Genomic DNA, 52,868 nt, shown 5'->3' on the forward strand with positions numbered 1-52,868 from the left:
CCACCTCACAGAGGCGGGCAAAACACAGGCCTTAGGCTTCACCGTCAGCGGCGACATATTCGGCGAAATAGACGACGTGAGCCAGATACGCGTCATAAAAATATTCCCCGACGGGACGGGCAGACCCTTCCGCGTCGTCACGAAGGCGGAGGATACAGAGGACAAGACGGTGGCGCTCTACGACGCCGACGATAACATCGTGACGGGTGCGATAGAGCCGGAGACGATGTACACCCTGGCCGTATTCATAAAAGACGGCGGCGAATACGACCTTGACGGCGAAGAGGATGGCACCGTGATAGACCCGATAGCGATAATCCGTCAGGCCAAGCCCCCCGTGCCCAAGCCGGCCCCGCACGGCGGCGGCAGCGGAGGCTGTACGGCGGGAGCGGGCACACTTGCGCTGCTGACGCTGATACCGCTCTGGATGAGAAGAGGGAAAAGGTAATACGGAAATAAAAGACAGGATAACGTAAGAAAAAGGACGGATAAAAGCCAAAGAAAGGGCGCGGGCGAAAGGCTCGCGCCCTTTCTTTGGCACGTCCTACGCGCCACAATATACGCTGTTCATCTGCGGTTGACTTTTCTGAACTATCGCCTATAATATATAGGTTACGCGGCATGAGGCCGCGTAACGGCATGAATTCTTTACACCGCGTACGATGTAACTTGGGAGTATTTCTTCTTACCGCCTGGCCGGATTGCGCGTCACAAGAATTTTGTGCATTGATGCAACGGGGCAGATACCGATATTGATTCGGTCTATTGTTTAAACTGCGTAAAGATATTTACCTAACAGACGTATGCCTTTTGGAGAAACCGACTGTATCATCTATACAGCCGAGCGTTTCCATGACGGCGGACGCCGATATAGCTGAACGCGATTTTCAACGCCCCCAATATATTTAGGAGGTAGTCTATAATGACACAGGAAATTCAGGAAAGATTTTCAGATTTTAATTTAAACCCCGCATTGCTCAAAGCGATAGAGCGCAAGGGTTTTGAGCATCCGATGCCCGTCCAGACGGCGGTGCTTGAGGATGAAAGCGTAATGGACAATGACGTCATCGTCCAGGCAAAGACCGGCTCGGGCAAAACGCTCGCCTTTGCGCTGCCGCTTCTGAACCAGATCGACGCGAGAGAGAAGATGCCGCAGATAATCGTCCTCTCACCGACGCGCGAGCTGGCCCAGCAGACGGCCCGCGAATTCGCCTGGCTCGGCGCCGACCTCGGCGTGCGCGTGGCGACGCTCGTCGGCGGCCTTGACATGGAGCGCCAGATACGCGCGCTGCGCGACGGCGCCTCCGTGGTAGTGGGCACGCCGGGACGTATTCTCGACCACCTGCGCCGCGGCACCCTCAAGACTGAGGATATCAAGAGCGTCGTCCTCGATGAGGGCGACCACATGCTTGACATGGGATTCCACGACGAGATGGAGGCTATTCTCGAGGCGATGGTCCATGTGGAGCGCACCTGGCTCTTCTCCGCCACGATGCCGCCCGAGGTGCTCTCGCTCACTAAGCAGTATCTTAACGCGCCGAAGAAGATCTCGCTCGTATCAGACATCACCTCGCACAGCGAGATCACGCAGAAGGCCTATATAATCCCCTCGCGCAGACGCTTTGAGGGGCTCACGAACGTGCTTATCTGGGAGAACCCCAGCAAGTCGCTGATCTTCTGCGGCACCCGCGCGGAGACGCAGGACATCGCGGACAAGCTCTGCGATATCGGCTTCCGCGCCACCGCGATACACGGAGACATGAGCCAGCGCGAGCGCAACAACGCCCTTTCGGCGCTGCGCGGCGGATGCGTATCGATACTCGTAGCGACAGACGTCGCGGCTCGCGGTCTCGATATCGACGCGGTCAGCCATGTTTTCCAGTACGGACTGCCGCAGAATCTCGAAGCCTTCGTGCACCGCAGCGGCCGTACGGGGCGCGCGGGTCACGAGGGCAGCAACCTCATCCTCCTCACGGCGCGCGAGGCGCGTCAGTTCAAGGGGATGATAATGCACTCGGGATCGAAGCTCAAACTTGAATGGATCCCCGCTCCCGACGCCTCGGAGATCGAAGGGCAGGCGCGTATCCGTTTTGAGAACAATATCCTTGAGCACGCCCTCGAATCGAATGAATTCGAGTCATGGGCGATGGAGCTGCTGAAGCGCGAAGAGGCCCCCACGCTCGTCTCGGGACTGCTCGCGAAGGCCTACGGCGACCAGCCCTCCGGCTATTCGATACGCGACGACGTCCAGTTTGAGATGGATCGCGAGAAGGGCCGCCGGGACTCCGGCGCGCCGCGCGGTGAAAAAGCTCCCGGACGCAAGGAGCGTTTCCAGCGCCCGGATATGACGGGTGGCGTCGCCGTACAGTTCGCCCAGGGACGCGACGACGGCTGGGAGGTTGGACCGCTACTTGGCGCGCTCTGCCGCAACATCGGCATCGGCCGCGAGGATGTGGGAAACATCAAGCTTCGTGATACAAGCGCAACGGTAGAACTGTCGCCGCGCGGCGCGGCGCTGCTTGACGCGCGCAAAGAGCGCCTTGAAAAGGACGGACTGACCGTCAGCTCCGTTAAGCCCTCGACCGGCGGAGAGCGCCGCGGTTCCTACCGTTCCGACTCCAAGCCGCCCCGCCGCGACGGCGGTTTCCGCAGGGACCGTGAGAGGGACGGCGACCGCGCCGGAAGAAGACGCTTCTCCAAATAGAACCGGCGGCATAGCAGCCAGCCGTACTTCAAGATACTTTGAACGCCCCGCGCCCCGCCCTTTTTGGCGAGGCGCTTTTTGTCTTACTTCTTTCTAAGCTCGTCAAGCCTCATCTGCTCATCACCCCATCGGTAGAGCTCTTTGAGCGTGGGAAACAGGGAACGCCCGCGCGGCGTCAGCGAATATTCCACCCGCGGCGGCACCGTTTCATACTGCCGCCGTTCGACAATGCCGTGCTCTTCAAGCTCGTGCAGCGACTTCGTCAGCATCATATTTGTAATACCGCGCACGCTCCGCTTGAGCTCATTATAGCGCGTCGCCTCGCGCGGGAATAGATGCCAGAGGATCGGCAGCTTCCATTTCTGCCCGATTATCCCCAGCGCGTATGTTACGGGACAAGTCAAGGTATATACGCCGTCGTCCGCCAGCTCCGAACGGCGGCAAAAAAATTCTTTTTCATCCATTGCCAGCGCCTCATTTCAATAGTATCTAATTTATACTCACACAGAAAAAACTGCATACTTGAAGATTTCTTTCCAACTGTTATCATCATACTACAAAATCTGATTTATGAGGTGATGCGAAAATGGATTTCATAAAGCTGGCAAAAGAGCGTTATTCCGTGAGGAAATTCGCCGCGAAAAAGGTGGAAGAGGAAAAGGTCGCGCAGATACTGGAGGCGGGCCGCTGCGCCCCTACGGCGGTAAATTACCAGCCACAGAGGATACTGGTCATTGAGAACAGCGACAGCCTCGCCAAACTTAGGGACTGCACCCCCTATCATTTCAACGCGCCGCTCGCGCTGCTCGTCTGCTATGACAAGACGGCGAGCTGGAAACGGTCCTACGACGGCCGCGACATGGGCGTGGTCGACGCCTCGATCGTCGCCGCGCAGATGATGCTGGAGGCGGCGGCGCTCGGCCTCGGCACGACCTGGGTCGGACATTTCGACCCGGCCGCGGTGAGAACGGCCTTTGCGCTGCCGGAATATATCGAGCCGGTGGCGCTCCTGCCGACCGGCTATCCGCATGAGAGCGCGAAGCCGAGCCATCTGCACGAAGACCGCCTCAGCCTTGACAATACAGTCTTTTACAACACCTTCGAGGGTATCGCCCCAGGTGCGAAGGGCACGGGCGCGCACGACTAGCACGTGAGAGGCGGTATGATATGAAGATATATATTCTGGACGGCGGCCCCCGTAAAGACTGCAACACCGCCGCGATGTGCGAAAGCTTCGCCAGGGGGGCGGCCGAAGCGGGAGCGGAGAGCGAGAGGGTCCGCCTCTTCGATTACAGTTACACCGGCTGCCGCAGCTGCTTCGCCTGCAAGGCGAGGGGCGGCCCCTCCTACGGGCGCTGCGGATGGCGCGACGGGATTTATGAACTGCTCGACTCCGTGGCGCACGCCGACGGGGTGGTATTCGCCTCGCCCGTCTACTTCGGCACGATAACGCCGCAGCTGCACGCCTTCATCGAGAGGCTGTTTTTCCCCTTCGTCGTCTACGACAAAAAATACAGCGTCATCGCGCCCAAGAGGCCGGAGACTGCCGTCATCTACACAATGAACGTCAAGGAGCCGGTGATGACAAAGGAGTATATCGGAGAGGCGAAGGGCGGGCCGCTGGATTTTTTTGAACGCTATGTGACAAGGGTTTATAAGAGGCCGGAACGTCTCTGCGCCTTCAACACCTACCAGTTCACAGACTACGGCAAGTTTGTCGCGGACGGCTGGGACGAACGGGAAAAGGCGGAGTGGCGGGAGCGCGAGCTGCCGCGCGAACTGCGGAAGGCCTTCGAGGCGGGGAAACGCATGGCGGAAAAGATAAAAAAAGGATAACGAACAAAGCCGCCGGCTTTCGCCGGCGGCCTGCTGCCATCAATTATATTATCTATCCCTCAATGGCGATGAGGTTGTTTTTAGCGGGAAGTTTGTTTTGTTCTTCCTTCGGAAGCGTGACGGTCAGGATACCGTCGGTGAATTTCGCCTTGATATCCTCCTGCTTCACCTCTTCGCCGACAAAAAACGTCCGCGAACAGCTGCCGGAGAAACATTCCCTTCTGATGAACTTGCCGTCCTCGGGTTTTTCTTCCCTCTCATAGCTGCGGTCGGCGCTGATCGTCAGATAGCCGCCGTTGAGCTCGGCCTTGATATCTTCCTTCCTGAACCCCGGCAGATCGATGTCGAGGATATAGCTGCCGTCCTTCTCTTTCACGTCGGTCTTCATGAGGTTTTTCTCACGTCTGCCGTATATTCCGCCGCCCAGGGCCGGCATCTGCATCCTGCCCACGAAGGGGAAGTCGTCCATCAGCTCGTCAAATAGATTTTCTCCGAAAAGTTTTGGCATTATCATTGTGCATTCCTCCTTAAATTATTACTTAATGCGATACCCCGGCGGAGATTCCGCCGCTTCGAAGAGCATCCGCTGTTCTTCTTTTCAAAAAGAATTATAACATCTTTGTTAGCAGAGTCAATAGGTGAGTGCTAATTTTTGACTAAATTTGATATTAACTATTATTAGTGATAATATTCTGAGATAATAAGGTTAGGTTACTACTGTCAACATTATCTTATAGAACATATTTTAATTATATTATATACTATTTATATATTATATTTTTATACTTCCACTATTTGGCAAATTGTAATTTTTTAATATTTGGAAGGGTTTGAAAACATTTACATCTCAGCAAAATGCACAAATAAAATGACTCCCGTATTTCCAAAAGGCATCGGCGGCGCGCCAGCAAAAATGTATAATTAAGCGGAAGGTAAAAAGGAGAGATGTTTTTGGATTCTTTTTTTGACCGGGTCTATAGGCTGGTAAAAAAGATACCTCGCGGCAAGGTCGCCTCTTACGGACAGATCGCCTGGATGCTCGACAGCCCGCGCGCCGCGCGGCAGGTCGGCTGGGCGATGCGCCGCTCTCCGAAGGGGCTGCCGTGGCAGCGCGTAGTCAGGGCGGATGGTTCCATCGCCGGCGGTGTGGACGGCGCCGCCTGCCGCGCGCTGCTTGAGGCGGAGGGCGTAGTATTCCTCCCCGACGGACGCGTCGATATGCGCGCCTGCTGCTGGAACGGCAAAGGCCGGTCAACCGAGCTCTGATCCAGAGGGGCGTTTTTCTATCTGCCGTATATGCCGTATATAATGATGCCCTCGTCCTTGCCTTTATCCGAGATGTACATATAATAAGTAAGTAAGTTTGCGCTTGATTCTCTCAAGGCCGAACCATTTGCGCTGTGAATACCGCACATTTACAGCCGCTGGAACGGGTATAAATATCAAACGACGGAGTGTGCGCCATGTCCCAATATTTGAAGAAAAATTTCATGTTTGACACGGAGAATCTTCCGAAATGGACTTCGTGGCTGCTTATAGGAATACTGATCGCCTATTATGTAATAACCCTGGTCAATACGAACCGGATCGTCGAGCAGGTGGAGATGATCGGCAACCATCCCTACCCTATCGCTATCGAGGTCGGCAAGGTCAACGCCGGACTGTCGCTGCTGCGCACTTTGCCCGAGCGTCTCTTTTATACTCGCACGCCTGGCGTGATCGAGGCCATACGGGGGCATTACCGCGACATTGACGCGTCGTTTATCAAAAGTTTCGATTTTATGGCCTCGCGCTATCTGACCGCCCCCGGCGAAGTGCTGCGCATGAAGCGGATATATCTCGAACTGCGGGACGACCAGAAGCGGCTGCTCGCCCTCTGCGGAGATCCCGCATTCACCTCAGAACAGGCAAGGGCTTTTTACGCCGAAAATATCGTGCCCAAAGTTGATGAGATGAGCCGCATAACCGGCGACATGAGCGCCAACTCAATGAGAAAATTCCATCTTTTCCACCGGCTCTCTCTCGACATCCGCCGCAATACGATAATACTTTCAACGATCCTCACGCTCGCCGTTTTCATCTCGCTCTTTATATACCGGCAACTTTTGGAGGCCAAGAGAAGGCAGGAGCGCGAAATGCGGGACGCGCTGAAGGAGGCGCTGCGCTCCGCGCAGAACGCTAACGCCGCCAAGTCACAGTTTCTCTTCAACATATCGCACGATATTCGCACACCGATGAACGCAATCATCGGAATGACCGCCATCGCAACCACACATATAGACGAGCCGGCCAAGGTGATGAACTGCCTCGGGAAGATAACCGCCTCATCTAAACATCTGCTGAGTCTGATCAATGATGTGCTTGATATGAGCAAGATCGAAAACGGAAAGATGGGCCTGAATGAAGACGAGTTCGTGCTGCCTGAGCTGATTCACGGCTTCATCACGATCGCCCAGCCGCAGGCAAAGAGCAAACGGCTGGAATTCGATGTCAGCGTCGCCGGCATTGAGCATGAGCGCGTCATCAGCGACAGCCTGCGAATCAACCAGATATTGCTGAATATCATCGGGAACGCCGTCAAGTTCACGCCCGAGGGCGGCACGGTGAGGCTGGATATCCGTGAACTGCCGCCGCGTTATAAGGGTTACGGGATATATCAATTCACCATCAGCGATACTGGGATCGGCATCCCCAGGGATTTTATCGGAAAGATTTTCGACCCCTTTGAGAGGGCTAAAACTTCCACCAACAGCAGGATAGAGGGCACCGGCCTGGGCATGGCTATCACAAAGAATATCGTCGAAATGATGGGCGGACAGATCGCCGTGGCCAGCGAGCCGGGGAAGGGGACGGTTTTCACCGTGACGCTGCCGCTGAAGCTGCCAGAAAGGGATGCCGAGCTTCTGGACCTCAGCCTCTTACATGAACTGCGCTCCCTCGTGGTGGACGACGACGGCGACGTCTGCGAGAATACGGCGAAGATGCTCGAAGAGATCGGGATGAAAAGCGAATGGGTACTGACAGGCGCGGAGGCCGTCAGCAGGGTCGCAGAGGCTCACAATAAAGCGCAGGACTACCATTCCGTGATCATCGACTGGAAGATGCCGGAGATGGACGGCCTTGAGACAACACGCAGCATCAGAAGCATCGTCGGGGAGGATATCCCTATAATTATCCTCACGGCATACGACTGGACCGACATCGAAGAAGAGGCTCGGAGAGCCGGTGTCAACGCCTTTCTTGCCAAGCCTATCTTCAAGTCCCGTCTCTACCATATCATGCACGGCCTGATACTCGGCGCGCATGAAACGGCGGAGACGGCACCGGAGACAGGTGACGCACTTCTTGATGGACGCGTGCTTATGGTCGAAGACAACGAGCTGAATATGGAGATTGCCGTAGAGTTCCTACAGAATCTCGGAGTCACGGTGGATAAGGCCGTGGACGGATGCGAGGCCGTCAGTATGGTAAAAAACACGCCAAAGGGTTATTACAAGCTTATATTTATGGACATCCAGATGCCACGGATGGACGGCAATGAGGCAGCTGCCGAGATACGCCGCTTTGAGAAAGCGGAGGGGCGTCCGCGCACACCGATAACCGCCATGTCCGCAAACGCCTTCGCGGAAGATATGAATAAGGCCTACGCCTCCGGTATGGACGGATACCTTACTAAACCGATCAACATTGACGATATCCGCAAGATGCTGAAAAAATATTATGTCCGTCCGGTAAAGATATTCAGCATCTTGACAGAAGATACGGATGCCAACTGAGGCAGCGGAGTTTTTATGAAAAGACACGACAGGATTTATTGCTCCATAGATTTGGATGCCATCGCGGAAAATTTGAAGAATATCGGCGGCAATCTCACGGAGGGCGTAAAGATGATCGCCATCGTGAAGGCCGACGCCTACGGGCACGGGGCCGTGCCGATATCACAGGCCATCGAGCGTGAGAGCCGCCTCTGGGGATTCGCCGTCTCCACCACAGAGGAGGCGGTGGAGCTGCGGGAGGGCGGGATAACGAAACCGGTGCTGATACTGGGGTATACTTTTCCCGAAGACTACGAAACGCTGGTGGAGAGGGATATCCGTCCTACGGTGTTCGGCCTCGCGGCGGCGCGGGAGCTGTCGCGCACGGCGGCGAGGGCGGGGCGTATCCTGCCGGCGCATCTGGCGGTCGACACGGGAATGTCGCGGATCGGCCTCCGCGGGCCGCACGAAAGCCTTGCGGAGATCATCGCGATCAGCGAGCTGCCAAACCTGCGGCTTGAGGGTATCTTCACGCACTTCGCGCGCGCCGACGAAAGCGAGCCCTCTTTCACCGCCCGCCAGCTGGATATTTTTCATACTTTCCTGCGCCTCGTGGACGGCGCGGGCATCAAGATACCGATGCGCCACTGCAACAACAGCGCCGGGTCGCTGTGGCACCGCGACGGCGATATGGAGGCCGTGCGGCCGGGCATCGCCCTTTACGGCGTCTATCCCTCGGATGAAACGCTGAATACCGGCGTGCGGCTGAGACCGGCGATGGAGATAAAGAGCCACATCTCCCACGTAAAGGATGTGGAGGCTGGAGTGCCGGTGAGTTACGGCGGGACCTACGTCACCACGCGGGACAACACTCGCATCGCGACGATACCGGTCGGTTACGCCGACGGCTACCCGCGCAGCCTCTCAAACAGGGGCAGCGTGCTGATAGGCGGACGGCGGGCCAGGATCATCGGACGCATCTGCATGGACCAGTTCATGGCCGACGTCACGGATATCCCCGGCGTCTGCCAGGGAGACGAGGTGACGCTGCTGGGAAGGGACGGCGGCGAATGTATCCCCGTCGAGGAGCTCTCGGAGCTTTCGGGGCGCTTCCCCTATGAATTTTTATGCTGCGTCGGCAAACGCGTCCCCCGGGTCTACCGGCGTTCAAGCCAAGAAGAGGAGCGCTAGCTGCCCGCGCGCACTATATATATCTGACAGGCGCCATGTCGCGGACGCCTGTCATTTTTATGGCCGCGGCGGTTTTTATCCTGTAGTAATTTTGCCGCATAAATCAGTGTTTTATTACGCTCAAGTTCGTTTAGGCTTAATTATCAAAGCATAAAAGAGATTTATCTTTTTAATAATGTCTATATATCTTGTATTCAGCCTCATAAGTTATTTATTTTAAAGGTTTGACATAAAGATAAATGAGTGTTATCATTCCCGCATTCTGTAAGAAGGAGGAAACGTTATGTTAAGAAGTACAGGCACTCAGAACATAATAATTATAATTATTAACGCGGCTCCTCCTCGCAGGATCGGCGTCTAGCGCCGTTTGTCAAGCGAGTAAAGGGGCCCTTTCGACTTAGAAAGGGCCCCTTTTTTATATCAAAAATTAAAAACAAAGGGTTTACATATCAAGGAGGAAAACAAAATGCAGAAGACAGTAGAGGTAAGATGGCACGGACGCGGCGGACAGGGAGCGAAGAGCGCTTCGGCGATACTCGCGGAGGTACTTTTTGAAGAGGGCAAGCACGTTCAGGCCTTCCCGGAATACGGCGCAGAGCGTCAGGGCGCGCCGATCCGCGCCTATAACAGAGTTTCCGATTCTCCGATACGCCGCCGCTGCGGCGTGCAGAATCCTAATATAGTGGTCGTCGTCGATCCGACGATGGTCGAGAGCGCCAATCCCACCGAGGGCTCGACAGAGGACGCCGTTTACCTCGTGAACAGCGCCGAGGACGCGAAGGTCCTCCGCGGTCGTCTCGGCGTGACCTCCAAGGCCCGCGTGCTCGTCATCGACGCGACGAAGATCACTCTTGAGGAGCTCGGACAGAACCGTCCCAACGCGCCGCTGCTCGGCGCTCTCTCGCACGTCTTTACCGACGTCCCAGTGGAGTCTTTCGTAAATCATTTCACCAGTAAGATGACGAAGCTGCCGAAGCCGGTGCTCGAGGCCAACCGCCGCGCGATACTCCGCGGCCGCACGGAGGCGGTGTTCGCATGAGCAAGCCGCAATGCTGGCAGGAGGTCCCGCTTGGCACGGTAGCCTTCGGAGCCTCCGCCCTCAAGGTGCAGACAGGGCTTTGGCGTTCCATGCGCCCCATCATCGACGCCGGTAAGTGCGTATCCTGCCTCAAATGCTGGATACAGTGCCCGGACGATTCGGTGGAGCTTAACGCCGACAACCGCGTCTGCGGGATAAATTTATTCTTCTGCAAGGGCTGCGGCCTCTGCGAGAAGCTCTGCCCCACCAAGGCGATCACGATGCGTTCCGAGGCCTCGTTTGCCGGAGAGGCGGCCCCGTCGGGAGAGAACCCGGGAGAGGTAGGCGCCCATGTCAAGTAAGATGAAGGTCATGACCTCGGGCAACCTCGCCTTTGCGGAGGCGATGCGCCAGATAAATCCCGACGTGGTCGCCGCCTATCCGATAACGCCCTCCACAGAGATCCCGATGCGCTTCGCCGATTTTGTCGCCAACGGCAAGGTCGATTCGGAGTATGTCGCCGTCGAGAGCGAACATTCCGCCATCTCGGCCTGCGTCGGCGCCTCGATCTCCGGCGGGCGCGTGATGACCGCCTCTTCGGCGAACGGCGTAGCGCTGATGCACGAGATATTCCCCATCGCCGCCGCCTTCCGCGCGCCAATCGTCTTCGGCCTCGTGAACCGCTCGCTCGGCGCCCCCGTCAACATTCACTGCGACCATTCGGACAGCATGCCTGAGCGCGACTCCGGCTGGATACAGATATACTGCGAGGACGCGCAGGAGGTGTACGACAGCGTACTGCTCGCGACGCGCCTCGCGGAGGACCCACGCGTGCTGACCCCCGTATTCGTCTGCCAGGACGGCTTTATCACCAGCCACTGCTATGAACCGGTGGAACTGCTGGCGGACGAGACTGTGAAGAATTTTGTTGGTGAAAGAACGGCGGCCTATCCGCTGCTCGATACCGATAATCCCGTTTCGTACGGCTCTTTCACCATGTCGGAATATTATTTTGAGATAAAGCGCAATCAGATGGAGGGGATGAACAACGTCCTCCCCGTCTACCGCGAACTCGCCGCGGAGCTGGAAAAGGAGACCAGACGCAATTACGCGCCGCTCGAAAGCTACCGCGCGGAGGACGCCGATTATCTGATCGTCATCATGTCCTCGGCGGCGGGCGTCGTCAAGGACGTCGTAGACGAACTGCGCGAGGAGGGCGTTAAGGCCGGCGCGCTGCGCGTGCGCTTTTTCCGCCCCTTCCCGGCGGAGGAGCTTACCGCGCTCGCGCGCGGCAAAAAGGGGATCGCGGTACTCGACCGCAGCGCGAGCATCGGCGGCACCGCCCCGCTCGCAGCGGAGGTAAAGTCCGTGCTCTATAACCTCGAAGAGCGCGTGCCGGCGCAGGAGTATATCTTCGGCCTCGGCGGGCGCGACTTCTACGCGCAGGACGCGCGGGCGGTCTTTGAGAGGATGGCGGCGGGAGATTACAGCGCGCGGGCGCGCTTTATCGGGCTTCTTGAGCGAGGTGACGAAGATGTGCGCGCTTAATATAAAGGAACTTACTAAAAAGGCCAGTCCGCTGACCCAGGGACACCGCATGTGCCCCGGCTGCGGCGCGCCCACGGCGATACGTCAGGCGCTGATGGGCGTCGACGACCCGGTGGTCGTGGTCAGCGCGACGGGCTGCATGGAGGTCTCGACGACCGTATATCCCTACAGCTCCTGGCGCATGCCCTTCATGCACATCGCCTTTGAGAACGCCGGGGCGGGCATTTCCGGCATCGAGGCGGCCTATAAGGTGCTCCGCAAGAGGGGCAGGATCGACAAAAACATCAAGTTCGTCGCCTTCGGCGGCGACGGCGGCACCTATGATATTGGCCTCCAGTCTCTCTCAGGGGCGCTCGAACGCGGCCATGACTTCACATATATCTGCTATAACAACCAGGGTTATATGAACACTGGCGCGCAGCGCTCGAGCGCGACGCCGCAGAGCGCGAACGCGACCACTTCGTCCGCCGGCAGCGCCGTTCCCGGCAAGCTGCAGCGCGCGAAGGATCTCACGGAGATCGTCGCGGCCCATGACATCCCCTATGTCGCGCAGACCTCGCTGCACAACCCCTTCGATCTCATAGCGAAGGTAAAGCGCGCCGTCGAAACGCCGGGCCCCGCCTTCGTCAATGTGCTGGTGCCCTGTCCGCTCTTCTGGAAGATAGACCCCGCCAACCAGATGGAGATATGCCAGCTGGCGGTGGACAGCAAATTCTGGCCCGTCTACGAGGTTGTGAAGGGAGAGTATTCTCTCTCCTACGAGCCAAAGAACCCGCGCCGGCTTGAGGATTTCCTCCGCGCGCAGGGACGTTACGCTCACCTCTTCAAGAAAGGGGCCGAGCGGCTCGACCTTGTCGAGGCGGCTCAGCGCGACGCCGACGGGAGCTGGGCGAAGCTGCTGAAAAAGTGCGGCAGATAAAAATTTAATGATAACGTCAGGGCCGGAGGCGGGCAGTTACCCTCCGGCCCTTTTCTTTTGTAAAAATCATTTCGCCGCCGTTGACGCGTAATTTTCTCCGAAGTATATTACCTCTTGAGCGCCAGCGGGGCGGCGGCAGATTCCCCCGCTGAAAGAGCGTGAAATTTTAGCACTAAATTCGGAGGCGCGGCGTCATGAACAACATTGAACGAAGAGACAGGGAACTGCCTTATATCGCGGACCGCGAGGTCCTTAAAGAATATCGGGCCTGCCGGAGGCTCTTACATAGGCTGAATCACACGGACCTGGCGGACTTCGCCGAGCTCAAAGCGATAGTGAAAGAGCTGCTCGGGAAATCGGAAAACGCCGTCATCAATCCGCCCTTTTTCTGCGATTACGGCTTTCATATAGAGGTGGGGAAGAATTTTTACGCCAACTACAACTGCACGATAATCGACGTGGCGAAGGTGGTTATCGGCGATAACTGCCTGATGGGGCCCAATGCCGCGATCTATACGGCGGGGCATCCTCTGCATCCCGCGGTGAGAAATTCCCTCTATGAATATGGGATCGGCGTCACAATCGGCGACAATGTGTGGATCGGCGGCGGCGCGATCATCCTCCCGGGCGTGCATATCGGCAGCGGCTCGGTGATCGGGGCCGGCAGCGTCGTGACAAAGGATGTCCCCGCCATGTCGCTGGCCGTAGGCAACCCCTGCAGAGTCATAAGGGAGATAACCGCGGAGGATATGAAGTACTATTTCCGGGACCGCGAATTCGACGAAGAATCGGCGGCGGAGATAAAAAGGTTTATGGAAAAATAGGGCGCGGCGATACCGCCGGTATGCGTACCATAGAAAAAATTTTACATTTCTCCATTTTTTCTATCCACAGGACTCTATTTTTGTTGTATATTAATTGTGGATGATAACAACACAAAATAAGGGGGGCTCTTCATGCAGGAAAAAATATGGGTCGTTGTTCAGCAGGACTGCAACGGTATCGCCTCAGTTCTCGCCTTCGACTACGAGGCCGACGCGCAGAACTTCGCGCAGGAAATGACGGCGATGGGCAAAGGAACCAACACCGTGACCGAGACGACGATAAACAGGCGTCACGAGGCGGAAGAGGCCATCGCGCGCGTCGATCTGCCGGAGTTCAACACGGAATGTATCGAATGTATCATCGACATGTCCGGCGTTCCCGAAGATAAGCAGGACGCCGCGGCGAGATATCTTGAGGAACACCGCTGCGATCTGCAGAAGGACGCCCAGAAGATGGTCGATAAATATATCAAGAAGGCGATCACCGATTTCTTCGCCGACGAGCGCATAATCCTCGGATAGACCGAATAGGGAATTGCCTAAAGGGTTCCGCGCCTGCGAAAGGGCGCCGGGCCCTTTTTTGATATACTTTTAGGAGATGATTTCACTGCCAAGCGGAGGGATGTTCATGTCACTGTCTGAGAGGTTAGAAAAAGAGCTTATCGAATTTGCGCGTCAGCTTGTCCGTCTGCAGAGCTATTCCGACCATGAGGGCGCGGTCGCGGAGGCGGTCGTCGCCAAGATGCGGGAGCTGGGCTACGACGAGGCCTTCATTGATTCGACCGGTAATGCCGTCGGCTTCATCGGCGGCGGAAAGAGGCTGATACATTTCGACTCCCACATGGACACCGTCGAGGTCAACGACGCGGAGGCGTGGCTGCTCCCGCCCTTCGCCGCGGAGATAAAGGACGGGCGGCTCTACGGGCGCGGATCGGTGGACATGAAGTCCGCCCTCGCCGCCTCGGTATACGGCGCGGCCCTCGCGCGCGAACTGGGCCATACCAAAGATAAAAGAATATGTGTGAGCGGCTCCGTCTGCGAAGAATACTGCGACGGCGAGAACATCAAAATGATGTACAGGGAGCTTTCGCTGCGCCCCGACTTCGTCGTGATCTGCGAACCCTCCGACAACGTGATAACGCTCGGCCACAAGGGCAAGGCGCAGATGCGCATAAAGACCCACGGGCTCTCCGCGCACGGCTCGGCGCCGGAAAAGGGCATAAACGCCGTCTACGAGATGGCGGAAATCATCGGGCGCGTAGAGGCCCTCAATAAAAAACTCACGGATGAGGGCAGTCCCCACGGCACGATCGTACTCTCCGACATCAGCTGCGTCACCGCCTCGCTGAACGCGGTGCCCAGCGAAGCGGAGATATACCTCGACCGCCGCCTCGTGCTAGGTGAAACGGAGGAGAAGGTGCGCGCGGAGATGGAGGAGCTCATCCGCGGCAAGCGCGCCTCCTGGGAAACAGGCACGCTGCGCCGCACCAGCTGGAAGGGCGCGCCGCTGGTCTATGAACCTCTGCACATGGCCTGGAAGCTGGACGAAGAGTCGCCGCTCTTTTTCGCGGCAAACGCGGCCTATGCGGAGACCTTTGGCAAAGCCCCCGAGAGATACGACTTCTGGGACTTCGGCACCAACGCCGTCACCCCCGTGAGCATGGGGATCGCCACGATCGGCTTCGGCCCCGGCGAATACAAGCTGGCCCACATGCGCGACGAAAACTGCGAAGTGCAAAAGATAACGGATGCCGCGAAATTTTACGCGGCGCTGATCGGCAGACTTTAAGGAGAAATAGCTTGACTGCGGATAGGGCCGAAAACCGCGGCGCGGAGGAGATAATCTGCCACTGTTTTTCGTTTACAAGAGGCGATATCGAGAACGACTATATAAAAAACGGCCGCTCGACGATCATGGAAAAGATCACGGCGGAGCTTGAACGGGGCGGCTGCCGCTGCCACGAGAAAAATCCCCGCGGAACCTGATGTCTCGGCGACGTCCGCCGGGTCGTGGACAGTATCGCCGTACAAAGATAAAAGATAGAGACCAGTCCGCGTGACGCTATGGGCGTTTCGCGGACGGTCTTTTATTTACCCTGCGGGAAAAGCTTCTGCAGCTCTTCCATAACACATTCCACAAGCCTGCCCACGGAGAGGTCCGGCACGCCCGCGATGATGTTGTTGCAGCAGTTGACGGGAACGAGTATTCGCTTCGCGCCGCTGCGCGCGACGGCGGCCGCCATCACCGGCATGATCTCGCCGAGCAGCGAGTCCGCGATCACGATCGCGACGGGGCCGATAATGACGTCCGCGTCGCGGCAGCAGACGACAACGGAATTTTCCCCCGTCGCGGCCCGGTTCGCCCCCGCCTTGAGCATCGCCGCCGCCGCGATGCTGTTGGTACCCACCGCCGTCACCGAGGCCTCCGGCATCTTCGTCCTCACCGACTGCACGATCTGCCGCCCGATGCCGCCGCCCTGTCCGTCTATCACAAGTATGTTCATAGCTCGTCTACCTCTCAGCTCTATATTTTCTGAGATAAGTATACAGCATAGGGAATTGCCGATTGACCGTTTCCAATAAAAAGGACCCCGGGTGTGCCGGCCGGGGCCCTCAGGCGGAAAGAAACGCTTGTCCTCTAAGGACAGAGGCTGTTAGAACTCGTAGGTCGCGGAGAGGATGAATCTGCGCTCCGGGTTGATGTAGCCGTTATTGTTAAGATAGAACTCTTTGTCAAAGAGGTTGACGCAGGCGAGCTTAATGGTAGTGCGGTCCACCTTCCATGACACCGCGGCGTTAACGATGAAGATGTCTTCGTCGTCGTAGGCGGCAGAGCCCGAGCTTGTAAGCTGGCGGTCTCCGTAGTAATGAGCGGACAGCTCGGCGTTCCACGGGTCTTTCTTGAAATTCAGGATTCCGGAAATATCCCAGCGCGGCATATTCGAACGCGTCCAGTCAGAACTGCCCGTCTTTTCTTCCGCGTGCAGATACGATAGTCCCTGCGTGTATGACCAGTTCTCATGGAAATTCCACTTGTACTGACCCTCAAAGCCCCAGGCGCGGTATTCGTCGACGTTGATGTACTGTGTATAGCTGTCGTTCATATTGATTTTATCTTCCATATCCATATAGAACACATTGAAGCTCCATGGGTTCTTTGCCGCATCATCCTTGACGCCGATATCGTATGTCCAGCCCTTCTCAGGTTTTAGATTGGGGTTCGGCAGCCAAAAACCGAACGCGTCCGAGTAGAACATCTGATAGAAACTCGGCATTGAAAAATAACGACCGACGGTGGCATAGTATAGAAGCCCGTTCTTATTCGCCCAGTTCAGCGAAAAACGCGGCAGGAACTCATGCGCGTCCTCTCCGTTATCCAGATCCCAATACTCATAACGTAACCCTATGTCGAAAGCGGCGGAGCCGATGGGTATGGATGTCTCTATGTAGGGAGCATACTCATTTCTTGTGTTGTCATACGGCTGATTATTTCCCCAGGGATTATCATGGTTGAAATATTCAGCTTTCTCCCTTCTGAAATCCATGCCGAAGACAAAGGGAAGATTTCCGATCTCCTGTTTCCTGTTATATGTGGCACCAAAGGTATTGCCGTCATAATTCGTCTCGCCGGAGGTGTCATAAATGGTCCTCTCGTTTTTGTGATAATATAGGCGTCCCATATTCACACCGTCGGCGTAGTTCAGCGTAAATCTCTGATATTTGTTATCCTGCCTATTTTCAGAGGTTCCGCCGCCGTAAAGGGTATCCGTGTAATTCCAGGAAGATTTGAAATCCCCTACTTCGCCGAGGAAGGACCATGCCCCCTTCGTAAAGCCAAAGTAATAATCATTTCCACGGTAATCAAGCGCGTTATCATAAAGTCCGCTGGCAGGGTCGGCGAGCCTGATCCTCGTCTCCCCCTCCTGCGTCCTCGTGTAGCCTGTGCTCACTCTCAGGTCATTACTGAGCACCACCGTTCCACGCACATTTCCGCGGAACCATTCTTTATTGCCTCCCTCTAAAGTTATACTGCCGCTTGATTTATCAGAGGGTTTGCGCGTTATGATATTGATGACGCCGCCGGCCGCGTTGGAGCCATAGATCGCAGAACCTGCGCCTTTCACGACCTCTATCCTTTCAACATCGGTGAGCGCTATGCTGCGTAAGTCAAACGGAGAACCAAGATCGGCGCCTACGCCGTAATCAGCACCCATATATGGAATGCCGTCAACCAACAACAGGACCTCCGAATTCAATCCTCTCACCGTTATTCCCTTTGACTGCGCCATCGAAGCGCTGTTCAAAAGCCCGTTGACGCCCGGCACCTTCGACAGCACATCCTGGACGTCGCGCGCGGCGCTGTTGTCGATATCCTCGCGCGTGATTACATAGGTCTGCGCCGGTACGTCCGCCGTCGACTCCGCGAGGTGCGAACCGGTGACCTCCACCGCGGCGACCTCAGCCACGTCGGCGCTGACTGCCTTCTCCGCCGCGAACGCCGGCAGGGCAAGCAATGACGAAAACAAGAAAACAACCGCTGTTTTCCTCCACAGATGATACATAAAAACACTCCCTCTGTTAAATTTTTACAAACAAAAACAAAAAGGCAGAGGCCCCAAAGACGGAGCCTCTGCCATATACGCCAAGCAAACGCTGCTACTCGCCCTCGCAAGCTGCAACTCATACGGATACAACAGATATTCTGACTCCTGATCATCCTACCGGCGCGCCTTCCCGCCTTCGGCAGTGGCACGGTGCGCTTTCGTCCCAGTTACAGCAACGGGGTTGTTCCGGATTCTCACCGGATTCCCTGACTGCATTCCGTTACAATATTTTTTTATTCTGTTATTTTACACTATAGCCGGTTGTTTTGTCAACTATATATCCATATCCTGCGGATTATTTCACTACTTTTGCGGCGACGGGTGCTTACGACTCCATACCCCTGTCATGGTACAATGATAATGTATAAAAACTCACCCGCGGGAGTCCCCGCGGAGAGAAGGCGGTGGCCAATGTTTGAAAAAATCCCCTCTGATGAAGAGATGAGCGCCCTCGTCGGCGAAGGGCTCTTCGCGGTATGGAAAGGGCTCCGTTCCATGATAGAGGCCAGTTACGACATGACCGGGAGCTGGAACGGCGGCGGCCGGCTGTGGTTCTATGAATATAAATACCGCCGCGGAGGAAAGACCCTCTGCTCGCTATACGCGAAAGAAAAGGCCATCGGCTTCATGGTGATATTCGGCCGGACGGAGAGAGCGAAGTTCGAGTCTGAGAGGGAGACTTTCTCCCAAAAGACGCGGGAGATATATGACGGCGCTAAAACCTATCACGACGGGAAATGGATGATGTTTGAACCGGCGGATGAGTCCCTTTTTCCCGATCTCATCAGGCTGCTGCGAATCAAAAGAAGACCCAACCGGCCGGACAAACAGGAGCCGTAAAAACAATGAAAAGCAATCTAAGAAAAATTCCCGGCATCGGGGAGAATATGGAGCGTCATCTTATGAACATCGGCATCAGCTCTATCGAAGAGCTGATAGGCAAGGAGCCGGAGGCGCTCTTTGAGCGGGACTGCCTCTTTAAGGGCTTCCGCGACGATTCCTGCGTACTCTATGTCTTCCGGCTCGCCGTCTATTATGCCGAGAACAAAGAGCGCGATCCGGAAAAGCTAAAATGGTGGTACTGGAAAGATAAGGAATATCATCCGCGGGGCACTAAGCTTTCGTAGTTCATGTTTGCGCCGTACGCCGCGGTTCTCGTCTAAAATGAGCGGGACGACAAAGTTACCGGCGCCCGCACACGCAGTCGCCGGTAACTTTATTATTTAAACTGTTTGCTTACCGAATCTTTTCGCGTTAAATTCATCCCTGACCTTGGCCATCTTCGCGGGATCGCTTATCAGGTCATAGGCCGTCAGCGCCAGCACCTTCGCCGCGTTGGCCAGCGCGTCGTGCGCCGCCTGCGACTTGCCGGCATCTAGGTAGTCCTGCGAATGGGCGGGAGTCCCCTCCGGGACAAAAGCTGATCTTATACACGAACCGGGTATTTCATACATAACGTTTCCAAAGTCAGTGGAGCCCGTCTTCTCTCTCGGCGGCCTTATCGTAGGCATACCAACGGCCACTGCGTTCTCCATGATCAGATCGTTCAGCGATAGCAACGGTATCTTCGCTTTGAAAAATGTCCCCTCGCGAATCTCATAGCTGACATCCGCCATCAGGGCCGCGCCTTTGAAGATATTTTTCAGCCGCTCCGCCATCGACATGACATACTCCGTATCGTATGAGCGAATGCCGAACTCACCCTCCGCCTCCGCGGGGACCACGTTGCTCGGACCGCCAGCGGAAACTATTGTATAGTGCATGCGCGCCTCGTCGCGAACGTGTTCCCGCATAAACTCCACTCCGCTGCAGGCCAGCAGCAGCGCGTCCAGCGCGCTGCGCCCCATCTCGGGATTCATCGCCGCGTGAGCCGATTTACCGTGGAACGTTACTTCGTACGACTGCATGGCCATCGATTTGACATCCACAGTCGAGGTCGGGGAGGCGTGCGTCATCAGCGCGACATCTATATCACGGAACGCTCCCTTTTCAAGCATAAGGATTTTTCCTCCTATGGTCTCCTCTGCCGGCGTCCCGTATACGACCAGCTTATAAGGACAGCCGTCAAACACCGCTTTAAGAGCCGCTGCCGCCGCCACAATAGCCGGACCCTGAATATGGTGGCCGCAGCCGTGTCCGAGCCCCTCTATAGCGTCGTACTCGCACAGCAGGCCTATTGACGGACCGCCCGCGCCACATTCGTAGACGGCGCGAAAAGCAGTATCAAGCCCATAAATCCCTTTTTCAACCGCAAAACCGGCACTCTCCAAATATGAGGTCAGCAGCCCGCACGCATGATATTCCGCAAGCCCCGTCTCGGGATTGTCGAAGATATCGTCCGACATAGCGCAGGCCGCGCCGGCCAGAGAGTCCACCATTAACGACAGCTTTTTTTTCATTTCACAGCCGACATTAGAACGGTCCATAATTCATCATCCCCGCAATCACTATAAATACCGCGCCGGTAAGTTCCCACATAAGAATAAGCGGTCCGGCGAACTTTATCCACTGCGGATAGGTGATTTTCGCAAGCCCCAGGAAAGAGTTCATGTTCGAGGAGGTAGGATTTATCCCATTGGATATCCCATCCCCAAGCTGGAAGGCGAGCACCGTAACCTGCCGCGAGATTCCCATTACATCGGCCAGCGGAATGAAGAGCGGCATCGTGGCGGCCGCCTGTCCGCTGCCGGAGGGGATAAAGAAGTTCAGGATAATATGCACCACGAACATTCCCAGCGCGGTAAGGCTTGACGGGAGCGCCTGCAGCACAAGTGAAAGGCTGTGGACGATCGTATCGAGGATCATTCCATGCTGCATGACGACAAGTATCCCGCGCGCAAAGCCTATCACGAGGGCGCCGAAGGCGAGAGTTTTAGCACCGACAAGAAACTCCGAAGCGATCTTGTTCGGGGACAAACCGCCGAGCAGTCCGCCGATAATGCCTATCGCCATAAATATCGGCTGCATTTCCATAATGCCCCACTCGTACCTGAATACCCCGTAAAGTATATATCCAAGACCGGCGACAAAGGTAAGAAGCACAAGGATATGTCTTGTGCCGCCCTCCGTGCCCAGCGCCTCGGAGTTGGCTATCGATATGGCTTTTTCCTCTTTCTCAAGGTCCGCGACGATGCTTTTTGACGGGTCCGCCTTTACCCGTTTCGCATAGCGCATCAGGTATATGCTGCCGATAACAAGGAACGTCAGATGAAGCACGATCCGCAGGCCGATGCCGGAATAGAGCGGGAGTTCCGCTATCTCCTGGGCGACGCCGACATTGAAGGGATTCATCGTACCGGCGCTGAAGCCGGCAAGGGCCCCCATGGTGACCATCGCGGTTCCAACCGCCGCATCAAAGCCCGATTTCCGCGCCAGCATTATTCCGATCGGAACAAAGGCTAGCACCTCATTCGACATTCCCATAAGCGCTCCGCCGAGAGAGAAGGTGAAGAGAAATACCGGGATGATAAACTCTTCTTTGCCGGCAAAGGTGCGGCTCAGTTTATTGACTAAAATGTTTATCGTCCCAGTGCAGTTGATTATCTGAAATACACCGCCGATTATAAAGAGGAAAAAAACCAGCGTCGCGGTCGATTTCAACCCCTCCGGAACGGCGCTGAATACTCCCATTATCCCCGTGGGATTCTGCTCTACATAGTGAAAGGATGAAGGGTCTACTACCGTGATTCCCAAGGAATTTTTGATTCTGGCATATTCTCCGGCAGGAATCAGGTATGTCATTATCGCCGCAATTATTATCATGGAAAAGATAATGACATAGGTATGAGGTATCTTTATCTCCTCAAGGTTGAATCTTTTTTTGCCCACACTCATTACAAAAATCACTCCCTAAAATATTTTTTTCGACTTTAGGACATCTCGGAGGGGTTAAAAAACTTAAATAGATGAAACCGAATCGCGGTGTCCGCTTGTACACGATAAAACTATAAAAATTTACTTATATTACGTCAAGTTTAATAAATTTATGATAATATTAAATAAAATTTAACATAAGATTTTTCGGAGGCTTTCAGCATGAACGTTCGGGAAGAGGAATATTTACTGGCCATCGCGCGTTACGGCAATATCAGAACCGCCTCGGAGGAATTGAACATCTCTCCTCCCGCGCTGAGCATATTCCTCAGCAATCTTGAAAAACGTGCGGGAACAGCCCTCTTTCACAGAGTGGGAAAACAGTTTGTCCCCACCGCCGCGGGAGAGCTCTATATCTCCTACGCCCGCCTGATAACCGGATATAAACAGGAACTGGACGCCAAGATCAGCGACTTGAGAAACGACGTAACCGGTAAGGTATATTTTGGCCTGCACCCAAGAAGGACTACCTACATAGTTCCCATGGCTTTGAAGGCTATTTCGGATCGCTACCCAAACGTCGATGTAAAAATTCTGGAGAGTACCAGTAAGGACCTCTTCGAGAGGCTCATAAGCGGCGAGCTGGATTTCATAATAATTAACAGAACGGTGAAGAACGGCGCGCTTGAGTATCAGGAATTATATAATGACCGGCTGGTTGGAGTGCTCTCTCCGACACACCCACTTGCTTCATCCGGAGTGCGCATCGAGGGGGAGACCTTGGAGTGGCTTGATCTGAAACTGTTTGATGGGGAGCGGTTCATCCTCCAGCACCCGACCCAAAGTTCAAGGATGTACACCGACATGGCGCTGGAATATTCCGGAGCGCACCCGGGAAAAACTCTGGTAATCGAAAACCTGGAAACGGCGTCGCAGATGGCCGCCGAATCTCTCGGCATCGCCTTCAATATCCTCAGTTATACAAAGAATTTCGCCTATACAAAACCCGTGCGTTATTATCTTGTGGGGGATATGAAATTTTACATCACATACTATATCGTGAAAAGAAGAGACCGCTACCTGCCAAAGTACGCAAACTTTCTCATAGAAGCCCTCAGAATGGCCGTCCTGGATAATTAATCAGAAGAGCCGCACTCAACGTTACGCGCGTCAGACTTATCTCCGCCGCTCAAGCTTGTTCACACGAGCCGCGTATGTCAGTATTCCACGTGCGCCGCGTACGGGAGCAGCTCCTTCGCGCCTATTTTGAACGGAGCGGCTTCTCCCATCAGGATGACCTGACACTCGGGCATGTAGTCCGAAAGTATCTGACGGCAGTTGCCGCAGGGTGGGATTATCTCTTCACCGCGTTCGCCGCGCACCGCGACGATCGTCTCAAACAGGCGTTCACCAGCGGTTATCGCCGTGCCGATAGCCACCTGTTCCGCGCAGGCGCCGTGCAGAGAATAAACGTTGACGCCGGCATATATCTTACCATTATGGCAGCGTACCGCCGCACCGATGGTATGGCGGTATCCGCCGCGGTCATAGTTTGCCGTTATCGCCTCGCGCGCCATTTTCAGGAGCTCAATATCCGCCTCGTTAAGTTTCACCATGCCATTCCCCGCCATCTTATGATTATGGACATTTCTCAAAAGGTATCTTAGCCGGAAGGAGATAGATTCATCACCGTTATCTCCGACGGCACCCCCAAACGCATCAGAAAGCCGTTCCAGATTCCCGTGCCAGGCGAGACGTAGAGCTTCATACCGTCTACTTCATACCAGCCGTTGACATAGCCGCCGTTGAACTTTTTCACGAGCTGCGAGAGGCCCGGAACCATGCCGCCATGGGTATGGCCGGAGAGCTGAAGGTCGGCACCCGCCGCCGCGTTTCTCTTCGCCGCGCCCGGCTGGTGATCAAGAATTATCTTGGGTATCCCGGCGGCCACACCGGCAAGAGCCTTTTTCACATCGGGCGCCTCGGCGTTCGCAAAGCGCAGCGCCGCGAGGTCTGCTACTCCCGCGACGGCAACATTTTTGCCGCCGCGTTCTATCAGGCTGTGCTCGTTGAGAAGTATCTTTATCCCCAGTGAGCCTTCGATAAAATCCTTCCATTCACCGGCATTGAAGTAATATTCATGGTTCCCCAGTACACCGTAGACGCCGTATGGCGCGGACAGCCCCGCGAGCGGCGCGATATCGGCGCTCCTTTCGCTGACCACGCCGTCTATGAAGTCTCCCGTTATAATGATCAAATCCGGCGAGATAGCGTTGACTCTTTCCACAAGCTCCTCGGCATAATTGGCGCGGCGTGAGGCACTTATGTGTATGTCGCTGAGCAGCACGACCTTGAAGCCGCTGAACTCCGGCGGTAGCTTAGGCAGAGATACCTCCATCTCATGTATCCGCGGCAGCCTCTGCGCCTCGTATGTGCCGTAGACCGAGACAGAAACAGCGGCGGCGGCAAATATCAGGGCCATTCCAACCGTGAGGAAGATATGCGGCACCGAGGGAGATAATAGTCTCGCCGCGGCGAGAACTATCAGCAGGAGATCTTTCAGCAGCGTAAAGATAAAGAGCAGAAAGAGCGCGCCGAAGGCGGCGCCGTAAAGCTCGATGAGCCACCGGGGCAGCTCCGGAGAAAAGAAGTTGCCGCCGGCAGCGGCAAAGAACTGCTGCTTGAGCGACGCGGCGCAGAGTACCGCCGCAAGCGCCGCCTTAGCGGAAACGCTGAGCGGAAGCGGCAGAACGAGGCGGAGCCAGACATATATAAACAGGATCAACGGTATCATTCTAAACATGCTGGCTAGTATATCAGTTAGAGTTTACTCTAGTCAACCGTATCTTGTAAGCGGCGCGGTATTTACATAAAATATAATAGCGGCGCCCGGCAAGACTTCACGCCGCGGGAGAAAATTTGGAGGAGATACGATGGATTATAAACGATTGAAGAAATCTTTGCTTGCCCTATTGCTCCTGCTCACGGTCGCCCTGTCTGCTGCGGCGGAGGAAAAGAGCTTCCACATCCTGATGATAAACGACCCCCACAGCTATATCCTGCCCTATTATGAGGCGGCGGAGGCGGGGCTGCCCGCGGGAGCCGTCAAGGCGGAGGCCGTCGGCGGCCTCTCCCGCGCGCTGCGGCTCGTGGACGATGAAAGAGCGGCTCTCAAAGAGACCTCCCAATCCCCAATATTTCTCTTTGAGGGCGGCGACATCATGCTCGGGAGAAAGGGCAGCCTGCAAAACGACCATGCCGAATATGGCTCGCTGGCGGCGCTAGGATTCGACGCGGGGGTACTCGGCAACCACGACTTCGACGGCGGCGTCCGGACGCTGGCGAAGTTAGGACCGGAGCTCAAAATTCCCGTCCTCGCCTCGAATATCATCTTTAACGAGCCAGAGATTGACAGCTATTATCCAAAGATAAAGATCATCAAAAAGGGCGGCGTGAGCGTCGGGGTATTCGGCCTCGTAACGCCGGACCTCAAGGCGATCATCTCCGATCCCAGCGGCTTCGATATCGAAAAGGATATCTTCAAAAAAGCGGCGGAGTGCGTGCGCGAACTCCGCGCACAGGGCGTCGACGCGGTGGTGGCGCTGAATCACATCGGCCTTGACTTGGACAAAAGGCTAGCGGCCTCGGTGCCTGGGATCGACGTGATCGTCGGCGGCCATTCGCACGACGCCATAAAGGAGAGGCTTTTAGTGACGAACCCTCAGGGCTCGCAGACGCTTATCGGACAGGCCGGGCTCGACGGACGCTATGCGGGCAGGTTTGACGTTACCGTGGATGACGGGGCGCTCGTCGCCGAAAAGTCGTCATGGCGGCTGATGCCGGTGCTGCCCGGCACGGCGGCGGAGGAAAAGAGCGAGGCGCTCGGCCTCGAGGCACAGAAAAAGCTCGCGGCGACACTCAATATCGCCAACCCAACGATGGTCCTGGCTAAAAGCGTCGACGGGCGCAAGGAGTCGATGCGCGGAAGAGAAAACGCGCTCGGCGATCTCGCCGCCGAGGCTCTGCGCTGGAACGGACAGGCGCGCATCGGCCTGATAAATGGCGGCGCGCTGCGCATCGGCCGCATAGTACCTCCGGGGCCGTTCACGGCGGGCGACATGCTTGATCTGATGCCATTTGACAGCGTTCCGGTGCGGCTGCTCGCGAGCGGCGCGGAGATCAGAAGGCAGCTGGAGGCGGCAGCCTCCGCGCTCAAGGGAAAGAACGACGATTATGACCCGGCGCGCCGCATGTCGGCGGGAGAGTTCTTACAGGTCGCGGGGCTGCGCTTCGACATCGACCTCGGCAAACCGGCCGCCGTCGTGGAGAGCCGCCGTATGATCGCTGACGGCCGCCGCGTAAAAAACATCATGGTAGATTCCTCGCGGGGCTGGGTGCCGCTTGAGGACGGCAAAATATATTCCGTCACGACTCTCGACTATACCGCGAAATACTGGGACGCGCTCTCGTCCGCCCCTATCGGGAAACCGGCGCTCGCCTGCTTCGACGATTACCTGGATAAAGTGCTGCGGCGGCAGGCCGATCCAACGACGGACGGCAGGATAAACATTATTGGCCGATGATTTTCCTAGATTTTTGAATATACCGTCTTCGCGCTCACTCCGGGGAACATGCCGAGTTTTCCCGAGAGGGCGCTTATTTTTTCGTTCGGCGCGTCGATTATCACGCTGATGATCGATATGTTGCGTTCCCTGTACGGCATTCCCATGCGGCCGATGATACAGTCGCTGTATTCGTGCAGCAGCCGGTTGATGTTTTCCGCCGCCGCGGGGTCCTCCACGATTATTCCGATCTGCGCTATTCTCGTCTCCATCTCTATCAGCCTCTCCGTCTGTTTTATCTCACTCTCGCCCAGGGGCAGGATGCTCGCGTAATCGCGCTTCCCCACCTTGAAGCGGTGTATGTGTACCGGTATCTCAAAGGCGCGCCTGAGGTTTTCCTCCGTTAGCACGTTTACCGTGCCGCCGAAGACCGCGCTTTTGTCCGGCATCAGCAGCAGCGCGCGCTGCGATATATCCATCGCGTGTTCCGGGTAGTGGGTGTTTATCACCGCCGCGATACCGCGCTCTTTGCAGAGCGTCGAGATCGTCGAAAGCACCCGCCGCTGGTTCTTAAAGTCCAGATTCGACTCCGGCTCGTCTAGCACCAGAAGCGAGGGCTCCGCGGCAAGGGCGCGCGCGATGAGCGCCATCTGATATTCGCCGCCGCTTATTTTGCTGCACAGCTTATCCCGCAGGTGCGCGATGCCCACCAGCGCAAGCGCCTCGTCCGCGGCGCGCTCGTCGCGCTCCTTCGGCATCGAAAGCTCGTTCATGTGCGCGCTGCGCCCCAGCAGCACCATCTCGCGCACGGTGTAGACAAAGGAGGATAGCTTCGCCTGCGGCACATATCCGACACGGCGCCAGAACTCCTTCGGCCGCAGCTTTTTTATATCGACGCCGTCGAGATACGAAGCCCCCGCGCTCCACGGACGCAGTCCCAGCATGCACTTCATGAGCGTAGTCTTTCCCGCGCCGTTGGCTCCGAGGATACAGAGGATGTCCGGCTCACTGACGCTGAAATTTATGTCGCAGAGGTTTTCCTCTCCCTCGGAGTAGCTGAAACAGCCGCCGCGCACCTCAAACTGCGCGGTGCTGTTGGCCGCCTGCGCGGAATTTCCTCCGCGTTTGCTGCCGATATCCAAAACCTCCCCGCCGCGCAAGCATTCGGAGGCGCCGTCCCTCTTCATGCCCTTATTCCCCCCGTCTTTCGCAGCAGGACGATAAAGAACGGCGCGCCGATGACGGCCGTCAATATCGAAGCCGGTATCTCGGAGGCGGTAAGGCTGCGCGCCGCGGTGTCTATCGCAAGCATAAAGAGCGCCCCCAGCGCCATGCTAGCGGGGATGACGCAGCGGTTGTCGTTTCCGAAGATCATGCGCGCCGCGTGCGGGATGAGCAGCCCCACCCAGCCGATTAGGCCGCACATCGAGACGACGGAGGCCGTGATCATCGCCGCGCCCGTTATCACAAGCAGCCTGACACGCTTTACGTTTATCCCCAGTGATGTCGCCTCATCCTCGCTGAGCGTCATCGCGTTGAGCTTCCAGCGGAAGAGCCAGATCACCGCCATTCCGGCGGCGATCAGCGGCGCGCCCATCGCGAGGCTCGCGCGCGTCGTTCCCGACAGGCTGCCCATCAGCCAGAAGGTTATCGACGGCAGCACATCCTGCGGGTCGGCGGCGTACTTCACAAGCGATACGAGCGCGGAGAAGAGCGCGCTGACGACCATGCCCGCCAATATCATCATGATCACCGAGGAGGAGCCGCGCACGCGGCTCACAAAGACGACGAGAGCCACAGCGGCGATTCCCGCGGCAAGCGCAAAAAGCTGCACGAGGAACGAGGGCAGCCCCATCAATATACCCAAAACCGCGCCGAAAGAGGCGCCAGTCGCGACGCCCAGCGTATCGGGCGTCGCCAGCGGATTGGAAAAGAGCGCCTGAAAGGCGCCGCCCGCGACGCCGAGCCCCGCGCCGGCGAGCATGGCGAGCAGTATGCGCGGCAGGCGGATATTGATTATCACATCGCGCACCATTTGCGGCGGCTCTCCGCAGCCCAGCCAGGGACAGAGCACGGAAAGGGTCTCTCCGATAGAGAGGGGAAATCTCCCGACGGTGACCGCTGCCAGCGGGGCGGCGACGAGAAGTGCCGCCGTAAATGCGATAAGCGCCGTTCTTCCCTTCATCGGCTACTTCGTGAAACCGGCGGCGGAAGCGCGTCCCTGGTTGTACATCTGTTTTATCTGCGTTTCGCTGAGCGTAATGCCGTAGAGCCTCTTATAGTAGTCGCGGACCTCTTTTTTCATGTCGATATTCTTGAAGAGTGCCGGATAGACCTTCTGCGCCATCCACATCAGCGTCACGGGGGTGTCGGCGCCGGGAGTGTAGCTCCGGTACGTCCCCAACGGCATCTTGTAGACGGCGCGCTCCTTCACCGCCTTCACGTTGTCCCAGTTGTGGCCGCCGATCCTGTTCTTATAGAGGTCGTCCGGCAGCGCTGGGGTAAAGTTGGTGATGAAGATAACGTCAGGGTTCCATTTGTAGACCTGCTCCATCGTGATCATGGCGTTGGAGTTGTCTGCGGGCACCTCCTCCGCGGCGTTCTTCGCCCCCACCGCTTCGCACCAGTACTGGCCGAAAAAGCTCCGGCCCGACGTCACCATACGCTTGTCGTCGTACTGGAAGAGGAAGAGCACCTTTTTACGCTCCTCCGGCTTTATTTTTTCAACTTTCTTTTGAATGTCGGCGTAGACCTTTTTACTGTAGGCGGAGACCTCTTTGCTCTTCGCGCTTTCCGGGAATATCTGGCTCAGCGTCTTTATCCATTCGTCATAGGTCCGCAGAACGTCGTAATTCCACTTCGTCGGCGAGATCGCCACCGCCGGTATTCCGGCGTTCTTTATCATCTTTCCCATCTCTTTGCTGCCAGCGAGGTAAAATATGAGGTCGGGACGCAGCTTCATCAGCTCCTCGATGTTGAGGTCGAGCCCCGCGGTGTATTCCGTGCGCGCCTTCAATATTTCGGGAAAGAGCTCGCCGAGCAGGCCGGCCTTCGCAGCGCCCATCGACGCGGGGGGAATGCCCACCAGTTTCTCCGCCGAACCGAGAAAGACCGTCACCACCGATGGGAATGGCAGTATGCCGACCACCGCGATACGCTCGATCTTCTCCGGCAGCGCGACCCTGTCGCCGTTTTCATCCGTTATCACGCGCGCGGCCTCCGCGCCGGCGCAGTTCGCCAATATCATCACGCCCATCAGCAGCGCGGCAAAGATTTTCATAACGCAAGCTCCCTCTCTATCCATCTGTTAAACTCTCCGCCCATTATGAGCGGGATCTTATCTCTGAATATGCGCCCCGAATAGCCCTCGTGCGGCAGCGCGATGAAACGGCAGTAGTGCTTCGGTAGCGCCGGTTTATAGAGCGGATCGACGATCACGAGGCGCGCCTCACGCAGCGCGCGAAAGACCTCGTCCTCGTCAGGGGAGTCAAGCGGCGCGAGCATACGGACGTTGCGCATCGCATAGTCGCGCTCCAGCGCGCGGGCGATAGAGGCGCTCTGTACCGGCTCCCCGATCACGAAGACCTTGCCGCCCGGCTCCGTTATCGGCAGCGGCAGCGATAACCCGCCGCTCCTTTGCGCAGCCTCCTCTGTGAGCGAAAAGAGCTCGCGCGTCACCGAATCGCCTACCGGCAGGCCGGTGACCGAGGGGGTGCCATATATCTCGCGCAGCGCCTCGGCCAAAGGCGCGCCGCAGGAAGAGACGACGACGTTGACGTGGGCGCGGCCCGCGTTCATAAGTTCCTCCCACGGACTGCCCATCGCCCAGCAGCTGTTGACGTGAAAACCGGCATCCTCAAATACCATTTTCATCGCCTCGACATTGCCGAACGCGGCAGACGCATCAGTTGGCCTGTCTCCTTGGGAAATTTTTAATGTCCCGGCTTCGCCGGAACTGGGGGCGGCGCGCACGGAAAAGTCGAGCGGCGTCACGCCGAGCAGATTGACCGAGGGACGTTCTCCCTCCGCCAGCGGCGGCGGCGTCAGCCCAGGATTGCAAAAGCGGCGCGCGACGGCGGCGAGGGCCATCCCCGCGCCGACATTATATGAGTTCATTCCATTGGTGGCGAAGCCAAAGGTCGGAATGCCGGTGCGTTCCTCGATAACGTGGGCGATTCCCTTGAAATCGGTGCCCATCATCATCGGTATAGGCGTTCCCGCAAGCGCGATGAAGCGCGGCCGCAGCTCTTCCGCGGCGCGGCAGACGTCGCCGATCAACTTTTCCTCGTCGCCCATCAGCGCCTCAACCTCGGCGAGCGCCGAGATGAATACCAGCGAAGGGATATCATACCAGCGCGGCTCGTCGTGCGTGTTATAGGTCGAATTGCAGCCGGAGGCGTCGTGCATCACCGTCATGCCGCCCATCTCATAGAGCGCCGAACAAACGCCCGAGACGTCGGCGGTATAGGTGGAGAGGATCGCGCAGGTCTGTCTCAACAGCAGCACCCCCATCCCTTTATCTGAATTATCTTTTTAGTATCCTTTTCATTGATCACTGCGTCGCAGATAGCCTCCGCGAGATGGACGATCCCGTCGAACCCCCAAAAGCCGCCGCCCTCGAGCATATTGACAAAATAGGGGGTATCGCAGAAATAGGCCGCCTTCTGGCCGATGGCGACGACCTTTTCCTTACCATCGCCGGCCTCCGCTGCGGCAGCGCGCGCGCCGCCGGCGCGCAGCACCATCTTCGGATGCACCGTCGCGCAGAGCTCAAGCTCGGGATACCGCTCCCTCAGACGTTCAAAGACCGGACGCTCTTCCGGTATAAAGACGTCGGCATAGACGGTGCGCACTCTGACGCCGTGTTCCAGCAGCAGCTCCGCGAGCCCCAGGGGGCGCGGCGTCGCCGTATAGTCTATCGTCACCGGCGTCTCCCCAAGAAGCCTCGCGGCGGTCGATACCGCGCATTCCGCCTCCGCCTCAAGCAGCGCCGTATCTATCATCGGGATGTCAAGATAGCCGGCCAGCTTTTCAAGGTTCTCCCTGATCTCTTTATAATCGTAACTCAGCGGCAGATATAGGTAATCCATCGCCGCCCGTTCTTTCAGGTCGCGCACCGCGGGGATCGCTGGCGGCATGTAGGCGATATTAAGCCGGCTGTGCGCCATCCTCTGATATTCGCGGAATGAGCGGCAGCGTGTGATATCACGCAGCTCGAAGCCCGCGCCGCGCAGCATGCGCACGAAATCCGCGGAATCTTCCGTCGGGTAGTTGTTGCCGATTATGTTGACACACTTCTCGTCGCGGATATTCTGCCGCGTGAGAAAACTGTAAAGACGCATGCGCACCATCGGGTCCGGAGGCGTCTTCGTCTTACGCATTATCGGGTACATATAGCAGTCGGTGAAAAAGAGCTGCGGAAAACGCTCGCGCAGCTTCGCATAGACATAATCGAGGTCACAGCCCATAAAGTGGTGCACACAGCTCGTAAAGACAAGCACCGCCTTCGGCAGCTTCGGCAGTTTGCGGAGCACGTCGGTCACCCCGTCGATGATCAGGGCCTCCATATCGCCGTCAAGGACGTTGTTCTCGCAGACGGCGATCGTCGAAAAGCGGTCCTGCGCCCCCATTTCCGCCGCCGTCAGCACTACGCCGCGCAGGCAGCCCTGAGCGCAGACGAATATCTGGTGGCTCTCCGGCAACAGCATTCCCGTGTGAACGATGTTCCACAGGCCGCGCGCCGGCGAGCCGTATTCGACGCCATACTCATAGGGAGTAAGGGAGGCCGTGTCTTTTATCTTTACAGAGGCCCCGCTCCAGTCGGTATTGTGAAGGTCTATCATCTTTACTCGCCGCAGGCGGCGAAAACACGCCGCGCAAGCTCTCGGTACTCTTCCGCCATCGGACTGTCCGGAAAGGCCTCCAGCACCGTCTGACAGCGTTCCTCCGCCTGCTGGACGACGGGGCTGAAGCTGAGCGCGCCAACCACCCGCGACTCGACGTCGGCGGCGAGCTCCGCCACCTTCTCCTCTTCGCGCGGCACATTACGGCGGTTGAGGATCACGCCGCCAAGAGTCGCGTAGCCGCGTGAGCGGAAGTTCGCCACCGCCGCGGCGATGTTGGCCGCCGCGTGGATCGCCATATTCTCGCCGGAGGTGACGACGAATACCTTTTCCGCGTAGCCCTCGCGGATCGGCATCGCGAAACCGCCGCAAACCACGTCGCCGAGAACGTCGTAAATCACCGCGTCCGGCTGATAGATCTCAAAGGCGCGCTTTTCCTTCAGCTTTTCCATCGCGGCGATGATGCCGCGCCCGGCGCAGCCCAGCCCTGGCGCGGGGCCGCCAGCCTCGGCACAGAGTACGCCCGCGAAACCCGGAGTCACCATCTCTTCCAGCGTGAGGGCGACCCCTTTTTTCTTGATCAGCTCAAGCACCGTAGACACCGCCCTGCCGCCGCGCAGATTCACCGTCGAATCGGCCTTCGGATCACAGCCAATCTGCATCACGCGCATACCGGACTGCGCAAAAGCCGCCGCTATATTCGAAGCCGTCGTCGACTTCCCGATGCCGCCCTTGCCGTAAATCGCGATCTTTATCATCTTCCACACCCCTCAGAATAAAAAAACCCTCCGCCCGCCGGACGAAAGGAGACAATGGCGACCGCTGGGGACCCCATCTCTTTTTATGTTACGCCTTCCGACTCCGAACGAATCATCGTCAATTCAGAACGATTTTTATTTAAAATTCAGCCACAGGTGAATCTTAGCATAAGACAGAGACAGCGACAAGAGGCCTGGGATAGAGTTTACGATACCCAAGAGATCTGCCGCCGATTTAAGCGATTTTGCCTATACTTATAGGCAAGGCACGACAGAAAAGAAGTAAAACTGTGACGGCGGCGGTAAAAGCTAAGCCTCCTGTTCCCGTTTCCTGGAAATCATCTCCATAAGCAGAGATGCCGTGATGCCCATAAAGAGGCCCAGCAGTCCGGCCAGGCAAAGTATCTTCAATCCGCCGCGCGATACCGGTTTACGGGACTGGATCGGCTTCTCCACGATTTTGATCGGGTCGGTCGCCTCGACGGTGGTGATACGCGAGAGCTGGTATTTCTTGGAGAGGTCCACATACGACTCCTGCAAGGTAGTCTTTTCACGCTCCAGACGCGCGACCTCTGTCTCCATACCAAGTAACTTCGCATACATCGCCGCGTGTTCTTTTTTTAGGCTGGACGTCTTTGCTTTCAGGTCTTTTATTGAGGCGTTAAGCGATGATATTTCCAACTGGGTATCCGCTAAAACCTTCTTAAGATATGAATACTGATTATTCAGCAGCTCTTCCTCTATGTTCAGCTCCCGCAGACTCTTAAGTTCGGAATCGCTGAGGCTCTTGGAGAGAAAATTCCAGAGCGCCTCCTTGCTCATCCCTTTGGACAAAGATTTCGTTTCTCTCTCCAAAGAGAGCAGCTTCTCCGCGGCCTTTGCCTTTGCCATAAGCGGCGGCAGCGCGACTACGTCTTTGTTATATTCGGAGAGGAATTCGGAATAGAGCGTTTCCGTCGTCTGCAGCTGCGCCTTGAGCATGGGGATGGAGTCGGCCCTCTGGGCGGCGAGTAGTTTGTCTTCGGTCTTTTCCAGATCAGCTTTGACAGTCTTTACCGACTCGCCGATGAATTCAAAAGAGGAACCGGCGCGGTCGACAAAGTGCTGGGCGTTGCGTTTAATGAATAGCGAGCTCCAGATGTTCAGCGCGTCCATCGCCCTTTTGGGGTCTTTATCTTTGAAGGATACGGTCATGGTCATCTGATTGGGTATCTCTTTGGCGGATTCCGCGGATTTAGCCAGCTGGACCTTCATTTTGCGGCGCATGTCGTCCGTCGTCGGCCGGTCTTCCGTCTTTTCGTCGGCGTAAGCTCGGTTTATCACGTCGTTCAGCAGATCCTCCGCCGTCGCGAGCGTAATATAGGTATCAGGGGTGAGCATGACGCCGCCGCGGCCCTCCGTATCTATCTCGGAGGGTATGGGAGGCAGAAAGAGCAGCGTCGCGCGGCTTTCATAGGATCGCGGCGTCACCGTCAGGTAAGCGGAAGCACAGACAAGACAGACCGCGATAAAGGCTACGATCAGCTTTTTATGCTTCCACAAAGAATCGATGATATCGACCAAATCTATCTCAGAATCATCTCGCCAGCCGTCAAAATCATTACGCATGACAGGATGTGTTTCCTTGTCCAACAAAACCCGCTCCCTTTATAAAAAATCTACTAAATATTTCAGCAATATTCCCAATGTATTCCTTATTATACGTTGCCCCGTATTATCAGGCAAATTTTATATTTTGTCAATAACTTACTACATTGACTGAGGATTTGAAGGTATTTTATTACAGACAATAATAGCCCCAATTTGTAAGGTATTTCTTACATGGGAGTGAGAAACGTTTGACAATAGGAGACAGAATAAAGAAAGTCCGCAGGTATAACGGAATGACGCAGGAAAAACTCGCAGAATTACTCGGTGTTTCGCGGGTTACGATTTCTTCGTGGGAAAATGATGAAAACGCTCCTACCGCTGACAATGTCATTTACCTCTCTGAAATATTTCACATATCAACCGATTATTTATTAAAAGACGCTGTCAAACCTAACGCCGAAGAGCTTGAAAGGGCATCCGCAACAAGACAGGACGAAATATTTCTTAAATTATTCCAGGCATTCAGCCCCGCCGAACGCGACGAGGTGATAAAATTCATGCGCTATAAGGAATTTTTGTCGAAGGAAAGACTGTAATTAAGAGTTCACATTAAAAAGGTGCAGACAGTGGCTGAACAACAGCCGCCGACCGTAAAGCCATCAATATTTACAACTGCCTGCTCCGCACACGCGTACATGAAACAAACAGCCGAAACTGCATATGTTCCAGCCTGCGTAAAACGAGATACCCAGTCCTCAATAATAAAAGTATCTATCAGCCGAGTAGCGCCAACATAAAACGCGGCGGTGAACATCATCGGTTCCTCCACTCAATCCTGCTCAGCGGCCTGTGATCGGCCATGAGGGACAGGCCCGATATGTAAATGATAAACACTACCTGACGGATCAGCTTTGATAAGCGTACAGCCGCCTGTAAGGTATCATGGACGGACAAAAACGGCGGGGCCGGCATTCTCTCCGGCCCCGCTGTTACCTATTCCACATACTTTTTAAATTCGCCGTATCCCTCTTTGTCCATATCTTCGTAGGGAATGAAACGCAGGGCGGCGCTGTTTATGCAGTAGCGCGTGCCGTTCGGCGACTCGCGGTCACCGGTGAAGACGTGGCCGAGGTGTGAATCTCCCGCGCGGCTGCGCACCTCGGTACGGCGCATGCCGAATGAGCCGTCCTCTTTATAGATTATCGCGCCGTCGTCGATGCCCTTCGTAAAGGCCGGCCAGCCGCAGGAGCTGCCGTACTTGTCCTTTGAGGAGAAGAGCGGCTCTCCCGTTACGATATCGACATAGATGCCGCGCTCTTCGTTATTATAATACTCGTTGTCGAAGGGCGGTTCGGTGGCGCTTTTCTGGGTGACCGCGTACTGCCTCTCCGTCAGCCTGTTTTTCAGCTCGTCGTCCGCCGGCTTAAGGTAGGGTGCGGCATCGACTTTGATATCTTTCGCCTCTTCCATCTCCTCACGCGAGATGTGGCAGTACCCGCCGGGATTTTTCGTAAGATAATCCTGATGGTACTCCTCCGCCCGATGAAAGATCCGCAGCGGCTCGATAAGCACATAGAAACCGCCCTCAGCGCGCCCTTTCTCGATATCGGCGACACGCCGGGCGACGGCCTCCGAGGCGTCGTCCGCAAAGAAGACGCCAGTCTGATACTGAGTACCTACGTCATTGCCCTGACGGTTTTCCACGCCCGCATCGATTATCTTGAAGAAGGCGAAGAGCAGCGTCTCAAGCGACACCCTCTTCGGGTCGTAGACGACACGCACCGTCTCCTTATAACCGGTCGTACCAGTACAGACCTGCCTGTAATTTACCTCGTCGTCCGTCCGGCCGTTCGCGTAGCCGGATACGGCGTCAATCACTCCCGGTATGCCCTCCATGTATTTCTCAAGCCCCCAGAAGCAGCCTCCAGCAAGGTAGATAACCTCTTCTCCAGTTTTTTTCGTATATGTTGGATCTTTTACCACTGTCATCCGCGCCTCCTTTGAATGAGTCTTTCCATTATCTTCCCTGGATTCAGCCGCGCGCAGCGTAAAAACCGCCGCGCCGACGACCAATATCAACGAGAATACCAGAAGCTGAAATATGTTCTTTCTCATTGGCTCCTCCCTAAATCGTAATAATTATTGTTTCGTAATTATTGTAACACTAATTATTACATTTAGAAAGAGCCGGCGGCGAATAAGATGGCAGAATTTTTACAGTATGAATATTACCTAAGCAAAGGCAGATCGCCGGTCAGTCTGTTGACGAGTTTTTTCGCGCCGCATATCCCGATCCCGAAATAATGGAGTTCGTCCTCTTCCACGGCGGCGGATTTCTCGATGTATTCTTCGTAATTTTTACAGCTCTGAGTGACGTCGGAGAAATCCACCGTCAGCAGCGCGGAAAACTCCGGTTCGTAGAGTTTGGCTCTTATGGCGCGCAGTTTTTCCTTGCCGGCGCGCAGTATCGGCACGGGGAACTTGATCACGCCAAGGTGCGCCCGGCCGCTCTTATCAAACACATCCGGGCCGACGGTCTCCGGCCGGTGTCTTCCCAGCGTGATACCGATGATCCCCGCGGTGTTCGCGATGAGCCCCAGAGGCAGCTCCTCGTCTATCACCATCACGCATTTTTCATTCTGACCTTCCATAGTTGAGTCACGCATCTCCCTTTGACGGCGCGGCGCCGGAACAAAATATCCGCTGATACTGTTTTGGCGTCACACCGGTAAATTCCTTGAAAAAATTGGTGAAATGGCTCTGATCGGCAAAACCCGCCAGGTCGGCGGCCTCGACGGGCGGCACTCCGCCTTCGAGAAAGCGTTTAGCCCTGCCGAGCCGCACGGTCTGGAGATAGCGGTATGGCGAGAGCCCCGTCTCCTTAGTAAACGAGCGTATAAGGTAAGACTTGCCATATCCGGTCAGCGCCGTGAGGTCGCCGAGGGCGACATTCTCCGCGAAATGCTCTTCCAGATAGCCACAGGCCAGCCGTATCCGCTCATCGCCGCCTCCGCGTTCGCTTCGCGGCGCGGCGCACTCCTCGATGAGCTGCTCAAGCAGAAAAAATAGCGCCTCCTCCCGCTCCATTTTCGGAGCGCGCGCCGCCACGGCGTCGTAGAGAGCCGCCAGCGGCTGAGCGATGTCGCTCTGAAAGAGCACGTTCTTCGTGAAACAGAGCTCCTCAGCGCCAAGCCCCGTTTCTCGCAGCAGCCGTGAAAGCACCTGCGGCCCGATATTCACGGCACGGTAATCAAGAGCTTCCCCGCCAAGCGGCGAGCAGCAATGGTTGTCGCGCGGATTAAAGAGGACGATATCCCCCGCCGACAGGTCGTACTCGGCGCCGCGGCACCAGAGGTGGCGTCCGCCGCCAATCATCAGCCCGATCACATAGCAGTCGTGAAAGTGATTCGGAAACTTCTGCACTATCCCGCTGAGCCTGTACGTCTCGATCTCTAAATCGCCGTCGTAATAGACTCGGCGCTCTTCTCCCTCGGCCGTCATGATAGGCATCCCTCCCCGACACAGCCATACTACCACACACGCCGCCGCCTTTCTTGAACGATATTACACCCGCCGCGCGCGAACAAAAAAAGAGAGGGAAAAATCCCCCTCTTAAACTTTTACATGCCAACCGCGCAGTCCGTCAGTCGATAATCTTCGCGATCTCGCTGACATCTTTGCGTTTCTTCTGGCGCACGCTCTCGTCCGCCGCATATCCGACCGCCACGACCGCGCGCACGGTGTCGCCCTCCGGCAGCCCCAGCAGGGCTTTCACCTCGGCGTCGTTGAAGGTGCCGATGACGCAGCAGCCCAGCCCCTGCTCCGCCGCCTCAAGGATGAGATAGGCCGTCGCCATGCCGACGTCTCCTTCGGAGTAGCGCTTCGAGTCGTAATGTTCAACGACTAAAGGCATCAGCACGGGCGCCGCCTCCTCGGCGACAACGATAAATGCCGGAGCCGCCTCCGCCCATTTGTTAAGTCCGATCTCCTGCACCAGCTTCGCGAGCGCGCCTCTTTTCTCGTCGTTTGTGACGATGACAAACTTCCAGGGCTGACTGTTGCAGGCCGAGGGAGCCAGCGAGGCCGCTTTCACGCAGCGCACCAACAGTTCGCCGTCTACCGCCTTATCCTTAAAATTGCGGCAGCTCTGACGGCGTTGTGCCAGTTCGTAAAAATCTTTCATTGGTATGCCTCCTTATAATCAAACGATCCGCCGCGGCAAAACCTGACGCGTTTATCTCACAGGTCAGATCTGCCGGCAGCGGCTAAAACTCGAGCGTCTGGCCGGGAGCCAGGATCACGATCTCCGTCCCCAGCAGGTCGGCCTCGGCGACGGCCATCGAAAAGTCTTCAGGGTCGGCCTTTATCTTCGGGAAGGTGTCATAGTGCATCGGGATCGCCTTGATCGGATGAATAAAGTCGGCGGCGCGCGCCGCGTCAGTAATATCCATCGTGAAATAGCCGCCGATCGGCAGGCAGGCAACGTCGATCTTCTCCGCCTCAAGCAGTTTCATCTCCATCGTCAGCCCCGTGTCACCCGCGTGGTAGACCCTCTTGCCGTCCACCTCAATGACGAAACCGCAGGCGACGCCGCCGTAGCGCGTCTCGCCGTCCTCAATGATAGGATCGCCGTGCCAGGCGGGGGTGAGCTTCACCTTGCCAAAGGGAAACTGCGCGCGTCCGCCGATATGCATCCCCTCGGTCTTGACACCCTTAGAGGCGAGCCAGGCCGCCGTTTCGTTGCATGTATAGACGGTCGCGCCCGTGCGCAGGGCTATCTCGATGGTGTCGCCCAGATGGTCGCCGTGAGTGTGGGTGAGGAAAATCGCGTTGATATCGGTGAAATCGGCCGCCTTAGCCGCCGCCTTGGGATTGCCTGTAAGAAATGGGTCGATGAGCCCCTTGAGCCCCGTACCCTCAATGTAAAATGCGCTGTGTCCAAGATAACGAAGTTTCGGCATAAATTATACCTCCATGCACTAAATTTATTTTTATCCGTTACTGCTTAACTATTATAATGTATCTCAATAAAAATAAATATGGTATATTTGCCGAAGAAGATTTTTTACAGACCTGTGGCCTTTACGGAACTTTGCCGCCTTCGCCACGCAGATATATTTTTCAGTATATAATAATGATATAATTACGATATGGAGATGATATAACATGTTTATAAAACCTTCGACCGCACTGCGCAATGAATATAACGAAATCGCCGAGCTATGCAAAAAAGAAGATTCCCCCGTTTTTCTAACAAAGAACGGCGAAGGCGACCTCGTGGTGATGAGCGTTGAACACTACACCAGACGCGAGATGATGCTTGACCTGCGCGAAAAACTGCTGCGCAGTGAGGCGGAGCGGCTCGCAGGCTGCCGGAGCTATTCCGTCGACGAGGTGAGCACACGGCTTAAAGAGCTGATTGATGAATAGTTTCGAGGTACGCTTCCTTGAGGCGGCTCTCACCGACCTGGAGGAGATCATCATCTATATCGCCGCGGAAAGCAGGGACGCCTCAAAAGAGCTGCACCATCTTATCATCAAGCACGCGAACGAACTTTCAGCGTTTCCCTGCCGTGGAGCCAGAATTCCGGATGAAAAAATCGCCGCTATGGGCTTTCGCTGTGTTCCGGTTGGGAAATACCTCATCTTATACAAGGTGGAAGAGGCCACCGTATTCATCCATCGCGTGCTTGACGGCAGACGCAGCTGTCCGGGGATATTCTCCTGAACAGTCAGACAGCAATGAAAAAACACAATATGGAGATGATAAAATGACGGCTCCGGTAAAGGCTAACATCGGGATGGACCTTGTCGATCAGATAGATATCCGCGTCGGCACGATAAGGACTGTCGAAGATGTCGCAAATTCAAAAAAACTTGTAAAACTCGGCGTCGATTTTGGCGGTTTTACAAGGACCATACTGGTGGGGATGAAGGGCGAGAGGGAAGATCCCAAAGAGGTCGAGGGGAAACAGGCCCTCTTCATCGTCAATTTAGAGCCAAGAAAGATGGCGGGAGAGCTCTCCGAGGGGATGCTTTTTGACATCGGCTATGCGGACAAAATCACACCCGTGCTCGCGCAGCCCGAAAAACCGGTGCCTGACGGCACAAGGGCGGGATAAGAGAGAATTACGCGCAAGAATCTCTCTATTGTAAATGTTCCCGCCTCCACCGCAAAGTAACCATGAGCAAAGGCTATTTTTTTTAGGGCCGCTGCCCCATTTGACCATTTTCGTGGTCTCACGAAAATGGTCGGGAACCTCAGAACCGTAACGGTAAAAAACGCTTATACACAATCAAGCCGCCGCATCTCTGCGGCGGCTTGATTGTGTCTTATCTTCTATCGCTATTAAACCAGCGGCTCGATCGTCTTGATCGAAAGCTCTTCGAGCTGCTTCGCCTCGACCTCGGAGGGAGCCTCCGTCATCGGGCACTGGGCCTTCTGATTCTTCGGGAAGGCCATAACGTCGCGGATCGACTTGCTGCCCGTCATCAGCATGACGAGGCGGTCAAGGCCGATGGCCAGTCCGCCGTGCGGCGGCGTGCCGTAGCTGAGGCCGTCGAGCAGGAAGCCGAAACGCTCCCTGGCCGCCTCCGGCGTGAAGTTCAGCGCCTGGAAGGCCTTCTGCTGCATCTCGGGGTTATGTATCCTTATCGAACCGCCGCCCAGCTCCGTTCCGTTGAGGACCACGTCATAGGCGCGGGAGCGCACCTTGCCGGGTTCGCTGAGCAGGTACTCCATATCCTCGTTCATCGGCGCGGTAAAGGGGTGGTGGACGGCGGTATAGCGACCCGTCTCATCGTCCCATTCAAAGAGCGGGAACTCCGTCACCCAAAGGAAGCGGAAGCCCTCCTCCACCAGCCCGCGCTCGCGTCCGAGCTCAAGGCGGATCTGCCCCAAAATCTCGCAGGCCCTGCGCCAGCTCTCGTCGGCCATGATAAAGAGCGCGTCGCCGTTTTCGATCCCCGAAAGCTCCTTAAGCTTCGCGATACGGCCCTCGTCAAGGAACTTCACGAGCGGCCCCTTGAGCTCGCCCTCCTTGACCTGGAAATTCGCCATACCCTTCGCGCCCAGCGCCTTCGCGCGTCCCTCGAGATCCGAGAGCTCCTTGCGCGAGAGCGCCGCGCCGCCGGGCAGGCGCAGCCCCTTGATCGTGCCGCCGCCGGTGACCAGCGCCGCGAAGGGATTCTCGCCGCCGGCGAAGACCTCCTCAAGCGGCACCATCTCCAGCGGGATACGCATATCGGGCTTGTCGATGCCGTACTTGTTCATCGCTTCGTCCCAGGTCATGCGCAGGAAAGGCGTCTTTACCTCCACGCCCTTGATCTCCTTGAAAAGCCCCGCGAGATAATTCTCGACGAGCGTCATAATATCCTCTTCGGTGATAAAGCTCATCTCAAGGTCTATCTGCGTGAACTCCGGCTGCCGGTCGGCGCGCAGGTCCTCGTCGCGGAAACACTTGACGATCTGCATATAGCGGTCACAGCCGCTGACCATCAGCAGCTGCTTGAAAAGCTGCGGCGACTGCGGCAGCGCGTAAAACTTGCCTGGGTTGACGCAGCTCGGCACAAGATAATCGCGCGCGCCCTCCGGCGTAGACTTCGTAAGCATCGGCGTCTCGACCTCGATAAAACCGTTATCGCCGAAATAATTGCGCGTATAACGCGTCACTTCGTGGCGCGTCCTGAGATTCGCCTGCATCGACTCGCGGCGCAGATCGAGGTAGCGGTACTTCATGCGCAGATCCTCGTTGACGCTGTCGGCGTTATCCAGCTCGAAGGGTATCAGCTTCGCCGGCGCGAGCACGATAAAGTCGTCGACCAACAGCTCGACGGCTCCCGTAGCAAGCTCGGGGTTCTCCGTACCCTCGGGACGGCGGCGCAGCCTGCCCCTCACGGCAAGCACATACTCGCTGCGCAGCGCGCCCGCGCGCTCGTGCGCCTCGGCGTTCAGTTCGGGGTTGAAAACAACCTGCGTCACACCCGTCTTGTCCCACAGCTCAATAAAAATTATCCCGCCAAGGTCGCGGCGGCACCTGAGCCAGCCGTTAAGTACAGTCTCTTTTCCTGCGTCCTCAAGGCGCGGAGCCCCGCAATACATGGTTCTTTGCCAGGAGGCGTCATAATGTCGGTCCATCGGTCATCCCTCTTTATCTGAAAATATTCTCTATGATTATTTAAGCTTATTGACGATCTGCTCCACCGTCAGCTCTTCCTGCACGCCCTCTTTAAGATCCTTCAGAGTGACGACGCCTCTCTCCACCTCGCTCATGCCGAGGATACAGGCGTACTCCGCGGAGGCGCCCGCCGTCTTCATCTGCCCCTTCATCGCCCTGCCCATATAATCCATATCGGCGGAGATGCGGTTCATGCGCAGCGTGCGCATCAGGCTCATCGCGTCAAGACGTGCGTCGGGCTCGGCGGCCACCACATAGACCTTATTCTCCGGCTTCCTGCCGAAAGAGCAGCCCTGCGCCTCCATCGTAAGGATGACGCGCTCGATGCCGGAGGCGAAGCCAACGCCCGGCACATGCGGACCGCCGATCGCCTCGGAGAGATTGTCATAACGCCCGCCGCCGCAGACCGCGTTCTGCGAGCCGAGATCGCCGGAAAGAATCTCATAGGCCGTCTTCGTATAATAATCCAGGCCGCGCACCAGGCGCTTGTCGTGCTTGACCACCGCGCCGATCTTATCCAGGCCGCGCTGCAGCTGCTCAAAGTGCTCCTTGCACTCATCGCAGAGGTGATCCATCACCGAGGGCGCGCCCTCCGTGATCTCCTTGCATATCGGGCTCTTACAGTCCAGAATCCGCAGCGGATTACGGTCAAAGCGGCTCTTGCAGGAATCGCAGAGCTCGTCGAAGCGCGGCCTCAGATACTCCTGCAAAGCCTTGCGGTAGACCGGACGGCACTTGGGGCAGCCGACCGAATTAAGCACCACCTGTAAATTCGAGAGACCGAGACGGCGGTAAAGCTCCATCGAAAGGTCTATCACCTCAAGATCCACAAAGGCGTCCTGCGCGCCGAGCGCCTCGATATCGAGCTGCACGAACTGGCGGTAGCGTCCCTTCTGCGGACGCTCATAACGGAACATCGGCCCGATACTCCAGAGCTTCGCGGGCTGCGTGCCCTTACTCATCTCATTCTCCAGATAAGAGCGCACCATCGAAGCGGTCAGCTCCGGGCGCAGAGTAATGCTGCGGCCGCCCTTGTCCGTGAAGGTGTACATCTCCTTCTCGACGACGTCCGTCGTCTCGCCGACTCCGCGGCAGAAAAGCTCCGTATGCTCGAAGATGGGAAGATGTACCTCTCTATATCCATAATCATCCGCAACATTGCGGCACATCTGCGTTACATAGGCCCACTTCCAAGACTCGTCGCCAAGTATGTCCCTTGTTCCACGCGGCGCCTTGACTGCTTCCATCCCAACCGCCTCCCGGTAAGTTTTTGATTGACCAGCAGGACTCCTCCGCGCGGCCATAAAAGCCGCCGGCCCGCCCCTCGGAAAAAATAATTCCCGTTATTCAAATGAATATAATACTTCATAAGTACATAGCAAGACAAGACAAAAGAGAAAAATTTTTTACCTTTTACCCTTTATCGCTCATCTTGCCACACCGCAAACAAAGAGCAAAAGAGACGGCCGCCGTCACTCCGGCAAACCGGAGACACACAGCCTTTGGGAGAGGGTACAAGCTGCTCAAACGGCTGTGATTTCTCCCTTTTGTATGCTAAAGTAAGACCGGATGCGGAAAAACAGAACCTTCCGCACTCTCTGTGCACACAACTAAAAAATAAAAAACGCCGACTGGACAAAACACTGCGGCGTCAAAAACATACGCGTAAAACCCTGCCCCACGCCGCCGCGCGGCGGGCCGGAAAGAAAGAGGAGACGTAAATGTCCAGAACCACACGCCGCAACACCGAACTGCATTTCTACTCGCCGAGGCTGCTGGAAAAACTGCGCACCCTGCTGAAAGTCAAAGCCGCGCTCGTGGAGGCGCCCGCCGGATTCGGCAAATCCACCGCCGTATGGGACAGACTCAACGACGCCCGGCAAAAAGGGAGCTGCGTCATATCGCTGCTCTGCCATGAAGAGCCCGCCGCGGACATCTGGCGCCGCTTCTGCGCGGCCATCGGCGAAATATCCCCCCAAACCGCCGCCGCTCTCTCGTCCTTCGGCGTGCCTGACCAGGACACCGCTGGCGCGGCCGCCGCGCCGCTCGCGGAGATGAAATGCGGCGAAGAGACCTGCCTCCTGCTGGACGACTTCCAAAAATGGGAGCCACGCCTGCCGCGGACCATCTGGAAAGAGCTGCTGCGGCACGAGAGCGAAAAACTGCACCTCATCGTCGTCAGCTGGCCGCTGGAGGGCTACCGAGAAGAACTCAACGGACGCTGGGAGAGACTCTGCATCGACGGCGGCGACCTGCGGCTGAGCGCCGGGGAGATTCGCCTCTACTTCAAAGCCGCCGGCTTCACCCTCGCCCCCGGCGAAGAAGAAGAGGCCGAACGACTCACGGGCGGCTGGATCATGCCGCTGCGCCTGCAAATGCTCCACTACCGCGAAAGAGGCCGCTTCCTACAGGAGGCGGACACCGAGGCCCTCTTCCGCCGCATGATCTGGGAGCGCCTCGACGCCCGCGAACAGGACTGCCTGCTGCGCCTCTCGCCCTTCGACCGCTTCACCCTGCCGCAGGCCAGGGACATCCTGGGAATCGACGGTCTGCCGGACTGGGCCGTAAAACTGTTCGACCGCCATATCTTCATCTCCCGCGCCGCGTCGGAGCAGAGCTACGAACCGCACAGCCTGCTGCTCGACTTTGTGCGCGCGCGGCGCGAGACCCTCGCGGAAGAGAGGCGGCGGGAGATACTCGAACGCGCCGCGGCGTGGAGCGCCGCGCACGGAGACCTCCTGCGCGCCTTTGAACTCTACCAGCGTCTTGGGGAATACGAAAAAATACTCGAACTCGACCTCATCTCCGTGGAGCTCGGCGAACTCCCCATGCCAAAGCGCGACCAACTGCTCCACGACGTCGTGGCGCGCCTCACAGGCGAACTGATACGCCGCTACCCGATGGCCGTGCTCAACCTCGCCTTCGAACTCTTCGCCGCCGGAGACATCCCCGCCCACTGCGCCCTCTGCGCGCGCATGGAGGCCGAATTTTCGCGAATCCCCGAAGCGGAGGGGCGCGACCGCCTGCTCGGTGAAATAGAGCTGCTGCGTTCATTCCAGCACTACAACGACATTGAGGCGATGAGCGCGAGCCACCGCCGGGCGCTGGAACTCATCGGCGGCCCCGCCTCCCTCGTGCGGCTCGACGCCATGTGGTCTATGGAAAACCCCTCCGTCCTCTTCATGTTCCACCGCGAAGCGGGGGCGCTCGACCGCGAACTCAGCTCTATGAAAAAATGCTTCCCGCACTACCTGGCCCTCACCAACGGCCACGGCAGCGGCGCTGACACCGTGATGGAGGGAGAGGTCTTCCTCATGCGCGGCGAACTGGCCGCCGCCGGCGACGCCGCGGGAGACGCGCTGGGACAGGCGGCGCTCAAAAAACAGACCAGCATCAAACTTGCGGCGCTCTGCCTGAAAGGGCGGATCGCCATCCTCGAGGGCGACGCCGAACAGCTGAGAAACATCCTCGACGAACTCGGCGCCCTGACAAAACACGGCGCGCAGCGATCGGAACGCGTTGAGGCGGGGCTGGCGCGCTCCCTCCTCATGGGACTGCCGGGACGCCCGGCGGAGATGGAACCCTGGCTCAAAAACGGTGAAATAGAGGGCGGCAGAGTGATGATACCGGCAGTACCATTCGCCCAGACCGTCTACGGGATCTGGCTGCTGCAGACCGGCGGCTCTCCGGCGACGGCGGAATTTCTCGCCCAGGGCCTCGCGATGGCCGCGGCCCTCAATTACTTGACCGCGGCCATCTACCTACGGCTCTACGAAGCCGTCGAACTGCTTCGGGCACAGCGGCTCGGTCACGCGGCCGCGGCCCTCAAAGAGACGCTCGCCCTGGCCCTCCCCGACCGCCTCTTCCTGCCCTTCGCCGAATGGTACGAAGAGATAGAGCCGATCCTCGAAGAATGCTGCGCCACCTCCGAGGCGACGGCCATCCGCGGACTTGCGGAGCGGCTGGCGGCGGGGCGAAAAGACATCCTCTGCGGGCAGCGCTTCACCCTCTCCGAAGCGGAGCTGCTCGTCGCAAAATGCGCCGCGCGCGGCATGCACAACGCCGAGATCGCCGAAGAGCTGAACCTCTCGCCGAACACGATAAAAAAACACCTCAAATCCATATTCAAAAAACTGGGAATAGAAGACCGACGGGATATCCCCACCCTGTAAATCAACGTAAATCGGCGTTTATACGCGCCGCTGACTTAGCTCAACAAGGGCGGAAAATCCTGCGGCAGGCGCACCCGCATGCCGCGGCAATATGGATAATTTGAAAATGTCCCCGCCCCGTGGTGGGGACATTGCCTTGCGATCGACGCACCAAAGTGCGCCTGCGGTTTTCCGCCCTTATTTCGCGTCGTCATCGACACGTCTAAACGCCGATTTCCTTCGGGCGGGAAAAAGAAATAAAGTGCGGTTTATCTTCGATAAGGTAAAAGATAAATACGATTTAGCTTCGATAGGGGAAACGATAAATCGTGATTTACCAAAGATTTCGGCTCCCTCTCTGAGGCGGCCAGGGAGCCGAAATCTTTGATTTCGTGCGATTCGGCTGGTAGTTACATCAGAGCTGTCCCGTAGGGACTGAGGGAGAGTTGACCTTAGGTTCTTCCGCGGCTTTCGCCGCGGGCTCAGTATGGCGCGGAAATCGCGCCATACTGAGCAACACTCCCTCCGTCTCGCCGCAAAGGCGTCGGCGATCCACCTTCCTCAGAGAGGAAGGCTTTAAGAAAAAACCACCGTTTATCATCGATATGGTAAAAGATAAACCGCCATTTACCGCTTTCCCAATCCCAAGGAAATCTCCCGGATACGGAACACGCCGCAAACGCTGCGTATTTTACTGATATCACGGATGGAATATCTTTATTTTAAACAGGAATATGCTTTTTTTATTAAAATATGATAATCTATTAGTGGTAAAGGAGGCGGTCTCATGGAATATATTTGCGGTTTACACAAAAGATATAGCTGCGCCATGACGGTGACGGCCTTTTATATCATTGTGCAGGCCTTTTTATTGCTCGCCTGCGAAGGTCCGTCGGCCTCCTGCCTCCAGGACCGCGGCAGCATCTACGTCATGGAGGCGATGAAGAGCATATCTTCCACAACGCTCTCGCAGCGCACGACGGAGACACGCCCCTCATCTTTATCGGTAATGACCGTCCCGGCGCCCAGAGCCCTCTCCGAAGCCTTTTCGGACGGGCTTAATCTTGCCGCTGAACGCACAAGAAGCTGGGTTCTCTGGGATATTTTTATCGGCAGCGAACAGGAATCACACCCCTCCTCCGACATGGTCGCGAGGAAATAATCCCCCTTTTTCTCTGAATACCGCAGACTTTTCTAAGCCGCGCCAGTAAAAAGCACGGCGGACAGTGTCGTCAAAACGCGGCGGCCGCCGGATGGCGGTCAGCCGGCGCGGCGTCTTTATCCATAATGATCAGGGGGGAGCAGCGATGGAACTTCTTCACGCGGGGCTCGATATAGGTTCGACTACGGCAAAGGCAGTCGTCCTCGATGAATATGACAAGATTATATTTTACCGGTACAGCCGGCATTTTGCCGATATCCGCACAGCTGTGGAGCGGCTTGTCGGTGACATAAAGGATAGTTTTTCCGGCGCGAAGCTCACGCTCGCGATGGCGGGCTCCGGCGCTCTGGAGATCGCGCGGGGCATGGACGTGCCCTTCACACAGGAACAGATCGCCTGCACGGCAAGCATCACGCGCTTTTTGTCGGGCGTCGACGTATGTATAGAGCTGGGAGGCGAGGACTCGAAGATAACCTTTTTCGACGAGTCGGGAGCCGAACAGCGCATGAACGAGACCTGCGCCGGCGGCACGGGGGCCTTTCTCGACCAGATGGCCTCCCTCTTCGGCACGGACGCCGCGGGGCTCAATGAGCTCGCCAAGGGGCATAAGACGATCTACCCCGTCGCCTCGCGCTGCGGCGTCTTCGCCAAGACGGACGTGCAGGCGCTGCTGAACGACGGCGCCTCGCGCGAGGACGTTGCGGCCTCGATCTTCCAGGCTATCGTCAATCAGACGATCAGCGGCCTCGCCTGCGGCAGGAAGATCGCGGGACGTGTCGCCTTCCTCGGCGGGCCGTTTTATTTCCTCTCGGAGCTGCGTAAGCGCTTCACGGAGACGCTGCGCCTGCCGCCCGAACAGTCTATCTTCCCGCAGAATCCGCACCTCTTCGTCGCGATGGGCGCGGCGATCAGCGCGAAGATGCAGGGCGCGGTGGATGCCGACATCCTGCAGCGGCGCGCGGAGAATTTCTTCGTCTCCCACCGCGAAGAGCGCGGCTCGAAACTGCGCCCGCTCTTCCGTGACAGGGGCGAGCTCGCGGCCTTCCGCGAAAGGCATTCCGCCTGCCGCGCCAGGCGCGTCGATATGCGGGATTATCAAGGCGAGGCGTACCTCGGAATAGACGTGGGCTCCACGACGACAAAGATGGTGCTCATCGGCGGCGGCGGCGAGCTGCTGTTTTCAAGATACCGCCTGACGGGCGTCGGCGACCCACTCGAAACGGTGCGCGAGACGCTCTCGGAGCTCTATTCGCTGATGCCGGAGGGCATAACGATCAGAGGCAGCGGCGTCACGGGATACGGCGAAAAGCTGATAAAGGCCGCCTTCGGCGTGGACGTCGGCGAGGTGGAGACGGTGGCGCACGCGAAGGCCGCCGACTTCGTCCTTCCGGGAACGGATTTTGTGATCGATATCGGCGGGCAGGATATGAAGTGCCTGCGCATCAAGGACGGCGTGATCAGCGGCGTGTTTCTCAACGAGGCCTGTTCCTCGGGCTGCGGCTCTTTCCTCCAGAGTTTCGCGAAGTCGCTTAATATGGAGATGGACGAGTTCGCCCGCGCCGCCGAGGAGTCGGACTCTCCCGTGGATCTCGGTTCGCGCTGCACGGTTTTTATGAATTCGCGCGTGCGCCAGGCGCAGAAGGAGGGGGCCCCGGTGCGCGACATCTCCGCCGGTCTCGTCTATTCTGTCGTTAAGAACGCGCTCTATAAGGTGCTGAAGATCAAGGACCCCGCGGAGCTGGGCAGCCGCATCGTCGTACAGGGCGGGACCTTCAGGAACGACGCGCTGCTGCGGGCCTTCGAGCTGGTGACGGGGCGCGAGGTGGTACGCCCCGATATTTCGGAGCTGATGGGAGCCTTCGGCGCGGCGCTGATCGCGAAGGAGCGCCGCGGGGCGAAGAGTTCGCTGCTCGGCGCGGCGGCGCTCGATGAATTCAAGACGACGGTGACGACGCGGAACTGCGGCGGCTGCGGCAACCGCTGCCTGCTGACGCTTACGCGCTTCCCCGACGGACACAGCTATATATCCGGCAACCGCTGCGAACGCGGCGGCGCCGAGGAGGACAGGGGGCCGCTGCCGCCGAACCTCTTTGAAAAGAAGTACCGGCGGCTTTTCGATTACTATAGGCCACTGGCCGCCGCCGAAGCGCCGCGCGGTACGCTGGGCATTCCGCGCGTGCTCAATATTTATGAAAATTATCCCTTCTGGTTCACCCTCTTTACGGAGCTTGGCTTCCGCGTGGAGTTATCTTCAAAGTCGCCGGACGAAAATCTCGGCATCGAGACGATCCCCTCGCAGACGGTCTGCTATCCCGCAAAGCTGGTGCACCGCCATATCACTGAGCTGCTGGAGCGTGGCGTGAAGAATATCTTCTATCCCATGATCCTCCACGAGAGACGGGAGTTCGCCGGGGCGCAGAACGATTACAACTGCCCCGTCATCACCGGTTATCCCGATGTGGCGCGGCTCAATATCGACCGCCTGCGCGGCGAAGGGGTGAATTTCATCCAGCCTGCGCTCGCCATTGAGGACGAGGCGGCGCTGGTAAAGACGCTCTCGGGCGCGCTCGCCGCCTTCGGAGTCACGAAGGACGAGCTGCGACGCGCCGCCAAACTCGCAGAAGAGGCGCGCGCCACTTACAGGGCGGACGTGGAAAAACTCGGGCAAGAGGCGCTCACCTATCTGAACGAGCACGGCGGCATCGGCATCGTCCTCGCGGGACACCCCTATCACCTGTCGCCGGAGGTCAATCACGGCATCCCGGAGCTTATCGGCAGCTACGGCGTGACGCTCTTCACGGAGGATTCGATCTGCGGCCTCGCAGACGGCCTTGAGGAGGCGGGAGAGGTCGAGGCAGTGGATCAGTGGGTATATCATTCGCGCCTCTACCGCGCCGCGATGGTGACGGCGAAACACCCCGGATTCAGGAATGTAGAGCTCGTGCAGTTCAACTCCTTTGGCTGCGGGCTGGACGCCATCAGCGCGGAGCAGACGGCGGATATCCTCACGCGCCACGGCAAGCTCCATACGCTGATAAAGATCGACGAGGGGAAGAATAACGGCGCCGTCAAGATCAGGATACGTTCGCTGCTCGCGGCGATGAAGACGGAGAGGAACGGCGCGGGAGCTTATACGGAGCCGCCGCTTAAAAAGGGACGTCCCGCCGTCAGCCCCGAGGGACGGACGCTGCTCTGCCCGCCCCTCTCGCCCTTCCATTTCCAGTTCCTGGAGACCGCCTTCGAGGGCAGCGGCACGAATTTCAAGGTGCTGCCGGAGGGGACGCGCGAGACGGTGGAGCTGGGGCTGCGCTATGTCAATAACGACGTCTGTTATCCGGCGATGATGGTCGTAGGCCAGTTTATCGAGGCGCTTAAGAGCGGCCTCTACGACCCGGGACGCACGGACTGCCTCTACGCCCAGACGGGCGGGGCCTGCCGCGCGAGCAATTATATACATCTCCTGCGCGGCGCTCTCGACGCCGCAGGGTTCCCGCAGGTGCGCGTGATGGCGCTCAACCTCCAGAAGGAGGGCGAGGCGGAGAGGTTCGAACTGCCAACGCGCGTCGGCTGGCGCGCGCTGCTCGGCCTCTTTTACGGCGACCTGCTGATGCGCCTGCTGCTGCGCACGCGCCCCTACGAGCGCGAGAGGGGCGCGGCGATGAGGCTTCACGACCTGTGGGCGGAGCGCATAAAGGACAATATCCGCGCGGGAAGCTGGTTCCGCTTCCGCCGGGACGTCACGGAAATGACGCGGGACTTTGCCTCCGTGCCGATCGATAATATCAAACGCCCGCGCGTCGGCATCACGGGAGAGATACTCGTCAAGTATCACGCTAACGCCAACGAACGCCTCATCGAACTTATCGAGGAGGAGGGCGGCGAGGCGGTGGTGCCGGATATGGGCAACTTCCTCTCCTATTGTCTTTTCGATCCGGTATACGCCAACAGGCACCTCGCGGGAGGCTTCTGGCCCCGCGCCGCCGGCGAGGCCGGCATGTGGGTGCTCAAGAGGGTAAAGGCCCCGATTGCGAGAGCTTTGAAGGGAACGCGCTTCGGCGAGCTGCACAACATCGAGGAGCTCACGAAGCTCAGCGGCGGCGTAGTATCCCAGGCGAACCAGGCCGGAGAGGGCTGGCTGCTCACGGCGGAGATGATGGCGCTCATCGAGGGCGGCGTGGGGAATGTGCTCTGCGTCCAGCCCTTCGCCTGCCTGCCGAACCATATCACGGGCAAGGGGGTCATCAAGGAGCTCAAACGCCGCTTCAAAGGCGCGAATATCCTGCCGCTTGACTACGACGCGAGCGTGAGCACGACGAACCAGCTGAACAGGATTAAACTTTTGATGGCTACCGCCCGGTAAATCGGCGTTTATCAAAATCGGCGCGAATAAGCACCGTATGCGTCATAAGCCGG

The 52,868-nt window shown here is 57.1% G+C and carries 49 protein-coding genes and 1 riboswitch; of the genes, 26 read left to right on the forward strand and 23 right to left on the reverse strand.

What is annotated here, in order from left to right:
* Both LIO98_RS09040 and LIO98_RS09045 read left to right on the forward strand, forming a co-directional pair.
* The coding region (locus LIO98_RS09040) for a Synerg-CTERM sorting domain-containing protein (RefSeq protein WP_291955801.1) at nucleotides 1-448 on the forward strand (448 nt) is incomplete at its 5' end.
* A gap of 474 nt (nucleotides 449-922) precedes the next feature.
* On the forward strand, nucleotides 923-2,704 hold the full coding sequence (locus LIO98_RS09045) for a DEAD/DEAH box helicase (RefSeq protein ID WP_291955805.1): 1,782 nt from the start codon (nucleotides 923-925) through the stop codon (nucleotides 2,702-2,704).
* A gap of 83 nt (nucleotides 2,705-2,787) precedes the next feature.
* Here LIO98_RS09045 and LIO98_RS09050 read toward each other — a convergent pair whose 3' ends face one another.
* Nucleotides 2,788-3,168 (reverse strand): helix-turn-helix domain-containing protein, encoded by a 381-nt coding sequence (locus tag LIO98_RS09050; RefSeq protein ID WP_291955807.1) that lies wholly within the window; start codon nucleotides 3,166-3,168, stop codon nucleotides 2,788-2,790.
* Between the two features lie 122 nt (nucleotides 3,169-3,290).
* Between LIO98_RS09050 and LIO98_RS09055 the strand changes: the two genes are divergently transcribed.
* Nucleotides 3,291-3,851 carry a nitroreductase family protein gene (locus tag LIO98_RS09055; RefSeq protein ID WP_291955809.1) on the forward strand — a complete coding sequence of 187 codons (561 nt, stop codon included), beginning with the start codon at nucleotides 3,291-3,293 and terminating at the stop codon, nucleotides 3,849-3,851.
* Nucleotides 3,852-3,871: 20 nt separating this feature from the next.
* Nucleotides 3,872-4,540 (forward strand): flavodoxin family protein, encoded by a 669-nt coding sequence (locus LIO98_RS09060; RefSeq protein WP_291955811.1) that lies wholly within the window; start codon nucleotides 3,872-3,874, stop codon nucleotides 4,538-4,540.
* A 52-nt stretch (nucleotides 4,541-4,592) separates the two neighbouring features.
* On the opposite strand, the gene LIO98_RS09065 is transcribed toward LIO98_RS09060, so the two are convergent.
* Nucleotides 4,593-5,054, reverse strand: a complete 462-nt coding sequence (locus LIO98_RS09065) for an Hsp20/alpha crystallin family protein (protein ID WP_291955814.1) — start codon at nucleotides 5,052-5,054, stop codon at nucleotides 4,593-4,595.
* 431 nt (nucleotides 5,055-5,485) lie between these two features.
* On the opposite strand from LIO98_RS09065, the gene LIO98_RS09070 reads away from it, so the two are divergent.
* The 11 genes from LIO98_RS09070 (at nucleotide 5,486) to LIO98_RS09120 (ending at nucleotide 15,781) form a co-directional block, all read left to right on the forward strand.
* Entirely contained in the window at nucleotides 5,486-5,806 is a 321-nt protein-coding gene (locus tag LIO98_RS09070; RefSeq protein ID WP_291955818.1) for an MGMT family protein, read from the forward strand.
* A gap of 224 nt (nucleotides 5,807-6,030) precedes the next feature.
* Nucleotides 6,031-8,316: a response regulator gene (locus LIO98_RS09075; protein ID WP_291955820.1), complete on the forward strand. Its 2,286-nt coding sequence runs from the start codon at nucleotides 6,031-6,033 to the stop codon at nucleotides 8,314-8,316.
* Between the two features lie 15 nt (nucleotides 8,317-8,331).
* Complete coding sequence (gene alr, locus LIO98_RS09080) at nucleotides 8,332-9,486, forward strand: alanine racemase (RefSeq protein ID WP_291955823.1); 1,155 nt, start codon at nucleotides 8,332-8,334, stop codon at nucleotides 9,484-9,486.
* Nucleotides 9,487-9,952: 466 nt separating this feature from the next.
* Entirely contained in the window at nucleotides 9,953-10,525 is a 573-nt protein-coding gene (locus LIO98_RS09085; RefSeq protein WP_291955824.1) for a 2-oxoacid:acceptor oxidoreductase family protein, read from the forward strand.
* On the forward strand, nucleotides 10,522-10,866 hold the full coding sequence (locus LIO98_RS09090; RefSeq protein WP_291955829.1) for a 4Fe-4S binding protein: 345 nt from the start codon (nucleotides 10,522-10,524) through the stop codon (nucleotides 10,864-10,866). Before LIO98_RS09085 ends, LIO98_RS09090 begins: the two co-directional genes overlap by 4 nt.
* Nucleotides 10,856-12,052, forward strand: coding sequence for a pyruvate ferredoxin oxidoreductase (gene porA, locus LIO98_RS09095; protein WP_291955831.1), 1,197 nt, complete (start codon nucleotides 10,856-10,858; stop codon nucleotides 12,050-12,052). Before LIO98_RS09090 ends, porA begins: the two co-directional genes overlap by 11 nt.
* On the forward strand, nucleotides 12,039-12,971 hold the full coding sequence (locus LIO98_RS09100) for a thiamine pyrophosphate-dependent enzyme (RefSeq protein WP_291955833.1): 933 nt from the start codon (nucleotides 12,039-12,041) through the stop codon (nucleotides 12,969-12,971). The genes porA and LIO98_RS09100 overlap by 14 nt, the downstream gene beginning before the upstream one ends.
* Before the next feature lie 194 nt (nucleotides 12,972-13,165).
* A complete protein-coding gene (locus tag LIO98_RS09105) occupies nucleotides 13,166-13,795 on the forward strand; it encodes a sugar O-acetyltransferase (protein WP_291955836.1) in 630 nt (209 codons plus the stop codon).
* Between the two features lie 132 nt (nucleotides 13,796-13,927).
* A complete protein-coding gene (locus tag LIO98_RS09110) occupies nucleotides 13,928-14,317 on the forward strand; it encodes a hypothetical protein (RefSeq protein ID WP_291955840.1) in 390 nt (129 codons plus the stop codon).
* A gap of 106 nt (nucleotides 14,318-14,423) precedes the next feature.
* The gene (locus tag LIO98_RS09115) at nucleotides 14,424-15,584 is read left to right on the forward strand and encodes a YgeY family selenium metabolism-linked hydrolase (RefSeq protein ID WP_291955842.1); all 1,161 of its coding nucleotides are present in this window, start codon (nucleotides 14,424-14,426) and stop codon (nucleotides 15,582-15,584) included.
* 11 nt (nucleotides 15,585-15,595) lie between these two features.
* A complete protein-coding gene (locus LIO98_RS09120) occupies nucleotides 15,596-15,781 on the forward strand; it encodes a hypothetical protein (RefSeq protein ID WP_291955845.1) in 186 nt (61 codons plus the stop codon).
* Nucleotides 15,782-15,882: 101 nt separating this feature from the next.
* Here the strand turns inward: LIO98_RS09120 and LIO98_RS09125 are convergent, their stop codons facing one another.
* Both LIO98_RS09125 and LIO98_RS09130 read right to left on the reverse strand, forming a co-directional pair.
* Nucleotides 15,883-16,299 (reverse strand): DUF3842 family protein, encoded by a 417-nt coding sequence (locus LIO98_RS09125; RefSeq protein WP_291955848.1) that lies wholly within the window; start codon nucleotides 16,297-16,299, stop codon nucleotides 15,883-15,885.
* A 150-nt stretch (nucleotides 16,300-16,449) separates the two neighbouring features.
* Nucleotides 16,450-18,321: a TonB-dependent receptor gene (locus LIO98_RS09130; protein ID WP_291955851.1), complete on the reverse strand. Its 1,872-nt coding sequence runs from the start codon at nucleotides 18,319-18,321 to the stop codon at nucleotides 16,450-16,452.
* Between the two features lie 148 nt (nucleotides 18,322-18,469).
* Nucleotides 18,470-18,647: riboswitch (cobalamin riboswitch) on the reverse strand.
* Nucleotides 18,648-18,810: 163 nt separating this feature from the next.
* Between LIO98_RS09130 and LIO98_RS09135 the strand changes: the two genes are divergently transcribed.
* Both LIO98_RS09135 and LIO98_RS09140 read left to right on the forward strand, forming a co-directional pair.
* The gene (locus LIO98_RS09135) at nucleotides 18,811-19,239 is read left to right on the forward strand and encodes a DUF3788 domain-containing protein (RefSeq protein WP_291955853.1); all 429 of its coding nucleotides are present in this window, start codon (nucleotides 18,811-18,813) and stop codon (nucleotides 19,237-19,239) included.
* A gap of 5 nt (nucleotides 19,240-19,244) precedes the next feature.
* On the forward strand, nucleotides 19,245-19,526 hold the full coding sequence (locus LIO98_RS09140; protein WP_291955855.1) for a helix-hairpin-helix domain-containing protein: 282 nt from the start codon (nucleotides 19,245-19,247) through the stop codon (nucleotides 19,524-19,526).
* A gap of 96 nt (nucleotides 19,527-19,622) precedes the next feature.
* On the opposite strand, the gene LIO98_RS09145 is transcribed toward LIO98_RS09140, so the two are convergent.
* Entirely contained in the window at nucleotides 19,623-20,825 is a 1,203-nt protein-coding gene (locus LIO98_RS09145) for a M20 family metallopeptidase (RefSeq protein WP_291955857.1), read from the reverse strand.
* Nucleotides 20,812-22,227 carry a TIGR00366 family protein gene (locus LIO98_RS09150; RefSeq protein ID WP_291955860.1) on the reverse strand — a complete coding sequence of 472 codons (1,416 nt, stop codon included), beginning with the start codon at nucleotides 22,225-22,227 and terminating at the stop codon, nucleotides 20,812-20,814. Before LIO98_RS09150 ends, LIO98_RS09145 begins: the two co-directional genes overlap by 14 nt.
* A gap of 207 nt (nucleotides 22,228-22,434) precedes the next feature.
* Here LIO98_RS09150 and LIO98_RS09155 point away from each other — a divergent pair, with 207 nt between their 5' ends.
* Nucleotides 22,435-23,352: a LysR family transcriptional regulator gene (locus LIO98_RS09155; protein ID WP_291955862.1), complete on the forward strand. Its 918-nt coding sequence runs from the start codon at nucleotides 22,435-22,437 to the stop codon at nucleotides 23,350-23,352.
* A 77-nt stretch (nucleotides 23,353-23,429) separates the two neighbouring features.
* On the opposite strand, the gene LIO98_RS09160 is transcribed toward LIO98_RS09155, so the two are convergent.
* A complete protein-coding gene (locus tag LIO98_RS09160; protein WP_291955865.1) occupies nucleotides 23,430-23,828 on the reverse strand; it encodes a hypothetical protein in 399 nt (132 codons plus the stop codon).
* Nucleotides 23,829-23,875: 47 nt separating this feature from the next.
* Nucleotides 23,876-25,006: a metallophosphoesterase gene (locus LIO98_RS09165; RefSeq protein ID WP_291955868.1), complete on the reverse strand. Its 1,131-nt coding sequence runs from the start codon at nucleotides 25,004-25,006 to the stop codon at nucleotides 23,876-23,878.
* 139 nt (nucleotides 25,007-25,145) lie between these two features.
* Here LIO98_RS09165 and LIO98_RS09170 point away from each other — a divergent pair, with 139 nt between their 5' ends.
* Nucleotides 25,146-26,795, forward strand: coding sequence for a bifunctional UDP-sugar hydrolase/5'-nucleotidase (locus LIO98_RS09170; protein ID WP_291955871.1), 1,650 nt, complete (start codon nucleotides 25,146-25,148; stop codon nucleotides 26,793-26,795).
* A 5-nt stretch (nucleotides 26,796-26,800) separates the two neighbouring features.
* Here the strand turns inward: LIO98_RS09170 and LIO98_RS09175 are convergent, their stop codons facing one another.
* The 7 genes from LIO98_RS09175 to LIO98_RS09205 form a co-directional block, all read right to left on the reverse strand.
* The gene (locus LIO98_RS09175; RefSeq protein WP_291955874.1) at nucleotides 26,801-27,961 is read right to left on the reverse strand and encodes a TM1266 family iron-only hydrogenase system putative regulator; all 1,161 of its coding nucleotides are present in this window, start codon (nucleotides 27,959-27,961) and stop codon (nucleotides 26,801-26,803) included.
* Nucleotides 27,958-28,959, reverse strand: coding sequence for an iron ABC transporter permease (locus LIO98_RS09180; RefSeq protein ID WP_291955877.1), 1,002 nt, complete (start codon nucleotides 28,957-28,959; stop codon nucleotides 27,958-27,960). The genes LIO98_RS09175 and LIO98_RS09180 overlap by 4 nt, the downstream gene beginning before the upstream one ends.
* Nucleotides 28,960-28,962: 3 nt before the next feature.
* Complete coding sequence (locus LIO98_RS09185; RefSeq protein ID WP_291955880.1) at nucleotides 28,963-30,054, reverse strand: ABC transporter substrate-binding protein; 1,092 nt, start codon at nucleotides 30,052-30,054, stop codon at nucleotides 28,963-28,965.
* On the reverse strand, nucleotides 30,051-31,271 hold the full coding sequence (locus LIO98_RS09190) for a nitrogenase component 1 (protein ID WP_291955883.1): 1,221 nt from the start codon (nucleotides 31,269-31,271) through the stop codon (nucleotides 30,051-30,053). Before LIO98_RS09190 ends, LIO98_RS09185 begins: the two co-directional genes overlap by 4 nt.
* On the reverse strand, nucleotides 31,268-32,617 hold the full coding sequence (locus LIO98_RS09195) for a nitrogenase component 1 (RefSeq protein ID WP_291955886.1): 1,350 nt from the start codon (nucleotides 32,615-32,617) through the stop codon (nucleotides 31,268-31,270). The genes LIO98_RS09190 and LIO98_RS09195 overlap by 4 nt, the downstream gene beginning before the upstream one ends.
* A 2-nt stretch (nucleotides 32,618-32,619) precedes the next feature.
* A complete protein-coding gene (locus tag LIO98_RS09200; RefSeq protein ID WP_291955889.1) occupies nucleotides 32,620-33,375 on the reverse strand; it encodes a nitrogenase iron protein NifH in 756 nt (251 codons plus the stop codon).
* Nucleotides 33,376-33,684: 309 nt separating this feature from the next.
* On the reverse strand, nucleotides 33,685-35,007 hold the full coding sequence (locus tag LIO98_RS09205; RefSeq protein ID WP_291955891.1) for a Wzz/FepE/Etk N-terminal domain-containing protein: 1,323 nt from the start codon (nucleotides 35,005-35,007) through the stop codon (nucleotides 33,685-33,687).
* 206 nt (nucleotides 35,008-35,213) lie between these two features.
* Between LIO98_RS09205 and LIO98_RS09210 the strand changes: the two genes are divergently transcribed.
* Nucleotides 35,214-35,561: a helix-turn-helix domain-containing protein gene (locus LIO98_RS09210; protein WP_291955894.1), complete on the forward strand. Its 348-nt coding sequence runs from the start codon at nucleotides 35,214-35,216 to the stop codon at nucleotides 35,559-35,561.
* Nucleotides 35,562-35,569: 8 nt separating this feature from the next.
* Here LIO98_RS09210 and LIO98_RS09215 read toward each other — a convergent pair whose 3' ends face one another.
* The 6 genes from LIO98_RS09215 to LIO98_RS09240 form a co-directional block, all read right to left on the reverse strand.
* Nucleotides 35,570-35,779, reverse strand: a complete 210-nt coding sequence (locus LIO98_RS09215; RefSeq protein ID WP_291955897.1) for a hypothetical protein — start codon at nucleotides 35,777-35,779, stop codon at nucleotides 35,570-35,572.
* Between the two features lie 179 nt (nucleotides 35,780-35,958).
* Nucleotides 35,959-37,080, reverse strand: coding sequence for a peptide-methionine (R)-S-oxide reductase MsrB (gene msrB, locus LIO98_RS09220; protein WP_291955899.1), 1,122 nt, complete (start codon nucleotides 37,078-37,080; stop codon nucleotides 35,959-35,961).
* Nucleotides 37,081-37,193: 113 nt separating this feature from the next.
* Nucleotides 37,194-37,616, reverse strand: a complete 423-nt coding sequence (locus tag LIO98_RS09225) for a DUF2000 domain-containing protein (protein WP_291955902.1) — start codon at nucleotides 37,614-37,616, stop codon at nucleotides 37,194-37,196.
* 7 nt (nucleotides 37,617-37,623) lie between these two features.
* On the reverse strand, nucleotides 37,624-38,466 hold the full coding sequence (locus tag LIO98_RS09230) for an AraC family transcriptional regulator (protein WP_291955905.1): 843 nt from the start codon (nucleotides 38,464-38,466) through the stop codon (nucleotides 37,624-37,626).
* 142 nt (nucleotides 38,467-38,608) lie between these two features.
* Nucleotides 38,609-39,148, reverse strand: coding sequence for a nitroreductase family protein (locus LIO98_RS09235; RefSeq protein ID WP_291955906.1), 540 nt, complete (start codon nucleotides 39,146-39,148; stop codon nucleotides 38,609-38,611).
* 82 nt (nucleotides 39,149-39,230) lie between these two features.
* Nucleotides 39,231-39,926 (reverse strand): metal-dependent hydrolase, encoded by a 696-nt coding sequence (locus tag LIO98_RS09240; protein WP_291955909.1) that lies wholly within the window; start codon nucleotides 39,924-39,926, stop codon nucleotides 39,231-39,233.
* A gap of 205 nt (nucleotides 39,927-40,131) precedes the next feature.
* Between LIO98_RS09240 and LIO98_RS09245 the strand changes: the two genes are divergently transcribed.
* The 3 genes from LIO98_RS09245 to LIO98_RS09255 are packed head-to-tail and all read left to right on the forward strand — an operon-like array spanning nucleotide 40,132 to nucleotide 41,087.
* A complete protein-coding gene (locus LIO98_RS09245; protein ID WP_291955911.1) occupies nucleotides 40,132-40,395 on the forward strand; it encodes a type II toxin-antitoxin system prevent-host-death family antitoxin in 264 nt (87 codons plus the stop codon).
* Nucleotides 40,388-40,693, forward strand: coding sequence for a type II toxin-antitoxin system RelE/ParE family toxin (locus LIO98_RS09250; protein WP_291955913.1), 306 nt, complete (start codon nucleotides 40,388-40,390; stop codon nucleotides 40,691-40,693). The genes LIO98_RS09245 and LIO98_RS09250 overlap by 8 nt, the downstream gene beginning before the upstream one ends.
* Nucleotides 40,694-40,736: 43 nt before the next feature.
* Complete coding sequence (locus LIO98_RS09255; RefSeq protein WP_291955915.1) at nucleotides 40,737-41,087, forward strand: tRNA-binding protein; 351 nt, start codon at nucleotides 40,737-40,739, stop codon at nucleotides 41,085-41,087.
* Between the two features lie 227 nt (nucleotides 41,088-41,314).
* Here LIO98_RS09255 and aspS read toward each other — a convergent pair whose 3' ends face one another.
* Nucleotides 41,315-43,102 carry an aspartate--tRNA ligase gene (gene aspS / locus LIO98_RS09260; RefSeq protein ID WP_291955917.1) on the reverse strand — a complete coding sequence of 596 codons (1,788 nt, stop codon included), beginning with the start codon at nucleotides 43,100-43,102 and terminating at the stop codon, nucleotides 41,315-41,317.
* Nucleotides 43,103-43,138: 36 nt separating this feature from the next.
* On the reverse strand, nucleotides 43,139-44,389 hold the full coding sequence (gene hisS, locus LIO98_RS09265) for a histidine--tRNA ligase (RefSeq protein WP_291955920.1): 1,251 nt from the start codon (nucleotides 44,387-44,389) through the stop codon (nucleotides 43,139-43,141).
* A gap of 474 nt (nucleotides 44,390-44,863) precedes the next feature.
* Here hisS and LIO98_RS09270 point away from each other — a divergent pair, with 474 nt between their 5' ends.
* The 3 genes from LIO98_RS09270 (at nucleotide 44,864) to LIO98_RS09280 (ending at nucleotide 52,815) form a co-directional block, all read left to right on the forward strand.
* Nucleotides 44,864-47,314, forward strand: coding sequence for a LuxR C-terminal-related transcriptional regulator (locus LIO98_RS09270; protein WP_291955923.1), 2,451 nt, complete (start codon nucleotides 44,864-44,866; stop codon nucleotides 47,312-47,314).
* 766 nt (nucleotides 47,315-48,080) lie between these two features.
* Nucleotides 48,081-48,455 carry a hypothetical protein gene (locus tag LIO98_RS09275; protein WP_291955925.1) on the forward strand — a complete coding sequence of 125 codons (375 nt, stop codon included), beginning with the start codon at nucleotides 48,081-48,083 and terminating at the stop codon, nucleotides 48,453-48,455.
* 145 nt (nucleotides 48,456-48,600) lie between these two features.
* On the forward strand, nucleotides 48,601-52,815 hold the full coding sequence (locus tag LIO98_RS09280) for an acyl-CoA dehydratase activase-related protein (RefSeq protein WP_291955929.1): 4,215 nt from the start codon (nucleotides 48,601-48,603) through the stop codon (nucleotides 52,813-52,815).
* The last annotated feature ends 53 nt before the right edge of the window (nucleotides 52,816-52,868 follow it).

The organism is Cloacibacillus sp., from assembly GCF_020860125.1.
Classification (GTDB): domain Bacteria; phylum Synergistota; class Synergistia; order Synergistales; family Synergistaceae; genus Cloacibacillus.

Excerpts from the sequence above, each read along its gene's own strand:
- LIO98_RS09045 (WP_291955805.1), top strand. The coding sequence starts at position 923 with ATGACACAGGAAATTCAGGAAAGATTTTCAGATTTTAATTTAAACCCC.
- LIO98_RS09050 (WP_291955807.1), bottom strand. The coding sequence starts at position 3,168 with ATGGATGAAAAAGAATTTTTTTGCCGCCGTTCGGAGCTGGCGGACGAC.
- LIO98_RS09055 (WP_291955809.1), top strand. The coding sequence starts at position 3,291 with ATGGATTTCATAAAGCTGGCAAAAGAGCGTTATTCCGTGAGGAAATTC.
- LIO98_RS09060 (WP_291955811.1), top strand. The coding sequence starts at position 3,872 with ATGAAGATATATATTCTGGACGGCGGCCCCCGTAAAGACTGCAACACC.
- LIO98_RS09065 (WP_291955814.1), bottom strand. The coding sequence starts at position 5,054 with ATGATAATGCCAAAACTTTTCGGAGAAAATCTATTTGACGAGCTGATG.
- LIO98_RS09070 (WP_291955818.1), top strand. The coding sequence starts at position 5,486 with ATGTTTTTGGATTCTTTTTTTGACCGGGTCTATAGGCTGGTAAAAAAG.
- LIO98_RS09075 (WP_291955820.1), top strand. The coding sequence starts at position 6,031 with ATGTTTGACACGGAGAATCTTCCGAAATGGACTTCGTGGCTGCTTATA.
- alr (WP_291955823.1), top strand. The coding sequence starts at position 8,332 with ATGAAAAGACACGACAGGATTTATTGCTCCATAGATTTGGATGCCATC.
- LIO98_RS09085 (WP_291955824.1), top strand. The coding sequence starts at position 9,953 with ATGCAGAAGACAGTAGAGGTAAGATGGCACGGACGCGGCGGACAGGGA.
- LIO98_RS09090 (WP_291955829.1), top strand. The coding sequence starts at position 10,522 with ATGAGCAAGCCGCAATGCTGGCAGGAGGTCCCGCTTGGCACGGTAGCC.
- porA (WP_291955831.1), top strand. The coding sequence starts at position 10,856 with ATGTCAAGTAAGATGAAGGTCATGACCTCGGGCAACCTCGCCTTTGCG.
- LIO98_RS09100 (WP_291955833.1), top strand. The coding sequence starts at position 12,039 with ATGTGCGCGCTTAATATAAAGGAACTTACTAAAAAGGCCAGTCCGCTG.
- LIO98_RS09105 (WP_291955836.1), top strand. The coding sequence starts at position 13,166 with ATGAACAACATTGAACGAAGAGACAGGGAACTGCCTTATATCGCGGAC.
- LIO98_RS09110 (WP_291955840.1), top strand. The coding sequence starts at position 13,928 with ATGCAGGAAAAAATATGGGTCGTTGTTCAGCAGGACTGCAACGGTATC.
- LIO98_RS09115 (WP_291955842.1), top strand. The coding sequence starts at position 14,424 with ATGTCACTGTCTGAGAGGTTAGAAAAAGAGCTTATCGAATTTGCGCGT.
- LIO98_RS09125 (WP_291955848.1), bottom strand. The coding sequence starts at position 16,299 with ATGAACATACTTGTGATAGACGGACAGGGCGGCGGCATCGGGCGGCAG.
- LIO98_RS09135 (WP_291955853.1), top strand. The coding sequence starts at position 18,811 with ATGTTTGAAAAAATCCCCTCTGATGAAGAGATGAGCGCCCTCGTCGGC.
- LIO98_RS09140 (WP_291955855.1), top strand. The coding sequence starts at position 19,245 with ATGAAAAGCAATCTAAGAAAAATTCCCGGCATCGGGGAGAATATGGAG.
- LIO98_RS09145 (WP_291955857.1), bottom strand. The coding sequence starts at position 20,825 with ATGGACCGTTCTAATGTCGGCTGTGAAATGAAAAAAAAGCTGTCGTTA.
- LIO98_RS09155 (WP_291955862.1), top strand. The coding sequence starts at position 22,435 with ATGAACGTTCGGGAAGAGGAATATTTACTGGCCATCGCGCGTTACGGC.
- LIO98_RS09160 (WP_291955865.1), bottom strand. The coding sequence starts at position 23,828 with ATGGTGAAACTTAACGAGGCGGATATTGAGCTCCTGAAAATGGCGCGC.
- LIO98_RS09165 (WP_291955868.1), bottom strand. The coding sequence starts at position 25,006 with ATGATACCGTTGATCCTGTTTATATATGTCTGGCTCCGCCTCGTTCTG.
- LIO98_RS09170 (WP_291955871.1), top strand. The coding sequence starts at position 25,146 with ATGGATTATAAACGATTGAAGAAATCTTTGCTTGCCCTATTGCTCCTG.
- LIO98_RS09175 (WP_291955874.1), bottom strand. The coding sequence starts at position 27,961 with ATGAAGAGGGACGGCGCCTCCGAATGCTTGCGCGGCGGGGAGGTTTTG.
- LIO98_RS09180 (WP_291955877.1), bottom strand. The coding sequence starts at position 28,959 with ATGAAGGGAAGAACGGCGCTTATCGCATTTACGGCGGCACTTCTCGTC.
- LIO98_RS09185 (WP_291955880.1), bottom strand. The coding sequence starts at position 30,054 with ATGAAAATCTTTGCCGCGCTGCTGATGGGCGTGATGATATTGGCGAAC.
- LIO98_RS09195 (WP_291955886.1), bottom strand. The coding sequence starts at position 32,617 with ATGATAGACCTTCACAATACCGACTGGAGCGGGGCCTCTGTAAAGATA.
- LIO98_RS09200 (WP_291955889.1), bottom strand. The coding sequence starts at position 33,375 with ATGATAAAGATCGCGATTTACGGCAAGGGCGGCATCGGGAAGTCGACG.
- LIO98_RS09215 (WP_291955897.1), bottom strand. The coding sequence starts at position 35,779 with ATGTTCACCGCCGCGTTTTATGTTGGCGCTACTCGGCTGATAGATACT.
- msrB (WP_291955899.1), bottom strand. The coding sequence starts at position 37,080 with ATGAGAAAGAACATATTTCAGCTTCTGGTATTCTCGTTGATATTGGTC.
- LIO98_RS09225 (WP_291955902.1), bottom strand. The coding sequence starts at position 37,616 with ATGGAAGGTCAGAATGAAAAATGCGTGATGGTGATAGACGAGGAGCTG.
- LIO98_RS09230 (WP_291955905.1), bottom strand. The coding sequence starts at position 38,466 with ATGACGGCCGAGGGAGAAGAGCGCCGAGTCTATTACGACGGCGATTTA.
- LIO98_RS09235 (WP_291955906.1), bottom strand. The coding sequence starts at position 39,148 with ATGAAAGATTTTTACGAACTGGCACAACGCCGTCAGAGCTGCCGCAAT.
- LIO98_RS09240 (WP_291955909.1), bottom strand. The coding sequence starts at position 39,926 with ATGCCGAAACTTCGTTATCTTGGACACAGCGCATTTTACATTGAGGGT.
- LIO98_RS09245 (WP_291955911.1), top strand. The coding sequence starts at position 40,132 with ATGTTTATAAAACCTTCGACCGCACTGCGCAATGAATATAACGAAATC.
- LIO98_RS09250 (WP_291955913.1), top strand. The coding sequence starts at position 40,388 with ATGAATAGTTTCGAGGTACGCTTCCTTGAGGCGGCTCTCACCGACCTG.
- LIO98_RS09255 (WP_291955915.1), top strand. The coding sequence starts at position 40,737 with ATGACGGCTCCGGTAAAGGCTAACATCGGGATGGACCTTGTCGATCAG.
- aspS (WP_291955917.1), bottom strand. The coding sequence starts at position 43,102 with ATGGACCGACATTATGACGCCTCCTGGCAAAGAACCATGTATTGCGGG.
- hisS (WP_291955920.1), bottom strand. The coding sequence starts at position 44,389 with ATGGAAGCAGTCAAGGCGCCGCGTGGAACAAGGGACATACTTGGCGAC.
- LIO98_RS09270 (WP_291955923.1), top strand. The coding sequence starts at position 44,864 with ATGTCCAGAACCACACGCCGCAACACCGAACTGCATTTCTACTCGCCG.
- LIO98_RS09275 (WP_291955925.1), top strand. The coding sequence starts at position 48,081 with ATGGAATATATTTGCGGTTTACACAAAAGATATAGCTGCGCCATGACG.
- LIO98_RS09280 (WP_291955929.1), top strand. The coding sequence starts at position 48,601 with ATGGAACTTCTTCACGCGGGGCTCGATATAGGTTCGACTACGGCAAAG.